General features: G+C 58.6%; 51 protein-coding genes, 1 pseudogene and 1 riboswitch (1 of these 53 running past the window's edge). Of the genes and pseudogenes, 36 read left to right on the top strand and 16 right to left on the bottom strand.

Annotated elements, in window-relative coordinates; all coding sequences use genetic code 11:
- The 8 genes in view from JWS10_RS05645 to JWS10_RS05610 are tightly spaced (at most 31 nt apart) and all read left to right on the top strand, a layout consistent with a single transcriptional unit that may run on beyond the window.
- Positions 1-697: the 3' portion of an aromatic ring-hydroxylating dioxygenase subunit alpha gene (locus JWS10_RS05645; RefSeq protein WP_299505425.1), read on the top strand. Its footprint begins 521 nt before the window's first position; only the last 697 of its 1,218 coding nucleotides appear in the window; the start codon falls outside the window, past its left edge; it ends in the stop codon at positions 695-697.
- Between the two features lie 31 nt (positions 698-728).
- Positions 729-1,829: a polyamine ABC transporter substrate-binding protein gene (locus tag JWS10_RS05640; RefSeq protein ID WP_299505423.1), complete on the top strand. Its 1,101-nt coding sequence runs from the start codon at positions 729-731 to the stop codon at positions 1,827-1,829.
- A gap of 1 nt (position 1,830) precedes the next feature.
- Positions 1,831-2,919 carry an ABC transporter ATP-binding protein gene (locus JWS10_RS05635; RefSeq protein WP_299505422.1) on the top strand — a complete coding sequence of 363 codons (1,089 nt, stop codon included), beginning with the start codon at positions 1,831-1,833 and terminating at the stop codon, positions 2,917-2,919.
- Complete coding sequence (locus JWS10_RS05630) at positions 2,919-3,839, top strand: ABC transporter permease (protein WP_299505421.1); 921 nt, start codon at positions 2,919-2,921, stop codon at positions 3,837-3,839. The genes JWS10_RS05635 and JWS10_RS05630 overlap by 1 nt, the downstream gene beginning before the upstream one ends.
- Positions 3,836-4,675 (top strand): ABC transporter permease subunit, encoded by an 840-nt coding sequence (locus JWS10_RS05625; protein WP_299505420.1) that lies wholly within the window; start codon positions 3,836-3,838, stop codon positions 4,673-4,675. Before JWS10_RS05630 ends, JWS10_RS05625 begins: the two co-directional genes overlap by 4 nt.
- Positions 4,668-4,892 carry a hypothetical protein gene (locus JWS10_RS05620; protein ID WP_299505419.1) on the top strand — a complete coding sequence of 75 codons (225 nt, stop codon included), beginning with the start codon at positions 4,668-4,670 and terminating at the stop codon, positions 4,890-4,892. Before JWS10_RS05625 ends, JWS10_RS05620 begins: the two co-directional genes overlap by 8 nt.
- Entirely contained in the window at positions 4,889-6,502 is a 1,614-nt protein-coding gene (locus JWS10_RS05615) for an amidohydrolase (RefSeq protein WP_299505418.1), read from the top strand. The genes JWS10_RS05620 and JWS10_RS05615 overlap by 4 nt, the downstream gene beginning before the upstream one ends.
- A gap of 11 nt (positions 6,503-6,513) precedes the next feature.
- The gene (locus JWS10_RS05610; protein WP_299505416.1) at positions 6,514-6,888 is read left to right on the top strand and encodes a cupin domain-containing protein; all 375 of its coding nucleotides are present in this window, start codon (positions 6,514-6,516) and stop codon (positions 6,886-6,888) included.
- Positions 6,889-6,934: 46 nt separating this feature from the next.
- On the opposite strand, the gene JWS10_RS05605 is transcribed toward JWS10_RS05610, so the two are convergent.
- Together JWS10_RS05605 and JWS10_RS05600 are read right to left on the bottom strand one after the other, a co-directional pair.
- Positions 6,935-8,053, bottom strand: a complete 1,119-nt coding sequence (locus JWS10_RS05605; protein ID WP_299505414.1) for a Gfo/Idh/MocA family oxidoreductase — start codon at positions 8,051-8,053, stop codon at positions 6,935-6,937.
- Between the two features lie 174 nt (positions 8,054-8,227).
- Positions 8,228-9,190, bottom strand: a complete 963-nt coding sequence (locus JWS10_RS05600) for a LysR family transcriptional regulator (RefSeq protein ID WP_299505412.1) — start codon at positions 9,188-9,190, stop codon at positions 8,228-8,230.
- A gap of 44 nt (positions 9,191-9,234) precedes the next feature.
- Here JWS10_RS05600 and JWS10_RS05595 point away from each other — a divergent pair, with 44 nt between their 5' ends.
- Positions 9,235-10,110 carry an oxidoreductase gene (locus tag JWS10_RS05595; protein WP_299505409.1) on the top strand — a complete coding sequence of 292 codons (876 nt, stop codon included), beginning with the start codon at positions 9,235-9,237 and terminating at the stop codon, positions 10,108-10,110.
- A 15-nt stretch (positions 10,111-10,125) separates the two neighbouring features.
- Here the strand turns inward: JWS10_RS05595 and JWS10_RS05590 are convergent, their stop codons facing one another.
- From JWS10_RS05590 to JWS10_RS05560, 7 genes are all read right to left on the bottom strand, one after another.
- Positions 10,126-11,274, bottom strand: coding sequence for a glycosyltransferase (locus JWS10_RS05590; protein WP_299505408.1), 1,149 nt, complete (start codon positions 11,272-11,274; stop codon positions 10,126-10,128).
- On the bottom strand, positions 11,271-12,542 hold the full coding sequence (locus tag JWS10_RS05585; protein ID WP_299505407.1) for a glycosyltransferase family 4 protein: 1,272 nt from the start codon (positions 12,540-12,542) through the stop codon (positions 11,271-11,273). Before JWS10_RS05585 ends, JWS10_RS05590 begins: the two co-directional genes overlap by 4 nt.
- The gene (locus JWS10_RS05580) at positions 12,539-13,750 is read right to left on the bottom strand and encodes a glycosyltransferase family protein (protein WP_299481634.1); all 1,212 of its coding nucleotides are present in this window, start codon (positions 13,748-13,750) and stop codon (positions 12,539-12,541) included. Before JWS10_RS05580 ends, JWS10_RS05585 begins: the two co-directional genes overlap by 4 nt.
- 67 nt (positions 13,751-13,817) lie before the next feature.
- Positions 13,818-15,011: an ABC transporter permease gene (locus JWS10_RS05575; protein WP_299505406.1), complete on the bottom strand. Its 1,194-nt coding sequence runs from the start codon at positions 15,009-15,011 to the stop codon at positions 13,818-13,820.
- A complete protein-coding gene (locus JWS10_RS05570) occupies positions 15,008-16,006 on the bottom strand; it encodes an ABC transporter permease (protein WP_299505403.1) in 999 nt (332 codons plus the stop codon). The genes JWS10_RS05575 and JWS10_RS05570 overlap by 4 nt, the downstream gene beginning before the upstream one ends.
- Positions 16,007-16,009: 3 nt before the next feature.
- Complete coding sequence (locus JWS10_RS05565; RefSeq protein ID WP_299505402.1) at positions 16,010-17,899, bottom strand: ABC transporter substrate-binding protein; 1,890 nt, start codon at positions 17,897-17,899, stop codon at positions 16,010-16,012.
- Positions 17,896-19,824 (bottom strand): ABC transporter ATP-binding protein, encoded by a 1,929-nt coding sequence (locus JWS10_RS05560; RefSeq protein WP_299505401.1) that lies wholly within the window; start codon positions 19,822-19,824, stop codon positions 17,896-17,898. Before JWS10_RS05560 ends, JWS10_RS05565 begins: the two co-directional genes overlap by 4 nt.
- Before the next feature lie 293 nt (positions 19,825-20,117).
- On the opposite strand from JWS10_RS05560, the gene JWS10_RS05555 reads away from it, so the two are divergent.
- From JWS10_RS05555 to JWS10_RS05530, 6 genes are all read left to right on the top strand, one after another.
- Positions 20,118-21,293 carry a DUF3095 domain-containing protein gene (locus tag JWS10_RS05555; RefSeq protein ID WP_299505400.1) on the top strand — a complete coding sequence of 392 codons (1,176 nt, stop codon included), beginning with the start codon at positions 20,118-20,120 and terminating at the stop codon, positions 21,291-21,293.
- Positions 21,294-21,443: 150 nt separating this feature from the next.
- Positions 21,444-24,164, top strand: coding sequence for an ABC transporter ATP-binding protein (locus tag JWS10_RS05550; protein ID WP_299505399.1), 2,721 nt, complete (start codon positions 21,444-21,446; stop codon positions 24,162-24,164).
- 24 nt (positions 24,165-24,188) lie between these two features.
- Complete coding sequence (locus tag JWS10_RS05545) at positions 24,189-24,713, top strand: Crp/Fnr family transcriptional regulator (protein ID WP_299481613.1); 525 nt, start codon at positions 24,189-24,191, stop codon at positions 24,711-24,713.
- Positions 24,714-24,949: 236 nt separating this feature from the next.
- Complete coding sequence (locus JWS10_RS05540) at positions 24,950-25,783, top strand: MBL fold metallo-hydrolase (RefSeq protein ID WP_299481610.1); 834 nt, start codon at positions 24,950-24,952, stop codon at positions 25,781-25,783.
- 335 nt (positions 25,784-26,118) lie between these two features.
- A complete protein-coding gene (locus JWS10_RS05535) occupies positions 26,119-27,297 on the top strand; it encodes an adenylate/guanylate cyclase domain-containing protein (protein WP_299481607.1) in 1,179 nt (392 codons plus the stop codon).
- A 63-nt stretch (positions 27,298-27,360) separates the two neighbouring features.
- Entirely contained in the window at positions 27,361-29,061 is a 1,701-nt protein-coding gene (locus tag JWS10_RS05530; RefSeq protein WP_299505398.1) for an adenylate/guanylate cyclase domain-containing protein, read from the top strand.
- Here JWS10_RS05530 and JWS10_RS05525 read toward each other — a convergent pair.
- The 3 genes and pseudogenes from JWS10_RS05525 to JWS10_RS05515 form a co-directional block, all read right to left on the bottom strand.
- Complete coding sequence (locus JWS10_RS05525) at positions 29,000-30,712, bottom strand: metallophosphoesterase (RefSeq protein ID WP_299505397.1); 1,713 nt, start codon at positions 30,710-30,712, stop codon at positions 29,000-29,002. The genes JWS10_RS05530 and JWS10_RS05525 overlap by 62 nt on opposite strands.
- Positions 30,712-31,196: pseudogene (locus tag JWS10_RS05520) on the bottom strand (class I SAM-dependent methyltransferase). The gene JWS10_RS05525 and the pseudogene JWS10_RS05520 overlap by 1 nt, the downstream one beginning before the upstream one ends.
- 13 nt (positions 31,197-31,209) lie before the next feature.
- On the bottom strand, positions 31,210-32,685 hold the full coding sequence (locus JWS10_RS05515) for a nucleotide sugar dehydrogenase (RefSeq protein WP_299505396.1): 1,476 nt from the start codon (positions 32,683-32,685) through the stop codon (positions 31,210-31,212).
- A 15-nt stretch (positions 32,686-32,700) separates the two neighbouring features.
- Here JWS10_RS05515 and JWS10_RS05510 point away from each other — a divergent pair, with 15 nt between their 5' ends.
- Positions 32,701-33,819, top strand: a complete 1,119-nt coding sequence (locus JWS10_RS05510) for a glycosyltransferase family 4 protein (protein ID WP_299505394.1) — start codon at positions 32,701-32,703, stop codon at positions 33,817-33,819.
- The gene (locus JWS10_RS05505; RefSeq protein ID WP_299505393.1) at positions 33,816-34,532 is read left to right on the top strand and encodes a polysaccharide deacetylase family protein; all 717 of its coding nucleotides are present in this window, start codon (positions 33,816-33,818) and stop codon (positions 34,530-34,532) included. The genes JWS10_RS05510 and JWS10_RS05505 overlap by 4 nt, the downstream gene beginning before the upstream one ends.
- On the opposite strand, the gene JWS10_RS05500 is transcribed toward JWS10_RS05505, so the two are convergent.
- Positions 34,533-35,495, bottom strand: a complete 963-nt coding sequence (locus JWS10_RS05500; protein WP_299505392.1) for a glycosyltransferase — start codon at positions 35,493-35,495, stop codon at positions 34,533-34,535.
- Between the two features lie 16 nt (positions 35,496-35,511).
- The gene (locus tag JWS10_RS05495) at positions 35,512-36,381 is read right to left on the bottom strand and encodes a hypothetical protein (RefSeq protein ID WP_299480003.1); all 870 of its coding nucleotides are present in this window, start codon (positions 36,379-36,381) and stop codon (positions 35,512-35,514) included.
- 124 nt (positions 36,382-36,505) lie between these two features.
- On the opposite strand from JWS10_RS05495, the gene miaB reads away from it, so the two are divergent.
- The 14 genes from miaB to JWS10_RS05425 all read left to right on the top strand — a co-directional run bounded on the left by miaB (position 36,506) and on the right by JWS10_RS05425 (position 49,918).
- The gene (gene miaB / locus JWS10_RS05490; protein WP_299505391.1) at positions 36,506-37,804 is read left to right on the top strand and encodes a tRNA (N6-isopentenyl adenosine(37)-C2)-methylthiotransferase MiaB; all 1,299 of its coding nucleotides are present in this window, start codon (positions 36,506-36,508) and stop codon (positions 37,802-37,804) included.
- Positions 37,805-38,038: 234 nt separating this feature from the next.
- Positions 38,039-38,560: an OmpA family protein gene (locus JWS10_RS05485; protein WP_299505390.1), complete on the top strand. Its 522-nt coding sequence runs from the start codon at positions 38,039-38,041 to the stop codon at positions 38,558-38,560.
- Positions 38,561-38,565: 5 nt separating this feature from the next.
- A complete protein-coding gene (locus JWS10_RS05480) occupies positions 38,566-38,916 on the top strand; it encodes a hypothetical protein (protein WP_299480012.1) in 351 nt (116 codons plus the stop codon).
- 184 nt (positions 38,917-39,100) lie between these two features.
- Positions 39,101-40,123, top strand: coding sequence for a PhoH family protein (locus JWS10_RS05475; protein ID WP_299505389.1), 1,023 nt, complete (start codon positions 39,101-39,103; stop codon positions 40,121-40,123).
- Positions 40,124-40,276: 153 nt separating this feature from the next.
- Positions 40,277-40,777, top strand: a complete 501-nt coding sequence (gene ybeY, locus JWS10_RS05470; protein ID WP_299505387.1) for an rRNA maturation RNase YbeY — start codon at positions 40,277-40,279, stop codon at positions 40,775-40,777.
- A gap of 48 nt (positions 40,778-40,825) precedes the next feature.
- On the top strand, positions 40,826-41,740 hold the full coding sequence (locus tag JWS10_RS05465; protein WP_299505385.1) for a hemolysin family protein: 915 nt from the start codon (positions 40,826-40,828) through the stop codon (positions 41,738-41,740).
- Position 41,741: 1 nt separating this feature from the next.
- Positions 41,742-43,205: an apolipoprotein N-acyltransferase gene (gene lnt / locus JWS10_RS05460; RefSeq protein WP_299505383.1), complete on the top strand. Its 1,464-nt coding sequence runs from the start codon at positions 41,742-41,744 to the stop codon at positions 43,203-43,205.
- Positions 43,206-43,242: 37 nt separating this feature from the next.
- Positions 43,243-43,290: riboswitch (SAM-SAH riboswitch) on the top strand.
- A gap of 6 nt (positions 43,291-43,296) precedes the next feature.
- Entirely contained in the window at positions 43,297-44,463 is a 1,167-nt protein-coding gene (metK, locus tag JWS10_RS05455; protein WP_299480027.1) for a methionine adenosyltransferase, read from the top strand.
- 215 nt (positions 44,464-44,678) lie between these two features.
- Entirely contained in the window at positions 44,679-45,128 is a 450-nt protein-coding gene (locus JWS10_RS05450) for a DMT family transporter (RefSeq protein WP_299505434.1), read from the top strand.
- 62 nt (positions 45,129-45,190) lie between these two features.
- On the top strand, positions 45,191-45,877 hold the full coding sequence (locus JWS10_RS05445; RefSeq protein WP_299505382.1) for a tRNA (guanosine(46)-N(7))-methyltransferase TrmB: 687 nt from the start codon (positions 45,191-45,193) through the stop codon (positions 45,875-45,877).
- A gap of 244 nt (positions 45,878-46,121) precedes the next feature.
- Complete coding sequence (gene aroA / locus JWS10_RS05440; protein ID WP_299505381.1) at positions 46,122-47,474, top strand: 3-phosphoshikimate 1-carboxyvinyltransferase; 1,353 nt, start codon at positions 46,122-46,124, stop codon at positions 47,472-47,474.
- A gap of 209 nt (positions 47,475-47,683) precedes the next feature.
- A complete protein-coding gene (locus tag JWS10_RS05435) occupies positions 47,684-48,343 on the top strand; it encodes a hypothetical protein (protein WP_299480036.1) in 660 nt (219 codons plus the stop codon).
- A gap of 52 nt (positions 48,344-48,395) precedes the next feature.
- Positions 48,396-48,977: a (d)CMP kinase gene (locus JWS10_RS05430; RefSeq protein ID WP_299505379.1), complete on the top strand. Its 582-nt coding sequence runs from the start codon at positions 48,396-48,398 to the stop codon at positions 48,975-48,977.
- Positions 48,974-49,918 (top strand): hypothetical protein, encoded by a 945-nt coding sequence (locus JWS10_RS05425; protein WP_299505378.1) that lies wholly within the window; start codon positions 48,974-48,976, stop codon positions 49,916-49,918. Before JWS10_RS05430 ends, JWS10_RS05425 begins: the two co-directional genes overlap by 4 nt.
- Here the strand turns inward: JWS10_RS05425 and JWS10_RS05420 are convergent.
- Positions 49,915-50,931, bottom strand: coding sequence for a LacI family DNA-binding transcriptional regulator (locus JWS10_RS05420; protein WP_299505377.1), 1,017 nt, complete (start codon positions 50,929-50,931; stop codon positions 49,915-49,917). The two genes, JWS10_RS05425 and JWS10_RS05420, sit on opposite strands and share 4 nt — an antisense overlap.
- Positions 50,932-51,159: 228 nt before the next feature.
- Here JWS10_RS05420 and JWS10_RS05415 point away from each other — a divergent pair, with 228 nt between their 5' ends.
- The 3 genes from JWS10_RS05415 (at position 51,160) to JWS10_RS05405 (ending at position 54,735) form a co-directional block, all read left to right on the top strand.
- Positions 51,160-52,701 (top strand): sugar ABC transporter ATP-binding protein, encoded by a 1,542-nt coding sequence (locus JWS10_RS05415; protein ID WP_299505433.1) that lies wholly within the window; start codon positions 51,160-51,162, stop codon positions 52,699-52,701.
- A gap of 13 nt (positions 52,702-52,714) precedes the next feature.
- Positions 52,715-53,716: an ABC transporter permease gene (locus JWS10_RS05410; protein ID WP_299505376.1), complete on the top strand. Its 1,002-nt coding sequence runs from the start codon at positions 52,715-52,717 to the stop codon at positions 53,714-53,716.
- A 65-nt stretch (positions 53,717-53,781) separates the two neighbouring features.
- Positions 53,782-54,735, top strand: coding sequence for a substrate-binding domain-containing protein (locus JWS10_RS05405; protein WP_299481979.1), 954 nt, complete (start codon positions 53,782-53,784; stop codon positions 54,733-54,735).
- Between the two features lie 301 nt (positions 54,736-55,036).
- On the opposite strand, the gene JWS10_RS05400 is transcribed toward JWS10_RS05405, so the two are convergent.
- The gene (locus JWS10_RS05400; protein ID WP_299505375.1) at positions 55,037-55,465 is read right to left on the bottom strand and encodes a lipocalin-like domain-containing protein; all 429 of its coding nucleotides are present in this window, start codon (positions 55,463-55,465) and stop codon (positions 55,037-55,039) included.
- 452 nt (positions 55,466-55,917) lie between these two features.
- On the opposite strand from JWS10_RS05400, the gene msrP reads away from it, so the two are divergent.
- The gene (gene msrP, locus JWS10_RS05395) at positions 55,918-56,820 is read left to right on the top strand and encodes a protein-methionine-sulfoxide reductase catalytic subunit MsrP (RefSeq protein WP_299505374.1); all 903 of its coding nucleotides are present in this window, start codon (positions 55,918-55,920) and stop codon (positions 56,818-56,820) included.
- Complete coding sequence (locus JWS10_RS05390) at positions 56,820-57,419, top strand: sulfite oxidase heme-binding subunit YedZ (RefSeq protein WP_299505373.1); 600 nt, start codon at positions 56,820-56,822, stop codon at positions 57,417-57,419. The genes msrP and JWS10_RS05390 overlap by 1 nt, the downstream gene beginning before the upstream one ends.
- The last annotated feature ends 252 nt before the right edge of the window (positions 57,420-57,671 follow it).

The raw sequence follows: 57,671 nt of genomic DNA, 5'->3' as shown, positions 1-57,671 counted from the left end.
GGGCTATCGCAGTGAGGCCGCCTTGCCGCTGGACATGCCGCACTGGTCAACCGAACTACCGGTGAACTGGAAATCGGTGCGTGACGTGGATAACGAGGGCTATCATGTGCCGATGGCGCATCCGGCGTTGCAGGATTTGTATGGCCGGACCTACCGCGATCTGCATTTGCCGGGCGGTCTGAGCGTGTCGATTGGCAGTTTTGGCGATGCTCCAGCGCGGCGGTGGTCGGTGAAGATGTATCTGGCGATCACCGAGCGGCAAGAGTGGCTGCCCGAGCACTTGCAGACAGCGTGGACCTATTACGGGCTGTTCCCCAATGCGGTGTTCGCCTTCACGCCAGAGACGGTGCAGTTCTATCAGGAGATCCCGCTCTCACCCGGCAAGACGCGCGTGACCGGGCGGATTTATCGGCATCCGATTGAGTCTCGGCGGATGCGGGCGGCGCGGTATCTGGCGTACCGGATTGACCGCGATACCTCGGCTGAGGATCAACAACTTTCGATCTGGTCCAATGAGTCGATGCTATCGACGGCGTTTGAGGGGTTTCATCTGTCCGACCTCGAATATGGACTGAAGCGGCACCATGACAGTCTGCGCGCATTGATACCGGTGATGAATTTGGCAAAGGCTCCGCCAGAGGCTGAAATAGCCACCCGCAATGATGATTTGATTTGCCAGACTAAGGCGCAGGCGTAACCTGCATGGAAACCATATTTGGGAGACGGCCATGAAACTGACAAGGCGGAGCGCGCTTGGACTGCTTGGCGGCACCTTGGCAGCGCCCTATGCAAGGCCGTCGTGGGCGCAGGCGAGCACCGTGAACATCTACAACTGGTCGGATTATATTGGCGAGACGACGCTGGCGGATTTTGAGAAAGAAACCGGGATCGGCGCGGTTTACGACCTTTATGCCTCCGCCGAGGAGATGCAGGCCAAGATGCTGGCGGGATCGACCGGGTATGATGTGGTGCTGATGACCAGCATTAAATTGCCGGGGTTTATAAAGGCCGGGGTGTATCAAAAGCCTGATCGCGCCAAGCTGACAAATTGGAAAAGCCTCGACCCGGCGATATTGAAGATCGTTGAGGGGTTTGATCCGGGTAACCAATATGGCGTGCCGTATATGTGGGGTTCGGTTGGGTTCACGTTCAATATGGACATGGTGAAGGAACGGCTGCCGGGGGTGGATTTGTCGGATATGGGCGTGCTGCTGAAGCCCGAGAATGCGGCGAAGCTGGCGGATTGTGGGATATCGTTGCTGGATAGCCCAACCGATTTCGGCTTTATGGTGCTGAGCTATCTGGGGTTGGATGCCAGCACTGCGCGTGAGCCGGAGTATCGCAAGATGGCGGATGCGGTGGCGCCGATCCGGCAATATGTCAGCACTTTTGACAATGCGAATTACCTGAACACGTTGCCGAATGGCGAGATTTGCATGGCAAACACGTGGTCGGGTGATTACGCGGTGGCGAAAACGCGGGCGGCTGAGGCTGGAATTGATATTAACCTCGCGTATTTTGTGCCGAAAACGGGCGCTCCGGCTTGGTTTGATAACTGGTGCATCCCGGCGGACGCAGGCAATGTCGAAGGCGCGCATGCGTTTATGAATTATATGCTGCGGCCGGATGTGATCGCGGCTTGCACCAACTTCACCGGTTATGCCAATGCCAACAAAGAGGCGACGGCTTTGGTGGACCCTGCGATTGCAGCCGATCCGGCGGTTTATCCTGACGCGGAAATCTTGAGCCGACTTTACACGCCTGCACCGCAATCCGAGGAGCAGGATCGCGAGATCACTCGGATTTGGGCTGAAATCAAGGCGGGTTAAGGTGGCTGACCCGTTCATTCGCATCGAGGGCGTGTCGAAAAAGTTTGGTACGTTTCAGGCGGTGCAAGACGTATCGCTGACCATCGCGCAGGGGGAGATTTTCTCGCTGCTGGGTGGCTCGGGGTGTGGCAAGACCACGTTGCTGCGGATGCTGGCGGGGTTTGAGGAGCCGAGCGCGGGTAGCATTTTCATCGACGGTCAGGATATGGTGGGGGTGCCGCCGTGGCTGCGCCCGGTGCATATGATGTTTCAAAGCTACGCGCTGTTTCCGCATATGAGCGTAGAGAAAAACGTCGGTTATGGGCTGAAGCATGAGGATATGACGGCGGCGCAGCGTAAAGCTCGCGTGGCCGAAATGCTGGAACTGGTGCAGCTGACGCCGTTCGGGCATCGCAAACCGCATCAAATCTCGGGCGGGCAGCGGCAGAGGGTGGCTTTGGCGCGGGCGCTGGCACGGCAACCGAAGCTGTTGTTGCTGGATGAACCCCTCGCGGCGTTGGATAAAAAGCTGCGCGAGCATACTCAGTTTGAACTGATGTCCATTCAGGAACGCACGGGCGTGACGTTCATCGTGGTGACGCATGATCAAGAGGAGGCGATGACGCTTTCGGACCGGATCGCGGTGATGGACAAGGGGCGGGTCAAGCAGGTTGGTGCGCCGACGGAGGTGTATGAATACCCGAACTCGCGGTTCGTAGCGGGATTTATCGGCTCTATTACGGCGTTTCCGGCGAAAGTGAGCGCCGTTGCGGGTGATCTGGCAACTGTGCAGGTTGCAGCGTTTCAAGGTGCCGTGCATGCGCGTGCGGTGCCGGGGTTGGTTGTCGGCCAAGAGGTGACTTTGGCGGTGCGGCCTGAGAAATTGGTGATCAGTCAGGTTCGACCCGAAGGCGAAAATGTTATCGCGGGGCAGGTCAAGGATTTGGCCTATTTTGGCAAGGATAGTCTCTATCGCATCACCTTGCCGTCCGGCGAATTGATCTCGGTTCATTCGGTCAATGCGGGGCGTTCTGCGGGTGGCAGGCCAGATTGGGATGACCAAGTTTTCCTTAGCTTCGCGCCGAGCGCCGCGATTTTGCTGGTGGAATGATGCGCAACCGGATCGCCCATTGGTTACAGGGTCGCGGCTATCGCGGCGTGATCATCGGGCTGCCGTATATCTGGCTGCTGCTTTTTTTCTTAATCCCGTTCTGTCTGGTGCTGGCGATTTCCTTTGGCACTCGCACCCCGACGGCACCGCCTTTCGGCTATGGCGGTGACAACCCGTGGATCAGCTTTGTCGGCTATGCGCGGCTGTTCCACGACGATCTGTATATCCGGGCGTTTCTGGTATCTTTGCGCAATGCGGCGACCGCGACCGTGCTGTGTTTGCTGTTGGGCTATCCAATGTCACTGGCGTTGACGCGGGTTTCGGCAAGTTGGCGTAACATTTTGCTAATGCTGGTGATTTTGCCATTCTGGACCTCATTCCTGCTGCGGGTTTATGCGTGGATGGGGCTGATGGGCAAGAACAGCTGGTTCAACTCCCTGCTGACCGATGCCTATAACCTGCTGACTCCGGCTGCGTGGCATCTCAACAGTATCCCGATGATGCACAGCAATTTCGCGGTGGTTTTGGTGATGGTCTACACCTACCTGCCGTTTATGATCTTGCCGCTTTATGCCAACCTAGAGCGGCTGGATATGACGCTGGACGAAGCCGCGATGGATTTAGGCTCGCGACCGTTCCGGGTGTTTCTGGATGTGACTTTGCCGCAGAGTATTCCAGGGATTATTGCCGGGGCGATGCTGGTGTTCATCCCGGCGGCGGGCGAGTTGGTTATTCCGACATTGGTGGGCGATGCGTCTAGCCCGATGATCGGGCGGGTGATTGCGGATGAATTTTCCTCGGCCTCGGATTGGCCGATGGCGGCATCGGTGGCGGTGGTTTTGCTGCTGCTGATGGTCGGGCCGATGATGCTTTATACGCATTATCAGGGACGCGCCGAAGCTGGCGAGGACGTTCCATGAGGCGTCGCCCGGTCTTTCTGATCACCGTGATGTGCGTTGGTTTTGCGTTCTTCTACATCCCGATCCTGTCGATGATGGTTTATTCGTTCAACGGATCGCGGCTGGCAACGGTTTGGGGCGGGTTCTCGACCAAATGGTATGTCTCGCTGTTGTCGAACAAGCAGGTCGGCGCGGCATTGCTGTTGTCGCTGAAGATCGCGGTAACCTCTGCGACGGCGGCGACGATTTTGGGCACGATGGCGGGGATAACGCTGGCACGGTTTCGGCGGTTTAAGGGGCGGACGTTGTTCTCGGGGCTGGTGACGGCTCCACTGATCATGCCCGAGGTGATTACTGGTATTTCCTCGCTGATGCTGTTCATTCTGATGGCGAAGTTCTTGGGCTGGCCGTCGTCGCGCGGGTTCACCACGGTAACGCTGGCGCATATCACGTTCTCGATGGTGTTTGTGACAACGATCATCCAGTCGCGGATGCTGCAAGCCGATCTGGCGATTGAGGAAGCCGCGATGGATTTGGGCTCGAAGCCGTGGGCGGTGCTGTTTGATGTGACGCTGCCGGTGATCTTTCCGGCGATCTTGTCGGGGTGGCTGTTGGCGTTTACCATCTCGCTGGACGATGTGGTTATCACCTCGTTTACAACGGGGCCGGGGAATACGACCTTGCCGCTGTTGATCTGGTCGAAGGTCAAGTTGGGGGTGACGCCGGATATCAATGCATTGGCGACGTTGACGGTGTTGGTTGTAGGCGTAGGCGTGGCTTTGGCGGGGTATATGTTGAACCGCAGCGAGAAGCGCCGTGATGCGGATGCGCGGTTGGCGTATCGTGACAATGACTGACGGAGGGGCTGCGATGGGCGCGCTGCACACGCCTTTGGGGCTGTCGGGGTCGGGGCGGCAACGCTATGCGGCGGCGATGACGCTGTATCAGGCGGGGGTTATTTCGGAGGCCGCGCTAGAGGTGTATCGCATCTGCTCGCCTTTGGATGCGCAAGACCCGGCTTCGCTGCTGATAGAACGACGCTTGCCGTTGCCGCCGGGGGTGGTTGCGCCATGACGGCTACGTTGATTTATAATGCGCGCATTCACACGATGGACCCGGGGCGGCCGCAGTCACATGCGGTGCTGATGCGCGATGGTGTTGTGGTGGCGCTGGGCGACGCGGCATTGAGCGCGGGGGCGTGGGCGCGGAAAATTGATGCGGGCGGGCGGTTGGTGCTGCCGGGATTTCAAGACGCGCATATCCATTTGCTGAACGGCGGCACCGATTTGGTCGAGACGGCGCAGCTATATGATTGCGTGAGTTTGGCGGGGATTCAGACGGTGATGGCAGCCCATGCGGCGGAGCAGAGCGGCCCGATGATCTGGGGCGCGGGGTGGCAGTGTGGGTTTTTCGGCGATGCGAACCTGACGCGCGAGGTGTTGGATGCGGTGGTGCCGGATCGGCCTTGCCTGATCTACGATGGCAATTTTCACAACGCCTGTCTGAACTCGGTGGCTTTGGCGATGACCGGGGTGGGGGCGGATACGCCTGATCCGTTGAACGGGCATATCGTGCGGGATGCGGAAGGCGTGGCTACTGGGATGCTGCATGAGGAGGCGATCAACTGGGCAACGGCTCGGCTGCCGCAGACGGGGGATGAGGTGCGGCGGCAGGGGTTGCTGGCTGGGATGGCTTTGGCGAATAGGCATGGCATCACCGGGGTGATTGATCCGTGGATTTTGGACCATCACGCGCGGATTTATGGTGGCGCGGTGGAGCAGTTGACGCTGCGGGTGGCGGGGGCCTGTCTGGTGACGGCGGCGGATACGGTCGAGACGATGATGACGCGACTGCGCAGCTTGCGAGCGGCGCACGGCGGGCGGGATTTTCATCTGAACGCGGCGAAGTTTTTTCTTGATGGTGGGCTGGAAAACCGGACGGCGGCGTTGCTGGCTGCATATGCCGACGCGGCGGGAGGCAATGCTGCACTAATGTTTCCGCAAGATCAGATTGACGCTTTGTTCACCGCGTTGGATGCGGAGCGATTTCAAATCCATGTGCATTGCATCGGTGATGCGGCGACCCAGGCGGCGCTGAATGGGTTTGAGGCGGCACGGGTTGCGAACGCGGCTTGGCCCTCGCTGCACCAGATTGCGCATTGTCAGGTGGTAGACCCGGCCGATTTCGCGCGATTTGCGGCGCTGGGTGTCATGGCGAATGTGCAGCCGCTTTGGGCCTGCAACGATCCGATCATACCGGATGAGACGATGGCGATGATTGGGCCTGCGCGGGCGGCGCAGGTCTATGCTTTTCGCTCGTTGATCGACGCGGGCGCGCCCTATTGCATCAGCTCGGATTGGGCGGTGACGTCGTTAAACCCGTTTGAGATCATCGGCACGGCGGTGACGCGAGAGCCGCCCCGGGCGCGCGGTGTGGCTGAACCGTTCTTCGCTGAACAACGCCTAACTGTGGCCGAGGCGGTTTTGGGATATACCACCCATGCGGCCGCCGCCTGTTGGCGCGGGCATTATACGGGTGCGCTCAGGCCCGGATACTCTGCCGATATGATCGTGCTCGACCGCGACATTTTCAGCGTGCATCCCTATGCGATAGCCGAGACGCGGGTGCTGCTGACGCTGTTCAAAGGCCGCGAAGTGTATCGCGCCGAAACCTTCCCAAACTGAAAGGCCCTGCCATGACCCCGAATATGAAACCGATTGAGGCTGGTGATCGCCGGATTGCCAATATCCACACCGCTAAGTTTGAGGAATTTGTCTATCCTGATGGCTTAGCACTCGGCGATGCAATCTTGCAGCATGACACCGATCAGCCCTTGGGCACCGGCTTCCATGTCTACCGGATGCCTGCGGGCATGAAAACGCGCAGTCATCGCCACAACGGGCACGAGCAGTTCCTGATCCTTGAGGGCGAGTTGATTGAAAGCGACGGCACAGTGTTCCGTGCCGGCGATCTGGTGTTTTACCGCGACGGCACCGAGCATAATTCTTACACACCAAACGGCTGCCTGCTGGCGGTGCATATCGTTGGGCCGGAACAGCCGCTGGAATAACCGACGCTCAAAGCGCCAACGCCCGTAGGGCATTGGCGCGGTTGGCTTACGCCACGTCGCGCCAGCTTTCAGCATTCGACGAAGCCTGAATCGTCTCTACCAGCGTCTGAATCCGCAGGCCCTTACGAAAGTTAAACGGCTCGGGCGATTTGCCTGCGATGGCGTTGATGTAACCTGCGACTTCAATGGCTTTCAGATCGTTGAAGCCCAACTGATGGCCAGCCGCGACGCAGAACAGGCCGTAGGGCGCGTGATCCGGCCCTGCCTCTATCCGCCGGAAACCTTGGCGGCCTTTTGCGGCGGCGGTGTCGAAATAGTGCAGTTCGTTGAAGTGTTCTTGGCTGAACGAGAGCGCGCCCTTGGTGCCATAAACCTCAAAATCATGCTGCATTTTGCGACCGGTGGCGATCCAGTTGCCTTCTATGCTGCCCGTCGCACCATTTTCAAAGCGCAGGAAGGCGCGGCCAATGTCGTCGACGGTCACAGCTTTGCGGCCACCTTTACCATCTGGACGCTCGGCAATCATCGTCACAGTGTCGCCCATCACGCGGGTGATCGGACCGCACAGAAACTCTGCTGTAGCAAGGGCATGGCTGCCGATATCTGCCAAAGCACCGCCGCCTGCGGGATCGTGGCGGAAGGTGTAGGGGCCATTGGTATCGGCCATGTAATCTTCGGCATGCAGGCCGCGATAACCACGGATTTCACCAAGCTCCCCCGCCTTGATCATCTCACGCGCAAGCGTCAACATCGGGTTGCACAGATAGTTGAAGCCGACTTGGGTTTTCACGCCACGCGCCTCGGCGGCAAGCGTCATTTCCAGCGCATCACTGGCAAGCGGGGCCAGTGGTTTCTCACAATAGACGTGTTTGCCTGCTGCAATCGCCGCCAAGGCCATCTCTTTGTGCAAAGCGTTTGGCGCGGTGATTGAGACCAGATCAATTTCGGGGTCGGCCATGATGCTGCGCCAATCGGCCGTGGCATTGGCGAAACCCAGCGTTTGCGCCGCGCGCGCCGCAGCCTCATCAGTGATGTCGGCGACGGTGTGCAGTTCCGGATCAAACGGCAGCTCGAACACCCGAGGAGCCGAGGTGAAGCCAAACACATGCGCCTTGCCCATAAAGCCGGTGCCAATCAGGCCAATGCGAAGTTTTGGTTTGCTCATGCTTGGTATCCTTGTGGATGATCAGCGCAACGTCGTTCGGTGCGTATCAACATCGGGTTGCAGATAAATTCCGCCATAAAGTCGCTAAATAGCTGGGTCAAGCAAGCGATTTGTGGCATCGCCGCAGTATCGTCAAAAGCCATCAAGCGAGCTTTGCGAGTCTCATGCGAAAGCTCAGTTGCGTGCGGTTTCGATGCGTTGTTCCGCGACAAAATCTACGAAAGCGCGGAGTGGGGCGGGCATGAAACGGCTGGAGAAATACAGCCGCGGGCCTTCGAACTCTGGCCACCAGTCCCGTAGCACTGGCAGCAAAGCACCGGTGTCAATCTGCGGTTGCAGCCAGTTTTGAAAGGTGAAGAACAGGCCATGCCCAGCGACTGCAAGATCAATTGCCGCCGCCGCCGCCGCCGTACTGATGATCAGCCGCGCCGGGGGATCGACCATCACAACTTCTGCATCTTTCTCAAACTCCCACGCGGTCTGCGCGCCGCTAGAAAAGCGGGTACGGATGCAAGAATGCTTCATAAGATCGCGCGGATGAGTCGGCGCACCCTTCGCAAGCAGATAGGAGGGCGCGGCAACCAAGGCAAACCGTTGCATTGGCGGGCCAATTGGCACGGCGATCATGTCTTGCGCAAGATGCTCGCCGTAGCGGATGCCCGCGTCGCAATCAGCGGCGGTGACATCGACCAACCGATCATCCACGACCACCTCAACCCAGACTTCGGGGTGGCGGATCAGGAAAAGGTTCAGCAGGTGCGGCAGGATATCGAGCATCACTGCGCCGGGCACGTTCAGCTTCAAGCGTCCGCGCACCTTGGTTTGTGAGCTTGACGCATCGGTGACAGCGGCGCGGGCCTCTGTCAGCAGCGGGGTCAGCCGGTTTGCCAGGATGCGACCGACCTCGGTCGGCATCACGCTGCGGGTCGTGCGGGTCAGCAGTGGCGCGCCGATTTTACTTTCAAGCCGGGTGATGGTTTCACTGACGGTAGACGCAGACAGGCCAAGCCGCCGTGCAGCCGTGCGAAAGCCGCATGCCTCTGTCACGGCAAGGAAGATCGATAGATCGTCAAAGGATGGGGCTTCGCTGCTGTTCGAAATGCCGAACAACCCATTCGGATTTTGCCGGATTATCAATTTCTCACGAACGAGTATTTAGGGCCAGCAAATGGAGATTTGAGATGACACAACAAGATTTACCTGCCGCAGCCGCCGGGCGCTTTAACTTTCCTGGCACGAAACTGTCGGTCAATCGGATGGGCTATGGCGCGATGCAGCTGGCAGCGCCGCAGGTGTTTGGGCCGCCCGCCGATCCCGAAGAAGCCCGCGCGGTTCTGCGTGAGGCGCTGGTTTTGGGCGTGGATCATATTGATACCAGCGATTTTTACGGCCCGCATGTCACTAACGATCTGATCCGCGAGGCGCTGTTCCCCTATGCCGACAATCTGGTGCTTGTCACCAAAATCGGTGCGTGGCGGGATGATAAAGCCAACTGGATTCTAGATCGCAGCCCAGATTTTCTGCGCAAATCGGTTGAGGATAACCTCGCTCGGCTTGGGCTTGATCAGATGGCCATCGTCAATCTGCGGATGGGCGGGCCGGATGATGATATCGTGGCTCCAATGCGTGCCATGCGGCAGATGCAGGACGAGGGGCTGATCGCGCATATTGGTGTCAGCACGGTAGATGCGGCACAGTTGCAAACGGCTCGGGATATTGCGCCCGTTGTTTGTGTGCAGAACCATTACAATCTGGTGCATCGGGTTGATGACGCGATGATTGATGCGCTCGCGGCGGACGGTATCGCTTATGTGCCCTATTTCCCGTTGGGCGGGTTCACGCCGCTGCAAAGTGACGTATTGAAGCAAGTTGCCGATGATATGGGACAGTCATCGCAGGCGGTTGCGCTGGCGTGGCTGTTGCAACGCAGCCCGAACATGCTGCTGATCCCCGGCACCTCGCGTCGGGGGCATTTGCGCAGCAATATCGCGGCGGCAGGATTGAAGCTGGAGGCGCAGGAGTTGGCGCGACTGAACGCGATTGCGGGTATGGTCTGATCGGAGCGCGCGCGGTTAATTCTGCGCGCGGGACTTCGCGAGGGCGAGCAGGATTTCTGCACTGCGCGCCGCACCGTTTATGGCGATTTGCAGCGAACGGATCGGCAGCGGGCGGGCGATTTCTTGCTTTATCGCAGTGGCTAAACTTGCAGCAGTCAGGTCGGATTCGCGCAGCGTGCGGGTGCGACCGATGTTTTCCAGCAGCGCGGCGCGGTCGGTTTGTTCGGTTTCACCATCCACCGCATAAGGCACAAGCAGGGCGTGGCAACCGGCGATCAGGATATCCGCGACGGTGTTATATCCAGCTTGCGAGACTGACAGCCTAGCGCCACGCATCAGGCTGGCAAGGTCGCTGCGAAAGCGGGTCAGGGTGACGTTGCGGGGCAGGTTTTGGCTAAGCACGTCATAGTCAGTTTGGGGCAGATTGGGGCCAGTGATGATGCACCATTTTGCCAAATCGGGCAAAAGACGAGCAGCGCCAACAGCGGCCGTGATCAGGTGTTTGCCTGCGCCACCACCACCTGCGGACACCAGCACGTCGAACTGATCTGATGGTTGCGGCGGGGCAGGCGGGCAAACCAGCCCAGTATAGGTGGTTTTGTCAGCGATTTGATCAGCCAGCGCAAAGCTGTCTGCAAGTGCCGCGAAACTTGGGTCGCCATGCACCAATACCAGATCGAACGCTCGGCGGATCAGGGCGACGGTTTCTTCATCACGGCCCGGTTTGCTGCGGCGTTGCAAAATGTCGCGCAACGAGGTGACCAACGCTGGTCGAGGTTGGGTCGCCTCGATGGCATCAATCAAGGGCATCAGCTCAAAGCGAACTTGGCGGCGACCGAAGGGGAAAGCCTCAATCAGCACGATGTCAGGTTTGGCGGTATGGTAGGCCGTCAGCAGTTGGTTCTTGCGCGCTTCCAGATAGGCGGTGTCGGCAGGTTGCCCGTTGGCGTCGACAAGGCCCGCGAATGCGCCATCGGCGACGGCTATCGGAGGCAAAGCGATGTGATGAATGCCGGGGCCGGGGAAGCCTTGAACTGGCAGACCGCCAGTGACGAGAGTGACGTTCATTCCGCTATCAATCATCGCGCGCGCAATGCGGCTGGCGCGGGCGAGGTGGCCGATGCCTAGTAGATGCTGCACATAAAAGAAAACCGAGACGGTCACGGGCGCAATCCTTCGGCGGCGAACAAACCAACCAGTTGCTTTACGCTTTGGTGGTAGTCGAGCGTGGCGCGCACTTGCGCTTCGGCAGCCTGACCATATTCGCTGCGCAGATTGGGTGAAGTGATCGCGGTTTTCAAGGCGTTGGCAAGCGCGGCAGGATCGTCGGGCGGCACCAGCCAGCCGTTCTGACCGTCGCGAAACAGCTCGGGGATGCCCGAAATCGTCGTGGAGATACAGGCAAGACCTTGGCTCGCGGCCTCAACCAGCACGTTGGGCAATCCATCGCGATCCCCGTCAGCAGTGATCCGGCAAGCCAGCGCGAACAGGTCAGAGGCGCGATAGGCGGCAAGAACCTCTGACTGATTGACCGAGCCTTGCCAGTGGATGCGGTCGGCAATGCCCAGCGTTTCAGCGAGGGATTGCAGCATTTCACGCTCTACGCCACCGCCAAGATGATTGAAGCGCCAGTGTAGGCCAGCAGGCAACAGCGCCAAGGCGTGCAGCAAGGTATCGTAGCCCTTTTTCGGCACGGCGCGCCCGACGCTGACGATCTGGACTGGGTTGGCCGGGTCCGAGCCATCGCGATTTGGCCGAGGCACCGTGAAAACAGGAAAGCGATCCAAATTCAGACCATGATAGCTAAGATGCACGCGGGATGGGTCTTTTGCCAAAGATTGCAAATGCTTGTGGCCCGTCTCGGTACAAGTCACAGCCCATTTCGCTCGGTTCAGCTTGGCCGAAAGCTCCCCATCGGTTGAGGTCCAAATGTCTTTGGCGTGAGCAGACACCGTCCAGCCGATTTGCATGATCCGCGCAGCGTAATCGGCAACTGAAGCCGGGGTATGAATGAAATGCGCATGTAACCAAGCACCATCTTGGGGCCATTCAGCGACGAGAACGGCAGCTTGACCCAAGCGGCGTACACGGTTGAGGGTGGGGTCTCGCCGCAGGTCGGACAGCCAGCCGCGCAAAGTCTGACCGAAACCGGGATGGCGCAGCGCCGCCCACAGTCCGCGCAGCACCCGCAAAGGCTCTTGGTGTAGATATTCCGGCAAATAGAGCACATCGGCTTCGATCTCATCATGGACGGCGTGGCGTTTTTTGTCGGTGGGACGGCGCAGAGAGACGATGATCAGCTTGAGGCCCGCCAATTCCAGCCCGCGCAATTCTTGTGCGATGAATGTCTCGGATAGCCGCGGATAACCCTTCACCACCACCACCAGACGCTTTTGAGACCGCGAAACCGGGCCGTTGCCGTCTGTCGTCACGTCGCGAACCGCAAACTTTCGGGACGTTCCGCCCGCGCCCGCAGATCATCGCCCACCAGACGTGCGATGTTCGTTAAGCCTTCCAAGTGCAGGTTGGGCACCGCTTGCGATGGATGCTTGCGCGTGGGCAATGCGCGCAAAGCCGCGGCCATGCGAACAGGGTCAGCGGCTTCCTCGGGTAGTAGCATCTCAATCATGCCAAGCTCGGCGGCACGCGTGGCGCGCAGGAGTTGCTCTTCGCGCGGCGTGGTGCGCGGCACGATCAGTGCGGGTTTGTCGAAGGACAGAATCTCGCAATAGGTATTGTACCCGCCCATAGCGACAACGCCCACCGAGCCTGCAATTAATTCCTCCATGCGGGTGTCAAACTCGATGACTTCGACCTGCGGAATGGCCTGACCCTTGCGCAAAAACTCAGTGCGCTGATCGGCGGGCATGTAGGGGCCAAGTACGACGAGCGCCTTTTGTGTCAAGTTGGGGTCGTGCAGATAAGCGTTCAGCACGTTGTCGATCAGATCAGCGCCATCACCGCCACCGCCTGTCGTCACCAGCAGATAATCACTCTCGCGGCGTTTTTCTGACAGCTTTTCCTGTGCCGAGCGGCGTTGCAGAAAGCCTACAAACTCCATCCGCTTGCGCACCGATTGCGGCACGTCGAGACCCGTCAGCGGGTCGTAGAAATCCGGCGGGCCGTAGACCCAGATATGATCATAGGTGCGGTCGATCTTGCCCATCACATCATTGCGCTTCCATTCAGCATCGAGCAGACGCGGGGCGTCCATGACTTCGCGCAACCCGAGGATCAGCGTGGTGCCTTTGGATTTCAGATAAGCGAGGGTTTCTTCAATCTCTCCCCGCAACCCCATTGGTTCTTTATCGACGATGAAGATGTCCGGGGCAAAGGTTTCGGCGGTGTGACGGATGATCGAGCGGCGCATCTTGATGGTGTCATGCACGTCGATATGCTCGGACAGTGAGGAATACTCACCATTGCGCAGCTTGATCACCGAGGGGATTTTCACAAAGTCCACCCGAGCGCGGTAATCAAACGCCCCGGCGATCTGCGAACCTGACACGATCAGCACCATAAGGCCGCTGTATTCCTGCACCAGCGCATGAGCGATGGTCCGGCAGCGCCGCAGATGGCCCAGCCCGAACGTGTCATGGCTGTACATCAAAATCCGCGCATTTTCCAACGGATGCTGCATTCACTATACCTCGGTCGCGAGCGGTTGAAGATCGGCTGGCTTGAGCGTGGTCACGCGGCGATCCCGATTATGTATAAGGGTCGGCGGCATCGCGTAGCCCGTCGCCAAGAAAATTGAAAGCAAGGATCACCAAGATCACCGGAATAACCGGGAACATCAACCATGGGTAAAGCGCAATGATGTTGACGCTGCGCGCTTCGGTCAAGAGGATACCCCAACTGGAGATCGGCGCGCGCAATCCGATGCCAAGGAAGCTGAGGGCGGTTTCGCCAAGGATCATGCCGGGGATGGTGAGCGTCGCTGAAGCGATCAGATGCGACATGAAGCCGGGGATCATGTGGCGGCCAATGATGCGGCCGCTGCCAGCCCCCATCAGGCGGGCGGCCAGCACATAATCTTCCTCGCGCAGGGCCAAGAGTTTTGATCGGACACCTCGGGCGAGTCCGGTCCAATCCAGCAGGCCAAGGATGACTGTGATGCCGATATAAACGAGGATCGGGCTCCACGTTACCGGGATGATCGCGGCAAGGGCCATCCAGAGCGGGATTGAGGGGATGGATTGCAGCACCTCGATCACCCGTTGGGTGACGGCGTCAAACCATCCGCCATGATAGCCCGCAAGGCCACCGATAACGATGCCCAGAATAAAGCTCATGGTGACGCCAAGGATGCCGATGGTGAGCGAAATCCGCGCGCCGTAGATGATGCGGGACAGTACATCGCGGCCGAGTCGATCAGTGCCGAGCAGGAAAAATTGGCCGTCTTTAGCGGGGCAGACGAGGTGTGTATTGCCGGGGATAAGGCCCCAGAACATATAATCGTCGCCTTCGCAGAAAAATCTCAGTTGCTGCACGTCGGTCGGATCATCGGTATAAATCCGCTGAAGTGTATCCATATCAAGCACTTGCGTTCGGCCGTAGACAAACGGGCCGACCAGTTTGCCATCGTGAAACAGATGCACGGCTTGCGGCGGGGCGTAGATGAAATCGGTGTTACGAGCGCCTTGGCTGTAGGGGGCGAGAAACTCGCTGATGATGATCGAGCCATACATGATCAACAGAAAGACGCCGCAATAGAGCGCCATCTTATGCTTGCGGAACTTCCACCACATCAGCTGCAACTGCGAGGCTTGGGCATACTTCGACTGCGCCGAGGCGGCGTTTTCGGCCTCATACGGATCAAACGGCGCGTCTGAAACATAATGCTGCATATCAGCGCCGGGCGCGGGCAGTGAGTTGGCTTGATCGGGCGGGTTGCTCATTTGCTGCTTCCTTTGCCCAGTCGGATGCGCGGATCAAGAAAGGTTAGCGCAATATCGGAAATCAGCACGCCGATCACCGTAAGGAAGGCGAGGAACATCAGGAACGACCCCGCCAGATACATATCCTGACTTTGCAGCGCGCGGATCAGCATCGGCCCGGTGGTCTCCAACGACAGCACGATGGCAGTCACCTCAGCCCCGGAAATCATCGCGGGCAGGATGGAGCCGATGTCAGAGATGAAAAAGTTAAGCGCCATCCGCAGCGGATATTTCAACAGCACTTTGGTCGGATGCAGGCCCTTGGCGCGCGCGGTGACGACATATTGTTTGTGCAGCTCATCCAGCAGGTTAGCCCGCAAACGGCGCACCATTGCGGCGGTGCCAGAGGTGCCGATAATCACCACGGGTATCCAGATATGCGACAGGATGGACGAGAACTTCGGCCAACTCATCGGTTCGTTCATAAACTGCTGATCCATCATGTTGCCGATGGAGACACCAAACCAGATGTTTGCGGAATACATCATCACCAACGCCAGCATAAAATTGGGTACCGCGATGCCGATCAGGCCAAGCAAGGTCAGCCCGTAATCGCCCCAACTGTATTTGTGGGTGGCCGAATAGATGCCGATGGGGAAGGCTATTACCCAAGTGAACAGGATGGTGACGGTGGATAATAACACGGTCAACCAAAGCCGGTCGCCGACGACTTCATTGACTGGCAGGCGGTATTCGAATGAATAGCCAAAGTCGCCGTGCAACATGCCGCCGACCCACCACAGATAGCGGATAACCTGTGGTTGATCGAAGCCGTAGCGTTCACGCAGCACCTCAATCTCGGCCAGATCGGCAGATTCGCCCAAAGCGCGCAGTTCCGAGACATAGCTTTCAAAGTAGTCGCCCGGCGGCAGTTCGATGATGAAAAACACCAGAACTGAGATCAAAAACAGCGTCGGGATCATCGCAAGGGTGCGCTTTACGACATAGAAAATCATGTCCTACTCCCTCGCGTTATAGAATGTGTCGGGCATATACGCGCCCAGAAAGCTGGTGGGCGTAAAGCCATACAGCGCATCTTCGGGCACGTTGCGCATCCTGGCGGCCCGAACGATCGGCTGCGGCGCAGAGTTGACGGTGCCGATGGAGAACACCTGATCCGCCCAAAGCGTCAGCATTTGCGCCCAAATCTCGGTGCGCTGTTCGGTGGTGGTGCTTTTGCGCCATTGTTGCAGCAAATCAATCAGTTGCACGGCTTCCGGCAAGTCTGGGGCTTTGCCAGCGGTCTCGCCCGACATATACCAAGTGCCCCAAACCGGCCATTGCAACTGATCGCTGCTGGTTGGCGCCAGCCCATCCGGTGACATGTCGGCAGTGGGCACGGCGTTGTCCAAGCCCTGCCACACTGCCATTTGCACTTCGCCACCCATCGCGCGGCTACGAAAAACGTCACGCTGGGTCGAGCGGATGTAAATGGCGATGCCAACGTCGCGCATGTGATCGGCGATCAGCTCCAGCACATCGACCTCTAGATTGCTTTCGCCCGAGGTTTCCACGACGATGCCCGCCTGCCTGCCATCGGGAAGAATGCGGATGTTACCGCCGCCGCGTTCGGCCAAACCCAACTCATCAAGCAAAGCGTTTGCCAAGTCAGGGTCATACTGCGCCCAAGCGCTTGCATATTCAGGGCGATAAAGCTGGCTTTCCGGCAGCACAGTATCGGCGCTTTCGCGACCAAGCCCGAAGAAGTTCACCTTATTCAACTCTTTGCGGTTGATCGCCACCGATAGCGCGCGCCGCATCCGCACGTCTTGGAACAGCTTGCGCCAGACCTCGTCATTGCAATTCAGGTTCGGCAGCAGCGAAACGCTTGACCCTTGCGTGCGCCGCCACAGCGAAACCTTCAACGGGTGCTGCTTTTCGGCCTGTTTCATCAGCGTGTAGTCAGGAAAGCTGATGCCGTTGGCCTGCAGATCGCTTTCACCCGTGGCAGTCTTGGCGGGAATGATCTCGGCCGAGGCCACCGAAAGCACGATGCGGTCAAAATACGGTAGTTGCTGGCCGATCTGATCGACGCGGTGGAAATAGGGGTTACGCTCAAACACAAACTGCTCCGCGGGCGGAGCCGTGCGCGGACGCCAAGCTTCCAACGTTGGCAGATCGGGGTTTTCCGGGCGGATAGAGCGCACCATTTTGGCGTGTAGGCTTTGCCAGTCGTCGACTCGATTGACCTCGACCAGTTCGGCCAGCTTTTCCGGCGTCTGATAGCTGGCGTGAAACTGCTTCATGTAGGCTTGCGGCACGAACAAGATCAGCGGCAGGGGGGCCGCCAGTTTGGGCAGGAAATCAGGCATCGGGCTGGCGAAAGTGTAGCGCACGGTCAGAGGGTCGATCACGCTGAACTCAACCACTTTGCCATCGGCAATCAGATCCACCGGCGGGCCGCCGCGATACAGCTCGGCGTTGTTCATCATGTCATCCCAGCAATAGCGGAAATCTTCCGCCGTAAACGGGCTGCCATCCGACCAGCGATGACCTTCTCGCAGACGCAGGGTGTAAATGCGGTCATCCACTGCCTCAAAGCTGGCGAGCAGATCGGTGACAAGTTTCAGGTCGGCGTCGTAGCCAACCAGCCGCGCATAGCTGTAAATCGGGATCAGCCGGATATCGCGCTGGCCGCTGATCAGCATCCGCATACTGCCACTGTAGCGCCCGGTTGTGCGCCCCAAAGCGGGCATGTCGATGACGCGCGGGTTGCGTGGCAGGCGTTCGGGCAGGGGCGGCAGGTTGCCCAGCCGCACATCGGTTGCAAAATATGGCGCTTCGGCGAAGGTGATGCTTGGCAGCGCGACCGAGGCGAGCAGCGTGAGGGCGGTGCGGCGGGTGATCATGATTTCAACTCTGCCAGATCGGCGGTTTTGCGCGCCAGCACGAAGTGACCGTCGCCCAGATCAAGCGGAGCAAGATCGGCGGGCGTTTCGGCATCGGCGCGGAAAGCAGCGGCCCAGTTGGCACTCGTCAGGGCAGAACTGCCGGCAAAGGCGCCAAATTCCAGACGGCGGTCCAGATCGGGGTAGGGCACGGCGGCGAGCAGCGCCTTGGTGTAGGGATGCACGGGGGCGGTCATAATCGTTTCGCGCGGCGCTATTTCGACAATGCGACCCGCCCACATCACTGCCACGCGGTCGGCCATATAATCGACTACAGCAAGGTTATGCGAGATGAACAGATAGGTCAGGCCAAGGTCTTTCTGCAAATCTTTCAACAGATTAAGGATTTGCGCCTGCACCGAGACGTCAAGCGCAGAGACCGGCTCGTCACAGACCACCAAGCCCGGAGCAAGCGCCAACGCTCGTGCGATACCGATGCGCTGGCGTTGCCCACCCGAAAAGCTGTGCGGATAACGTTGCCGCGCAGCTTGGCCAAGACCGATGGCACCGAGCAGCGCATCCACCGTATCGCGGCGTTGCGTGGCCGTGCCGCGACGGTGGATATCCAGCGGTTCGGATAGGATATTGCCCACAGTCATACGCGGCGACAGCGACGATACCGGGTCTTGAAACACCATCTGGATTTGGGTGCGCAGCCGTTGCAGATCGTCGCCCTTGGCATCGAGCACATCGACCGGGCCGCTGCCGTCGTCATAGATCACCGATCCTGCATCTGGAGTAACGGCGCGCATCAATATCTTGCTGACCGTGGTTTTGCCGCAACCGCTTTCACCGACCAGACCAAGACACTCACCGCGTTTGATGTCAAAGCTTACACCATCCACCGCAGGTGCCGGCTTGGTGGCGGATTTGCGCAGCAGCCAAGCCTCATCGCGGGTCTGATAGGTTTTCGACAGGTTGCGCACCGAAAGCAGCACGTCGGGCAGGTGCTTTTTGGCCGTTGGCGTTTGGAGAGCCTCCGCCGCAGCCTTTGCACCGCCAATGGCAGTCATCAACTTATCGCGGTCAACTTGGATATCGCGTAACGGGCGCAGACGCTCGCCCTGCGCCATGCCGAAATGCGGAATCGCGGCCATTAGCCCCTTGAGATAAGGGTGCTGCGGGCGGCGGAAAATGTCATCGACTGGCCCGGATTCCATAATGCGGCCCTGATACAGCACGACCACTTCGTCGGTGACATTTGCCACCACGCCGAGATCATGGGTGATCAGCAAGATTGCCATGCCGAGCCGCTGCTGAAGATCGCGCAGCAACGTCAGAATCTGCGCCTGAATGGTCACATCCAGCGCAGTTGTCGGCTCATCCGCGATCAACAGTTGAGGGCTGCAAATCAGCGCCATCGCGATCATCGCGCGCTGCCGCATCCCGCCCGAAAGCTCGAACGGATACATGTCAAAGACTTTGCCGGGCTTGGTGAAACCGACCAGCGACAGCATATCTTCCGACCGCTCGCGCTGCTCTTTCGCCGAAACCGGCTCATGTATGCGCAACGCCTCGGACACCTGATTGCCGATGGTGTGCAGCGCGGAAAACGATGTCATCGGCTCTTGAAAGATCATTCCGATCCGCTTGCCGCGTATTGCGCGGATCTGGCGACCATCGCGCGGCAGGCCCAGCAACTCAACCGTGCCACCCGGCGCGTCTGGATCGGACAGCAAAACTTTACCGCTGACCCGTGCAAACTCGGGCTGTAGCCCCATGATAGTTTGGCCCAGCACAGATTTTCCCGAGCCAGATTCGCCAACCAAAGCGGTGATCTTACCCGGCAACACCCGCAAGCCGACGCCTTTGAGCGCATCCAACTGGCCAGTAGCCAGAGGAAAAGACACCCGCATATCTTCGACGCGCAGCAAATCGGTGCTCATACCAAGTCTTTCTACTGTCATCCGGTCTGACCCATTTTATTCCGTCTTATGGACCATGGCAGATACCTGCGCTTGGCGAAGCCTATTGCAGGCTAGAAACTTGGGCTATTTGCAATCGAAAAGTAACGCGGCGCGGCGATTTAAGATCCTTGAGGCTCAGAATAGTCTGACTGTGCCAGCTTTGCGGCTGCTTTACCGCGCTACGATGACAGCCCGAGGAGTTTTGCAACGGCGCACATAAAATCTGCGCCCACGGCACCTGTATTGCGCAAATTCCATGTTATGTTGCTGCTATGAGTGCAAATAATACATCCGCCTTTCTCGCAGACTTGCCGATCTTTGCTGAATTTGAAGATGTGGCCAATCTGACACGCTACCGACCGCTGCCCGATGGCTGGGCGCTGGCGGTGGCTGATGTCGTGTCGTCCAGCGATGCCATTGCGCGCGGTAAGTATAAATCGGTCAACATGGCAGGTGCGTCGGTGATTACCGCAGTGCTTAACGTGCCTAAAGGGAGTGGTTTCCCGTTCGTGTTCGGTGGAGACGGCGCGGTGATTGCAGTGCCGCCTGAGGGGATTGCAGCCGTAACCACCGCCCTTGCAGCCGTGGCGCGTTGGATCGAAGAAGACTTAGGTTTGAACATGCGCACCGCCATGGTGCCACTGGCCGAAGTGCGCGCAGCAGGGCATGATGTGCGGATCGCACGATTTCAGGCTAACCCCGACATGACCTTCGCGATGTTTGCTGGTGGCGGATCGGCTTGGGCCGAGGCGCAGATGAAGCAGGGACGTTTCACCGTGCAAATCGCCCCGCCCGGCAGTCGCGCTGATCTGACCGGATTGTCATGCCGCTGGAACCCGATCCAGTCGCGCAATGGGCAGATCGTCTCGATTATTGCCGTTCCCACTGCACAGCCGCGCCTTGATGCCTTTCGCACTTTGGTTGCAGAAGTTGTGGCGGTTGCCAACAAAGCGGGCGGCTTCGGCAATCCGTTGCCGGTGGAGGGGCCGACGCCGCATCTTACTTTCGGTGGCGTTGCGACAGAGGCCAGTGCTCTTGCACCCCCGGGTAAGCGCCTGAAAGCCAAGATCAAGGTGGTTGTGGCAATCGTTATGACGGTTCTGTTATATCGCACAAAACTGACGCTTGGCAGCTTCAACGCACGGGAATACGCGAAGCAACTGACTCGCAACACCGATTTTCGCAAATACGACGACGGCTTAAAGATGACGATTGATGTCGATGCCGAAGGGCTTGCGGCCATCGAAGCGCTTTTGGAAAACGCCTCGACTGCGGGAATTTGTCGGTTTGGCTTGCACAAGCAAGATTCGGCTTTGGTGACTTGCATCGTGCCCTCACTGCGGGCAAATGATCACATGCACTTCATTGATGGCGCATCCGGCGGCTATGCGCAGGCGGCCACCCATATGAAAGCCAAGCCAGTTTTCCTGCGGGCTGAACCGCAATGACAATCGCCTTGCCTGAACCGGGCGCTTAAGATTGAGTAGTATAGCGATGGCATTAATAGACATAACCCGCGTTATGTTGGCGATCTGTGACGTTTTACGCATCCGTTATTTCATCACGCCGCCGACCGATCTGTGGAGGGTATCAAAGTTATGTTAGACCCCAATATCTCGCGTTACATCTGGACCCACACCAAGCGGCAACAGCTTTGGGTTCTTGCGGTGGTGGCGGCGTCGATGATCCCGTATTTCCTGTCGCTCAATCTGCCGAAGCAAATCGTGAACGGGCCGATACAAGGCGATGGCTTTGCCGATCCAACCGCGACGCAGACCTTCATGCAGATCGCCTTCGACCTGCCGTACTTCGGCAACGTCACGCTGTTTAATGGCGTTGAGCTTGACCGTCTGAATATGCTTTTCGCGTTGAGCGGCGTGTTTTTGCTGCTGGTTATCGTCAACGGTCTGTTCAAATATTATATCAACACCTACAAGGGTCGGCTGGGCGAGCGGCTGCTGCGCCGTATCCGGTTCACCTTGGTTGATCATATTCTGCGGTTTCCGCCTGCGACGTTCAAACGTCTGAAAGGCGCCGAAATTTCCAGCATGGTCAAGGATGAGGTCGAGCCGCTGGGCGGCTTTACCGGCGATGCCTTTGTCGCTCCGGCGCTGCTTGGCGGGCAAGCGATCATGGCGCTGGCATTCATCTTTGTGCAAAGCATTCCTCTGGGTCTGATCACTGCGGCATTGGTCGCGGTGCAAGCCTTGGTGATCCCTCGGATGCGCCGGCGCTTGCTGGTGCTGGGGCGTGAGCGGCAACTGACCGCACGAGAATTGGCGGGGCGCGTCAGTGAAATCGTTGACGGCATCAACACCATCCATTCCTACGACACCTCGAATTTTGAGCGCGCTGATATCTCGTCTAGGCTGGGTCGGATCTATAAAATCCGGTTCGATATCTATCAGTGGAAGTTCATGGTGAAGTTCATCAACAACTTCCTCGCCTCGGTCACGCCGTTTTTGTTCTACAGCGTTGGCGGCTATCTCGCGCTGCAAGGACGGCTGGATATCGGCCAGTTGGTCGCGGTGATCGGGGCTTACAAAGACCTTCCCGGTCCGTTGAAAGAGCTGATTGATTGGGATCAAAATCGCCAAGACGTGCAGATCAAATACAGTCAGGTGATCACGCAGTTCGCCGTGGATGGTCTGATCGAGCCTGAGATTCAGGCGGTATCAGCCGAACGCGCTGACGGTAAATTCGAAGGGCCACTCGCGGCAATCAATCTTGGTGTGATGGACGATACCGGATCCGTCGGGCTGGACCGCGTCAACTTTTCGCTGACACCGGGTGAAACGGTTGCCATCATCGGCAATGCGGGGTCAGGCGCGGATATCATGGCCGAGGTGCTGGCGCGCATCGTCTGGCCGACGCAAGGACAGATCGTTATCGGGGATGCTGATCTTCACAGCCTGCCCGAATCGCTCAGCGGTCGCACCATCACCTACGCAGGAACCGACGCCTACTTCTTCTTCGGAACCGTGCGCGATAACCTGCTTTACGGGCTGAAACATGCTCCGATTACCGACCTTGTGTTTGAAGGTGCTGACCTGACGCAACGTCAGTGGGAAAAGCGCGAAGCGGCGTGGGCGGGCAATCCAGAGTTCGATATCAACTCCAGCTGGATCGACTTTGAACACCATGGTGCGGCCGATCTGGCTGCGCTGATGCCTTCGGTTTACGCAGCATTGGATGCAGTGTCGCTTACCCGTGACATGTTCGACTTTGCCCTGCGATCTAACGTCAACCTTGCCGAACACGTCGAGCTGAAGGCCAAAACCGTCGAGATGCGCCGCGTGCTGCGCGATGCGCTGACGCAAGCCGATCTGAATGGGCTGATCGAGCCCTTTGAACCCGGCACCTACAACGTTGAGGCGACGGTGATTGAAAACCTGTTGTTCGGTAACGCCCGCACACCGGAACTGATGGCGGGTGCGATCATCAGCAACCCATACTTCCGCACCTTGTTGGAAAAGCGCGGTCTGGCCGACACGCTGTTTGCGGTGGGCACCGAAGTCGCCCGCAACGCCATCGAACTTTTCAGCGATCTGCCGCCCGATCATCCGTTCTTCCAGCAACTGACGTTTATGAAGCCCGATGATATTCCGCTTTACAGCATGATCTTGAATAAGCTGGACAAAAGCGCTGCCAACGTCAGCGAAAGTGATCGTGCCATGATGATCCGCCTCAGCTTTGATTATATAGAGCCGCGCCATCGTTTTGGTTTGCTGTCGCCCGAACTGATGACCCAGATTGTCGATTTCCGCACAGCTTTCCATGAAGGCTTGCCAGCCAATCTGAAAGACGCCATCGAACTTTATGACCCCGAGCAATACATGGTTTCGGGCACCCTGCTGGATAACATGCTGTTCGGCCGCATCAGCCAAAAGTATCGCGATGCCGTTGAGCGCATCTATACGGTCGCAGGCGGGGTGCTGCGCGAACTTGGGATTTACGACACTTTGCTGTCCATCGGACTCGATTTTCACGTCGGCGCAGGCGGCAAGCGTTTGACCTCTGTGCAACGGCAGAAACTGGCGCTGGCTCGGGCGTTGATCCGCAGGTCTGACTTTTATCTTTTCAACCGTCCGCTGTCGGCACTAGACACGCGCACTCAAGAAAAGGTGCTGATTGCTTCGTTGAAGTATCTGCACAAAGATGGCCGCAAGCCAGCGGTGGCTTGGGTGATCTCCAACCCAAAATTTGCGCTATTCTTTGATCGTGTGGCTATTTTCGAGCGTGGTCGCGTGGTTGAAGATGGCTCGCATACAGAACTTTCACAAAAGAATGGTATCTTCAAAGAACTGATGTCGGCATAGTCAAAGGGCTTGGCCTGTCCGGCAATGGAAATTGGCAAGCAATGGGAAGCGGGTCAACAACGGAAATGGGATGGTGACGACGTGCTACTGAATGACGAAGTCAAAATGCTGAAGCAGGTTCCGCTGTTCGCTGGGGTCTCCCCTGCCAAGCTCAAATTGCTGGCCTTCACGTCCGAGCGGGTTTCTTACCGTGCGGGCGAAGCTCTGTTTCACCAAGGTGACACGGGAGATGCGGCTTTTGTCCTTCTTGCAGGTCGGGCGGATGTGATTGTCGATGGGCCAACCGGGCCGATCAAGGTCGCAGAACTTGACGAGAACGCCATCGTTGGTGAAATTGCGATCCTTTGCGATGTGGCGCGCACCGCAACCATCAAGGCAACGACGGCGGTCGAAGCCTTGCGGATCAGCAAAGAAAACTTTTTCAAGTTGATGAGCGACTTTCCCGAAATGACCATCGAAGTCGTACGCGTGTTGGCCGACCGTTTGGGCCAGACCACGCTCGAACTAAGCGAGGCACGCAGCCGGGTTGCCGAACTGTCAAAGCGTTGAATCGGCTGGGTGGGGCGATGTTGCCATATTATTAGACAAGCCTGCACATTTTGGCCCCGACAGACCAATCTTTTAGGAAGTTGTCACATAGGCTCTCGCAACTTGCGGCGATGCTTCCTATCCTTCAATGTATCAGCGATCTGGAGAAGTCTGATCTTGGCGATGCGCAGTGATAAGATAGCTTTTGACCTTTGCCCTAGGCGCGGCAAAAGGCTGCCCTCTGGCTGGTCTTGCGCATGACCCAAGCTGCAAAATTTCAGCTTAAACTATGGGGCACCCGAGGCGGTCTTTCGGTCAGTGGGCCGGAGTTTGCGCGTTTTGGCGGCAATACCATCTGTATAGAGATGCGTTGCGGTGAACATGTCATAATGTTCGATTTGGGCAGTGGCGCTTTGCCTGCCGGTGCGGCTCTGGTGGCTGAGGGCTGCACCGATCTGACGGTTTACTTCACCCATACCCACTATGATCACATTTGCGGCCTGCCGTTCTTCAAGCCGCTGTATCGGCGCGAGTGTTCGCTCCGGCTGTTGTCGGGGCATCTGGGGACAGAGATGACCACCAAGCAGATGTTGTCGGAATACATGCGCAAACCCTTCTTCCCGATTGGGCCGGATTGCTGCACCGCGGGCATTGATGCACGTGATTTTAGCGTAGGCGATATTCTAACGCCGCATCCGGGCGTGACCATCCGCACCGGAATGCTCAACCATCCGGGAAATGCGGTGGGCTACCGCGTGGAATATGGCGGCCGTTCGATCGCTATCATTACAGACACCGAACATGAGACGGGCATCTTGGACCCTGCCGTTCTTAATCTCATCAAGGATGTAGACTTGTTTTTGTATGATACGACATTTCTGGACGAAGAAATGGTGACATACAAGGGCTTTGGCCATTCGACTTGGCAGCAGGCAGTGCGCTTGGCGCAAGCGGCCAATGCGAAACAAGTGGGGTTCATTCACCACGCCTTCACGCGGACCGACACAGCCCTGGCCGAGATAGAACGCGAGGCGAAGCTTCAATTCCCGGGCGCCTTTTGCGGATACGATCTTCAGGTGATTGACATTTAGCCGCAGGCATTTGCCGCACCGGTTCCAGTCTTTGCACCAGATACGCGCGGCTTCTGGAATTGTCGCTTTTTTGTGACGCCAAAACCCGTTAGAGCAGCGTCTTTCCCAGATCAGTTGATGCCTGCGGACAAAAGGATAGTCGATTGCCTTCCAGTTTTTCTTCCTTGTCCTCTTTCCGGGACTTTCTTGTCTATCTGTGGACAGGCGGCCCTCATGCAGACTCTGTTCCTGCACGTGTCATCGCCGAGATTGACCGGCGCGAGACGGCAGCCGAGCAGACAATCAGTTGGGCACAGCTTGGTATCGTTGGGTTTTTTGCTGGGCTCTATTGGATTGTGCCACACGCAGAAGGGGCTCCGGGCGACAACTATGTGCCGATGGCCTTGGTGGTTTATCTGGCGTTTACGCTGTCTCGGGTGTTTCTGTCTTATCGCATCGTGCTGCCAAGCTGGTATCTGATGTTGTCGATGGTGGTCGATGTCGGCTTGCTGTGTGGGATGATCTTTTCGCTTCACCTTCAGTATGAACAGCCACCGGCGTTTTATCTGAAATCACCAGCGATGATGTACCTGTTCTTTTTCATCGCCTTGCGGGCTTTGCGGTTCGATCCGCGCTATGTCTTGATGTCAGGGCTGATTGCGGCGTCAGGCTGGTCGCTGATGGTGCTTTACGCGCTGACTTATGACATGAATGACATGCACATCAGCCGCAATTATGTCGATTACCTGACCTCGAACACCATTCTGCTCTCCGCCGAGATTGATAAGATCCTGACGTTGCTTGGGGTCACGCTGATCCTGACATTCGCGTTGTTTCAAGCGCGCACGGTGCTGTTCGACGCCATCCAAAGCCACGCCGCTGCCGACGATCTTAGCCAATTCTTCGCGCCCGAAGTCGCTGATCTGATCACACAAGCGGCCGAAATGCCGGGTCAGGGGCAAGGTGAAATCCGCTCAGCTGCGATTTTGTTTGTCGATGTGCGCGGCTTTACGAAAACCGCGCTGACGTTGCCACCAGAAACCGTGATGCGGGCGTTGGCGTGTTATCAGCAGATCGCCTTGTCCGCCATTGAGCAACATAACGGCCAGATCGACAAATTCATCGGCGATGGTATCCTTGCGACCTTCGGGGCAGTCCAGTCCGCCGAAACCTATGCTGCCGATGCCCTTCGTGCGGCGGCGGCTGTTATCGCGGCGTTGGATGCCGGGCAAGAAGACTTCACCGCACTGGGCTGGCCCGGTCGTTTTGCCACCGGCGCGGCCGTCGCGGCAGGAGATGTGACAGTGGGAATTGTAGGTTCGCAGGGTCGCTACGAGTTCACGGTGATCGGTCCCGCCGTTAATCTTGCGTCAAAGCTGGAAAGCGCCAACAAGGTTCAGCGCACCCGCGTTCTGACGGACCGCTCCACCCACAGCAGCGCCGAGGCGCAGGGCTATAACGCCGATATTCTGCGCCGCGATGGTGAAATCGTGTCAGGATTGCCGCAGCCTGTCGATCTGGTCGTAGTGGCTTGAAATGAGCAGGCGCGCAGCAGCTATCGGCTTGGACTGCCCCGCCACAAACTGCGGGGGATCGCTATGATGAGCGCAACTCAGGCGTGGCGCAGGGTGGCGCGTCGTTGGTGGCGACGCTTGCGCCCCAGTCTCACACAGCTTCGGCTATGGTCCGGTCTTGTGTTGTTCGCGTTCGCAACCGCGCATTTGTGTAACCATGCGCTTGGTCTCATCTCGCTTGAGGCGATGCAGGCCGCACAAGACATGCGGCTGGCGCTGACCCGCAGTCTGCTCGGCACTGTCGTGCTTTGCACGGCGGCTTTGCTGCATTTCTGCCTTGGTCTGTGGCAATTCGTCAAGCTGCGGATGTGGCGGCTTGGCATACGAGGAGCGGTGCAACTGCTTTTTGGCCTGCTGATCCCAGTCCTTCTGATCCGACATGTACTTGGCACACGCGGCGCGCATGAGCTTTACGGCGTCACCGACAGTTACGCCTACGCGCTTTGGGCGATGTGGCCGAATGAAGCCGTGCGGCTGGCGTTGCTGGTGGCTCTGGTCTGGATACATGGCTGTCTGGGTCTGCATATGTGGTTGTCGCCCAAGCCGTGGTATCGCCGCCATCTGTGGGCGTTTTATGGGTTGGCGGTTCTGATCCCGTCGATGGGGTACGCCGGTTATGTAGCGGCGGGTCGCTTGCAAAGACAGCTAGGGGGTATTTCCAGCCCGTTCACGCCAGACCAATACGAAGGGTTGCAGCAGCAACTCGGGTTTTGGGCCGACGCCTATTATGCCATCCTTGCAGCGGCTGTGGCGGTGTGGTTGCTGCTGTTGCTTGGCAACAAGTTCGGTGCGCGCATTACTGTGCGCTACTACAACGGCCCTACAGTGACGGCGCCGCGTGGGCTTTCCATCCTTGAGGTCAGCCTGCAAAACCGCATTCCCCATGCTGCAGTCTGTGGCGGGCGGGCGCGTTGTTCGACCTGCCGCGTGCGGGTGATTGAGGGCTTGGATCAATTGCCGCCGCCGTCATTGGCTGAACTCCAAGTATTGCGACGGGTTGGCGCTCCGGCGAACGTACGGTTGGGGTGCCAACTGCGCCCGACTGCCAACCTCACGATCTCTACTTTGCTTCCTGCCAATCTGGAACCAAACCAAGCAGCCACTTTTGACAAATACCATTGGGGGGTGGAGCGTGAAATTACCCTGCTGTTTTGCGACCTGCGCGGCTTCACCAAGATGTCCGAAGGGCGGCTCTCGTTCGACGTGGTGTTTGTGCTGAACCAGTTTCTCGGGCGCATGGCCGAAGCGATCGAAGACAGCGGTGGTTTTGTCGATAAATTCATGGGCGACGGCATTATGGCCATCTTCGGGATGGAGGGCACGCCCGAGGACGGTGCGCGTCGTGCTATCGCTGCCGCCCGCGCGATGAGCGGCGTGCTGGATAGTTTGAACCAAAGCCTGCACGAAGAACTGCGCATACCGTTGGCGATGGGCATCGGCATCCATTCAGGGCACGCCATTTTGGGTCGGATCGGCTCGGCACAGCGCAGCGAATCGGTCGCGCATCTGACCGCATTGGGCGAGACGGTGAACATCGCCAGCCGATTGGAGAATGCCACCAAAGATCTTGGCGTGCAGGTCGCTGTCTCGGCTTATGCGTTGAAGATTTCGGGGCTTCTCGCCAACGACAAGACTATGCCGCGCACAGTTGAAATTCGCGGACTTAGTCAGCCGCTGGATATCGTCGTGGCTTTGCGGGCGACGAGCCTGCCGCAGCCTGAATAGCACCGGCTGGAACAATAACCACATCGTCGGCATCCATCCGGTTCAACGCAGATTTCAGTACCGCTAAGAACCGCCGCAAGAAGGCGCTTGGTCCTTGAGTTGGGTCGGCGCAGGCATCTGCGAACGCAGCCGCGAGCGCCCGACACAGCGCAAGCCTGTCAGGCGCAATCCAGTTTATTGCCAAAGGTCCGGCGGTTTTGATCATGTAAGCATCAGCGATCAATTCGATCGCAGTGCAGCCAGCAATCGGCTCGGGCGCAAGACCGTGCTGACGCGTAAACGCCTCGATATCTCCTCCAGCCAGATCCACCAGAAAGCTGGCATCCCTGTCGTTCAGCAGAGCAATGACCTCGTGCGGCCATTCATTGATAAGCCGGCGTTCCAGCAAATGTGTTCGACGTTGGGTGTCCAGAAACGCACCAAGTGGAAGGATGTCACCCAGCCGCCCCTCGGCCCGATACACGGCAGCAATGCGTGGATCAGCTGCTACGTCGCGCAACTCGATTGTTTGCGCAGACACTTCTTTCGCGCTTGCAGTGATGAGCTTGAAGGCAGACGGAAATGCCACCAAAGACGGCAGCGACAAGTCGGTTAATCTGCCGTCAACCGTTGTCATGCTGGTCGTGGAATTTACATGCATATGACCGCCCAAATGCCAGCGCAGCCCAGCTTTGATAAGCACTTGCGCTACTTCGTTCGAAGGCGTGCGGCGCACGATTGAAGTCTCGCCAAACAGCGCAAGCTCCGATCCGTCAACATCCTGAAACGGGTCTAAAACCGGGTAATGCGAGACCGTTATCAGCGTTTTGCCGAGCGCCGCCGCCCTCGCAGTAACATCAGCAATCCATGTCAGCAAAAACGGCTTCACCCGCAGCAGCGCGTTCCACCCGGCATCCGACGACCCAAGAAAAGCCTTCTTCCGGCTGGCATCGTGCCGTCCAGATCGCGGCTCAAAGACATTAGCGTCGATCATTAGCAGCCAAAGCCCAGCTTCGGGCTCTACCAAATAGGACGCATCCATAAGCCGATGTGTCACCGACCCATCCGCCGCCACCGCGTCATACATCCGCGCGGCCGGCTGATCGTCAGCGCCAAACGGTGATTCCCAGTGCAGATAGCTTTGCTGGTAAAACAAACCAAACCGCGCCATCGGCATCAGGCCAGCAGGCTGCCCGGCACAACGCATCGCGGCTGTATGAATGGCCGAAGCTTCCCTGCTTGCCTGCTTCGGGTCGCTGGTAACCATAACCGTCTCACCCACAGCATTGACGAACCGCGTCGTCACGTCTTTGCCATGCGGGCCGAAAATGTCGTGATTGCCGGGGATGGCGTAGAACTGCAATCCGTGGCTTTCCTCGAACCGCTGCAACAACTCGACCAAACGTCGGGTGTTTTCGGCCTGCCCGTCATCGGTGTAATCGCCCGCCAGAATCACATGTCGCACACCCAAAGCGGCGATTTTTTGCAAGGCAGCCATCAGCGCATCAGCGGTTTCGTTGAACGCGCGCGCGGCGGTGCGGGTGTCGCTCCAACTGCGCAGAGCAAGACGCGCGCCATCCACCACAACCCCGGCCCCGCCGAAATCACCAGTCGGATCGTGGAAATGCGCATCGGCCAGCACGGCCACGGAATAGGAGGCGGCAGGCAGCATTAAACCTGCTTACGGTAGGCGAAATAAATCTCGCGCCCAATCCCCGCAGGCATATCCAGCGGCACAAGCTTCGAGTGATCCAACCGCAGGCCACTCACCGCAATGCCGTCGGGCATCAGCAAATCGACCGCAAGTTGCGGCACCAAGCTTGAATTTTCGCGTCCTTTTCAGGATAGCCGGTGCCGATATCAGCATGCACCATCGCCGCATCGCCTTTGGCATAAGCGGCGCCGGTCTCAGAAATCTCACCCAGAATCAAATCCGCCTCGGGCGGGGTTGAGGTGCCATGCGAGGCCACGGCGCGATCAAACACCACGATCCGCCGTCCGGCAAAGCTATCGACCAAATGGCTATAGGTGCGGCCGTTGCCCAAGCCGACTTCAAGGATCGCGCCCGTTTCGGGCAACAAACGACGCGCCGCGATAAGGTTAAGAATGTCGCGCTGTGCGGTGATGCGGTTGACGAACAGATCAAGACGGGACATCGGCTTTCCTACTTTAGGCTTTGACAACGTGATCGGCCAAGATGTTATTGCGCGCAAAAACGTTGCGCGTGTCGACAATCAGCGGCGACCATTGCGCCAGTCCCGCATAATCCAGCCCGTCGTGATCGGTGGCAATCAGCACCGCATCAAAACTGCGGACAGTCGCCTCGTCAAGCGACACCGATTTGCGGCCCATCAGCGCGCCATAGGCTCGGGTCTTGGGAATTTCCGCTACGAACGGGTCATGATAGCTCGCCTGCCCACCGCGTTCTTCGATCAACTCGATCAGCTTCAAGGACGGGCTTTCGCGAATATCCGGCACGTTTTTCTTGTAAGCCAACCCGATGACCAAAACTTTTGAGCGACTAAGGGCAAGTCCCAACCGCTGATCCAACGCTTCGGCGAGACGCGAAACCACATGGCGCGGCATGGCAGCGTTGATCTCTCCGGCCAATTCAATGAACCGTGTGGGAATGTCGTATTCCCGCGCTTTCCACGTCAGATAAAACGGATCAATCGGGATGCAATGGCCGCCCAGACCGGGGCCAGGGTAGAATGGCATGTAACCGAACGGCTTGGTTTTCGCCGCCTCGATCACTTCCCAAATATCGACGCCCATCGCCTCGTAGATCACCTTCAGCTCGTTCACCAAGGCGATGTTGACGGCGCGAAAAACGTTTTCGGTCAACTTGACCGCTTCGGCAGTGGCGGTAGACGAGACCGGCACCACGGTTTTCACCACGGCAGCGTAGAACGCTTCCACCAGCCGCCCCGCATCGGCCCCATCGCCCGCGACCACTTTGGGAATCGTCGATGTGTCAAACGCGCGGTTGCCGGGGTCTTCGCGCTCTGGCGAGAACCCAAGGTAGAAGTCCTTGCCCGAAACCAAGCCCGTTGACTCAAGGATACGCTTGACCGGACCATCGGTGGTGCCGGGATAGGTGGTCGATTCCAACACGATCACTTGGCCCGCGCGCAGAGTTTTGGCGATGTCGTCACAGGTGCGGGTGATGAAAGACAGGTCAGGCTCGCGGTGCTTGGTCAGCGGTGTCGGCACGCAAATCAGGATCACATCGCACAAGGCAAGCGCCGCGAAATCAGCCGTCGCGGTGAAGCGGTCAGCCGCAACCTGATCCGCCAAAACTGCATCCGGCACAGCCTCGATATAACTTTTGCGCGCGTCAATCGCGGTGATCTTGCCGGGGTCGGTGTCAAACCCCGTCACCGTAAATCCAGCCCGCGCTGCGGTAATCGCCAGTGGCAAGCCGACATAACCCAGACCGATCACCCCAACACGGGCGGCGCGGCTGGTGATATTCGCAAGAAGCGAGGATAGGGGCACGGTCACTCCGCCATAGCTGAGGGTCATCTGGAAATGGGCCAGTTTGGTAAGGCTGTCAAGGATGCGACGGCTCGCGGGCACAGGCTGTCGATTCCGGTCGCCCCGCGCCGCCTTTGCGCTTAACTTACAGGTATCGCTTGTAAACATCGGGATCATCCCACCTTGACGCCCCACCAACGCCGCCTGCGGATCGCCTTTTACGCGCCCTTGAAGTCTCCGACGCATCCGGTGCCGTCGGGTGATCGGCTGATGGCACAGTTGCTGATGAAATGTCTGGAGCAGGCGGGGCATCAGGTAACACTTATCTCGGCCTTGCGCGCTTATCTGGGCAATCCGCAGGATCAGGCGGGATGGGCGAAGCTGCGCATAGACGCAGAGCAAGAGGCCAACAGGATTAGCACCCTTAGGACCAAGCACGGCCCGCCGGATCTGTGGCTGTGCTATCACCCCTACTACAAAGCCCCGGATTTGCTGGGGCCGGATCTCGCCCGCCGTTTCGCGCTGCCCTATGTCACGGTCGAAGCCTCACTGTCAGCGCGCCGCAATATCGGCATTTGGACCGAGATGCAGGCCGAGGTGATGGCCGCCGTGCAGCAAGCAAAGCTCAATCTCTGCCTGACCGCGCGAGATGCCGCAGGTCTGCAAGACGCGGCTTCGATGGCGCGGCTGGCCCGGTTTCCGCCCTTCATCGAAACGGAAGCGTTTTCCGCGCCGCCCATTCCGCAATCCGGTCATCTGGTGACGGTGGCGATGATGCGGGCGGGTGACAAAGCTGACAGCTACCTGCGCCTTGCCGCAACGCTGGCCTTGCTGCCTGCCCATCTCGACTGGCATGTTTCGATCATTGGCAACGGCCCGCTAATGGCTCAGGTGCAAGCGATGTTCGCGGCACTGCCACAAGATCGCATTTCATGGCTGGGGGAACAGTCTCGTCCTCAGATTGCGGCTGTTTTGGCGCGGGCCTCAGTTTATGTCTGGCCCGGCTGTGGTGAGGCGTATGGTCTGGCGTATCTGGAGGCGCAGGCCGCTGGCGTTCCGGTCGTAGCGCAGCGCGTTGCTGGGGTGCCCGAAGTGGTCGCCGACGGCGTCACAGGCTTTCTGACTGAACCGGGCGACGATGCAGCGGCAGCGGCAGCCATTACGCGGCTTTTGGATAGCCCAGAGATGCAGCGCGAAATGGGGCGGGCGGCACGGTTGCGCGTGCTAACGGATCACTCGATTGAGGGTGCTGCGCGGCGACTAAACGATCTACTTCAAACGGTGTTGGAGAGTGAAACGTGACAGATGCCCTGATGCGCGCGCTTGATCTTCGGGCCGCTAGCGCAAACCCTGCGCGCCTCTGGTTGCGCGATGATGATGCGATAGCCCCCAGTCAGAACCTGGATACTTTGCTTGGTCTGACAGAGGCCGCAGATGTGCCGGTTACGCTCGCCGTCATTCCTGCTTGTTCTGGGCAGCCATTGGCGGCCCGTCTGGCAATGGCCGCGCATGTTTCTGTCGCAGTGCATGGCTGGGCTCATACCAACCACGCCCCAGCGTCCGAGAAGAAGCAAGAGTTGGGCGCGCATCGCTCAGTCCCGCAGGTTCTAGATGAGCTATCGCGCGGCTTTGCTCATCTCTCACGGTTGCATCAGCACCAATTCACTCCGGTGCTTGTGCCACCATGGAACCGCATTAGCCCGCTGGTCGTGGCGGAGCTACCCGCACTGGGCGTCCGCGCGCTTTCGGTTTTTGGCCCGGAAACTCAAGCGCCTCTGCCCCTCATCAATACCCATGTTGATGTGATTGACTGGCGCGGCACGCGGTCTGGGCGGCCCGATGCGGTGCTATTGGATGAACTTGCAGCGGCGATGGCGAGGGGCAATGCGCCGATTGGTCTGCTTACCCATCACCTCGTGCATGATGCGCAGGTCTGGGGCTTTTTGGCGCGGCTGTTTGCCTTAACTGCAGATCATCCGGGTTGCCGATGGGTGGGCTTGCCCGAACTTATCTGATTACCAAGCTTTCCAAGCGATCAGCAAACCGCCGTCATTCGCCAAGATCCGCGCCTGCAACGCTTCCACCTCGGTTATGGCAGCACCGTCGGGCAGCGACCCAGCCACCAACGATTGCGGCGCAAGGCTCACCGAACCTCCGCGTGCCGCCAGCGTAAAGACCAACGGCCCGGTTGACCACCAAGCCGGAGCCTCGGGCATCAGATCAAGCACTGCTGGCAATCGCGCATTCAGCCGATGCAGCGCCGGATGATTTGGCGGAGTGGCAATGAATGAATTCGCCAACAGCAGCCCGCCCAAGCCAGTATGACGTGGCACCGTTTCTGCCCAAGCGGTCAAGCCGGTCAGCGGCAGCAGATGATGAAAGCCAATATCATCGCGGGCCGGAAACCAGTCGCAATCAAGGTAAATCCCGCCCTCGGCCGCAAGAATGGCATAGCGCGCCACGTCCACCGCCCCCGGGTAATCCTGCCGTGCGAGCATTGCAGAATATACAGGCTGATTTTCCAAACCAATGCGCTTGAGATCGGGCTCTTGCCAGAGCCGATGCTCATAGCCCTGCATCGCGGCGTGACGGCGCCATGCCGCCACGGTTGAGGGCACAGGCAAGCTGCCGATCCAAATCTGATGAATGACACGCGGCACCGACGCATGATTGGCGGTGGCGATCGCCAATTGTTCGGCGGTTGAAAACTGGAACAACGGCGCAAGCACTTCAGGCCGCGGCACCAGATGAAACTGATAGCCCGCCCGCGCCACTGCATCGCCTTTGGCCTTCGCCAGATGCAACAGCGCTGAATGCAGACGGCGCGGCAGTGCTAAAGCCGTCTGCGCTGGCAAAGTGCTCGTCTCGGGGTCCTGCACCAGCGTATCCAACACCGCTGCGGCCTCGGTCAACTTACCCTGCGCAACCAACGACCTAGCGACAGCGATGCCTGCATCCATGCGTTGCTTGGCTCTCACAATTTAGCGCCTTCGCCTAGAACCATTGTCCCGGCTCCATCAACCCCAGATCCATCAACTGTTGGCTGTGCCAAGTGAACGGGGTCGAGTTGTGCCATTTGAAATCTTGAATATCAAACCGCGAGCCTGCGTTGGAGCGCAGCGCCTTGGCCGTGCGGAAACTGACGATGGCGGTGGTGATGTTATGGTGCCACGGGCAGGCATAAGTGTTGTATTCTTCATCCGACAAGGTGAAATCTGGCCGCAACACCAGCCCCGGCTTGGTGCGGAACAACGCGATCCGGTCAATCTTGCGGCGCGGCACCGGGATATGTTCCTCAAAACGCCAGCGCAGACCGCCAAAGAAATCCAACTGACGATCTTTTGGATAACCGTTGTTGGAGAGATCGGGGCGACCCAAGGCGTAATAGCCCGACTTGTCCAAATGCGCCCTCTCCAGTGAAACGGCGTTGGGGAAATCATTCAAATCGTCGGCATAAAGATCGACGACATAAGACAATAATGCGTCACGACGTTCCTCGGTCTGGAAAGCCAACATTTCGCGGATGTTGCGGGTCTCGCAGAATGGGTGGAACAGGTATTCGGCGTTATAGCAGTAATACAGCCAAATCCCCGGCGCGGCGGCGATCACTTTATTTACCGCTTCTACCAAAGCCTCAACCGTATCCACATCATAGGGTATTCGGTGGATTTTTGCCTCAAGCTCGGCGGGCAAAACGAACGCATCGGGGGCGAACAGCGCCAATTGCGGAAAGCCTGCGTCAAGATGGTGGCGGATGGTGGTATCCAACTCAACCGGGTCTTCGGCAAACACCAAAGCCAGCGGACCTTTGGCCAATGCGGTTTTACCTTCGGACAAGAACTGATCAAGCGACGCGAATTTCATACAATGTCCATTTGCCATTGGCTTTTGTTGCCAACAGAATCCGTTAACAATTCAAGCAACGCAACCCCCGGCGTTGCGAAGGTCGGCACTTTGGCATAGACGGCAGGCCAGACAGAGGTGCGTTATGGCTGATCCCAAGAAGCTTTTCATCAAGACTTACGGCTGTCAGATGAACGTCTATGACAGCGAGCGTATGGCCGAGGCCATGGGCGCGGACGGCTACGTGACGACCGAAAGCGCCGATGACGCCGATATGGTGTTGCTGAACACCTGCCACATCCGCGAGAAAGCGGGCGAAAAGCTGTATTCCGATCTGGGGCGGCTGAAAAAGCTGAAGAACCTGCGGCCCAATCTGAAAATAGGCGTGGCGGGCTGTGTGGCGCAGGCCGAGGGTGCCGAGATCATGCGGCGTATGCCGATTGTTGATCTGGTGGTCGGGCCGCAATCCTATCACCGCCTGCCCGAAATGGCGCGGGCGGGCACGCCGCAGGTCGATACCGATTTCCCGCTGGAAAACAAATTTGATCTTTTGCCCGTGCGTAAAGCCATCCGTGGCCCGATGGCATTTTTGACCGTGCAGGAAGGCTGCGATAAGTTTTGTGCTTTCTGCGTCGTGCCTTACACGCGCGGCTCTGAGGTTTCCCGCAGCGCGCAGCGTATCTTGGATGAGGCCCGCGGCTTGGTCGATAAAGGCGTACGCGACATCACTTTGCTGGGGCAAAACGTCAACGCTTATCATGGCGACGGCTGGACTTTGGCGCGGCTGATCCGCGAACTTGCCCGCATCGACGGCTTGCAACGCATCCGCTACACCACCAGCCACCCCAATGACATGGAAGACGATCTGATCGCAGCACACGGCGACGAGCCAAAACTGATGCCGTATTTGCATCTGCCAGTGCAGTCAGGTTCGGACCGCATCCTGAAGGCGATGAACCGCAAACATACTGCTGAAGCGTATCTGCGCCTGATCGAACGCATCCGCGCGGCGCGCCCCGATATTTTGCTTTCGTCAGATTTTATCGTCGGCTTTCCCGGTGAGACCGACCGCGACTTTGAGGATACGCTCGATTTGATCCGGTCGGTGAATTATGGCGCGGCCTACAGCTTCAAATACTCCGCGCGCCCCGGCACCCCCGCAGCCGAAAAGCCAGAAATTGATTCGGCGGTGGCGGACGCGCGGTTGCAAACACTGCAAGCCCTGATCACCGAACAGCAACGCGGCCTGCAAAATGCAATGGTTGGCCGCGAGGTGGGCGTGCTTTATGAAAAGCCGGGGCGCGAGGCGGGCCAGATGATAGGCAAATCTGACCATCTGCATGCGGTCTTCGTGAATGACACCCAAGGCAGCGTCGGCGAAATGGTCAGAGTGAAGATTATCGCATCGTCGTCGAACTCGTTGGCGGGTGAACGCCTCTCTTAGCCAAGAAGCGCGTCGTTTCGCAACTCTAGCCAATAGGCACCCCCAGCCCACTTTAGCGCGTATGACGCAACAGCTAGCCTTGAAAAAGCCACAAACCCCTAGATTTTGCTTTACTTCGATTGGCGCGCTCGGCAAACCTTCGCCTATATTTAGATGATTTCAAGATATCGAAGGGGAGCTGCCGCAGTGGAGCGTTTTTCCAGAGCAGTGCGAATAGCAATCGGTGGCGCGGCAATGGCTGCGGGCCTGCTGATGGCAAGCGGGGCTGTCGCACAAACTGCGCCGCAGATCGCCGGTAAGATCGAATGGGGCGTCTGGGTTGATGACGACGGCTGTATGCACTGGTGGGCGGATGGCGGAGTGGAGGGCTATATGCTCGACCGCGTCAATCCCAAGACCGGTAAGCCCGTCTGTCTGAAGCGCAACACTTGTCTGGTGCAAAACACCGACACGCTGTTCGCCACCGATAGCGCCAAACTGACCGCTTATGGTCGCCGATACCTGACGGAGTTCTTCCAAAAATCTGGCGCGTTTGGCTATGCCGTTTACGGTCACACAGACAGCCGCGCTTCGGATGAGTACAACATCAAACTGTCGCAGCGTCGCGCCGCTTCGGTGGCGACAGTCGCGCGTTCCGTCGGTGCAATGGTGGATCGTGAAATCGGCTACGGCGAGCGTCAGCCGCGTGCAAGCAACTCAACAGCGGCGGGGATGCAGCAAAATCGCCGCGTTGAAGTCGTCTGCTACAAGTGGTGATGAACATGCCCAAAATGACAGTCTTCCCGCTTTTGGCTTTTGCAGCGCTCGGCCTCAGCGCCTGCGTCGATGGCTTAACCCCTTACGCACAGGGGCCAGACACCGTAATCGCAACGGCGCGTGATTCAGGGCGTGACCATGTCGGCCTAATCGAGGGTGAGGCCGCGATCGCCTACGATCCCGATGGCTGCCAAGGCTGGATCATTGACGATGGCGCCGAGGGGTATTCGGGCCGTCGCTACGATCCGGTGTCGGGCCTGCCAGTGTGCAACAACAAATATCCGCCGGGCACTGTGATCGGCAACTATCAATCCGCGTCATCACCAGTCAACGACTATGTGCCCATTGTTCGGTAAATGCTTTGCTAACAAACTGCTTTAAGACCTCGGAATTTCCGGGGTCTTTTTTTATTGCCCAGTTCTTGCGCAAAGATGCCGCTGTCATCACTTTGATATCATCAAGACGCAGGTTGCACTTGCCAGACCATTTGGCGGGTCTACACTCCAACCAGACGTCACCTGAACCGTTAAGGAGATCCCTTTGGGCATCAGCGCGCTAACGCCCCCGACCCGTTCCGAGGATATTGTCGAGACCGTCCTCGAATTTCCCGATAACCGGCTTTTGATCAGCCTCTGCGGCGAGTTTGACCGCAATCTGGCACAGATCGAGCACCAGATGGGGGTGCATGTGCTACGACGCGGCAATCGCCTTTCCGTCATTGGCGACATAGCCGCACGCGAACAGGCGTCAGCCGTGCTTCGCTCATTATATGCAAGACTAGAGCAGGGACGTAGTGTGGTGGCAGGCGATATTGATGGCGCAATGCGGATGGGTCGGCCAATGCCGGATACCAAGCTGGAATCGTCCGAGCAGGTCGAAATGTTTAGCGGCGGCGGAGGCGTCGAATTGCGCACCCGCAAGAAGCCGATTGAACCGCGGACTGATGCGCAGAAGGAATACGTGAAAAACCTGTTCTCGCATGAGATGGGCTTTGGGATTGGTCCGGCAGGCACGGGTAAGACTTATCTGGCAGTCGCTGTCGGCGTCACCATGCTGATTTCAGGCGCGGTTGAGAAAATCATCCTGTCACGTCCGGCAGTGGAGGCGGGCGAACGTTTGGGCTTCCTTCCCGGCGACATGAAGGAAAAAATCGACCCCTACATGCAGCCGCTTTACGACGCTTTGAACGACTTTCTGCCCGCCAAGCAGATTCAAAAACTGCTGGAAGACAAACGCATCGAAATCGCCCCACTTGCCTTTATGCGCGGTCGGACCTTGTCGAACGCCTTTGTCGTGTTGGATGAGGCGCAGAATGCGACAACCATGCAGATGAAGATGTTCCTGACCCGTCTGGGCGAAGGCAGCCGCATGGTGATCACTGGCGACCGCACGCAGGTCGATCTGCCGCGCGGCACGGCTTCGGGTCTGCAAGATGCCGAACGTATCCTGAAAGGGGTGAAGGGCGTGACCTTCAACTATTTCACCTCGAAAGACGTGGTGCGGCATCCGTTGGTCGCTCGCGTGATTGAGGCTTACGAGCGCGACGAAACGCAACCAGTTTAACAACTTGCGGCACATGATCTAACAGAGCGCGTGCCGCGCAAGTTTTCTTTAGCGCTTACGCGCGTGAGGGGGCTAGCCCCCGCTGCGCTCCCCCAGGATATTTCCACCAATGTGAAAGCTTGAGAGGCGGGCTGGCTTACGCTAAGGGGCGGCATGGAACCACTTGTTGATATCGTCATCGAAGACGCGCGTTGGGAGGCTTTTGGGCTGGAAGCCACCGCCGAACCGGCTGTGCGCATGGCTTTTGCCGAACTCGGACTGGCCGAGGCGGGCTTTACCCTGTGCGTGATGGGTTGCAGTGATGCCCGAATTCTGGAACTGAACGGCGATTTTCGTGGCAAAGCAAAGCCGACCAATGTGCTGAGCTGGCCTTCGGCGGAACGTGGTGCGGATGAGGGTGCAGTGCCTGACCTACCCGAACCGGGCGATGCGGATGACCCCGAATCCCTTGGCGATATCGCAATCTCCTATGACACTTGCGGGGCTGAGGCTGCTGAAGCTGGCAAGCCGATGGCCGATCACGTCGCGCATCTTATCGTGCATGGGCTGTTACATCTGCTCGGCTATGATCACATTCGTGCCGCCGACGGTGATCTGATGGAGGCTACCGAGGTGCGGATACTTGCGCGGCTGGGGCTTTCTGACCCATATTAAGCGCGACACTAAGCGTCTGCCCTTCGGGGCGTTTTGGAACAAGGACCAATGGGCAGTAGTAACGACGGGTTATCCGCAGCGCCAAAAGGGCGTGAGGATGATGAGGCCGAGGTTGCACCTCGCGGATTTTTCGGGCGGCTTCTATCCGCCTTCAATTCCTCTGACAGCAGTGAGGGCGACGAGGAAGGCGCAAGCTTGTCGCAACCCAAAGGCTCGCCACTGCTCGGCTTAAGCAACCTGCGCAGGCTGCGCGTTGATGATGTCGCCATCCCAAAGGTCGAGATCGCCGCCGTGCCTTTGGACATCGGCAAAGATGATCTGGTTGAGGCGTTCCGTCAGCACGGCTTTAGCCGTTTGCCGGTTTACAAAGGCACGCTCGACCATCCGCAGGGGCTTGTGCTGCTGAAAGACCTCGCCTTGCAGCACGGATTTGGCGCCTCTGGTCGCTTCTCGCTGAAGAAACTGCTGCGTCCGGTGCTGTTTGCTCCGCCTTCGATGCCCGCGGCCACCCTGTTGCAGAAGATGCAGCGCGACCGGGTGCACATGGCCTTGGTGATCGACGAATACGGCGGCGTTGACGGCTTGGTGACCATCGAAGACCTGATCGAGACGGTGATTGGTGAGATTGAAGACGAGCATGACGAAGTCGAAGGTGCTTTGTGGAAAGAGGAATCTCCCGGCGTGTTTGTGGCCCAATCCACCGTGCCGCTGGATGAGTTTGAGGCCGCCATTGGCCTGACCCTGCGCAACGGTGAAGACGACGAAGATATCGACACCCTGGGTGGTCTCGTTTTCCTGCGCACAGGTCGCGTCCCGGTGCGGGGTGAGATCGTGCCGCATGAGTCTGGTGCCGAGTTTGAGGTGCTAGACGCCGATCCCCGCCGCATCAAGCGTTTGCGTGTGCGGTTGCCGGGGTCGGTCGCTATGCCAGAGCCACTGCCCGTGCCAGAGGTCGAAGGCTAACATGGCATCGAACTGGTCCGGCCTGCGCCCCTTCGGCGTGGCGGCTTTGCTGGGTGTGCTGGTCGCAACCGGGCAAGCACCGCTCGGCGCGTGGTATATAGCGCTGCCAGCACTGGCGGGCTTGTGCTGGTTAATCGCGCGCAGCACAGCACCGATCTGGCTCGCATGGTTCGCGGGCGCTGGCTATTTTGCCGCCGCGTTGAACTGGATCGTGCAACCGTTCATGGTGGACGTCGCCAAAGATGGCTGGATGGCCCCCTTTGCGCTGGTGTTCTTGGCCTTTGGCATGGCTTTATTTTGGGCGCTGGCAGGCTGGCTTAGCCGCTTCGCCCGCAGCCCGGCTATTGGCTTCGCCATAGCCCTCGCTGCTACCGATCTTTTGCGCGGCTATGTGCTGACCGGATTCCCGTGGGCGCTGATCGGCCATATCTGGATTGATACCCCGGTGGCGCAACTGGCGGCTCACGTCGGCCCGAGTGGCCTGTCGCTGCTAACCGCGTTGCTTGCCGCTGGCCTTGCCTCGCGCCGTGCGCTGCCTACGGGCCTCGCTCTAGTCAGCCTCGCTGCCGCATGGACTTTTGGGATGTGGACGCTCGCCCAACCGATGCCCAATGATCGCCCAGTCACCTTGCGCCTCGTGCAACCCAATGCCGAACAGCAGGCGAAATGGGATCCGGACCTTGCCAACCAATTCTTCAATCGGCTGCTTGCCTTCACCGAAGCCAAACCGACGCCCGATCTGGTGATCTGGCCGGAAACCTCGCTGCCCTACCTGCTTGATCTGCATCCGGAAATTGGCGGCATGATCGCAAGCGCAGGCAATGGCGCGTCGGTGGCTATCGGTATGCAGCGCGTTGAAGGCGACAAGGCTTGGAACTCGCTGGCGATTATCGCCCCCGATGGCACCCGAGGCCAAACCTACGACAAACATCATCTGGTGCCGTTTGGCGAATATATTCCGTTCGGCGATACGTTGCTATCTTGGGCTAATATCGCGGCCTTCGCCTCGCAGGCGGGCAACGGCTATATGGCAGGTCCAGGGCCACAATTGTTGGACTTCGGTCCCAAACTCGGCCGTGCATTGCCGCTGATTTGCTACGAGGCAGTCTTCCCGCAAGACCTGCGCGGCACAGAGCGCCCCGATTGGCTGCTCCAAATCACCAATGACGCGTGGTTTGGCCATTGGACGGGCCCGTTCCAACACGCCGCCCAGGCCCGCCTGCGCGCCATTGAACAAGGTCTCCCTCTGGTGCGCGTTGCCAACACAGGCGTGACGGCCGTTTACGATGCGCGAGGCAGGATCACCGCCAGCCTGCCTTTTGAAACCGCAAGCTACCTTGACGCAGCTTTGCCTGCTGCTTTGCCAGCAACGATTTATGCCGTTTTCGGTGAATATCCGGTGTTGTTGCTACTACTAGGATTGTTCTTGCGACAGTTCGCGCCACACAAACGGCGCGGCGCTTGACCTTGTGACGCGCTTGTGACTAAGCCAGATTAACTAAACCTCCGCACAACGGCTTCCTGGCGTGCGGCAATAACCCAACGGAGCACTTCCCATGAGCCGCAAGAACTATATTTTTACCTCGGAATCCGTTTCCGAAGGTCATCCAGACAAGTTGTGTGACCGCGTGTCAGACGCCATCCTCGATGCGTTCCTGACCGAAGAGGCCAACGCACGCGTGGCTTGTGAGACCTTCGCCACTACGGGTCGGGTCGTCGTCGGCGGTGAGGTTGGGCTGTCTGACCCAAACGCCCTGAAAAGCATGATGGAGCGCGTTGAAGCCATTGTGCGGGCTTCGGTCAAAGACATCGGCTACGAGCAGGATGAGTTCCACTGGAACACCCTGCAAGTGCAGAACTATCTGCACAAGCAATCGGCGCATATCGCGCAAGGCGTCGATAATGACGGCGCTGGTGATCAGGGCATCATGTTCGGTTACGCCTGCCGCGAAACTCCGGAACTGATGCCGGCTCCGATCCAATATTCCCATGCCATCCTGCGCCGTCTGGCCGAAGTGCGCAAATCGGGTGCCGAGCCAACGCTGCGCCCCGATGCGAAATCGCAGCTTTCCCTGCGCTATGTAGACGGCGTTCCGGTTGAGGTTACCTCGATCGTGCTGTCGCATCAGCATTCGTTGGAAAGCCAGAATTCGGCGGACATTCGCGCGATTGTTGAGCCTTATATCCGCGAAGTGCTGCCCTCCGGCTGGATCACCGAGAACACCGAATGGTGGGTAAACCCGACCGGAACTTTCGTGATCGGCGGCCCTGATGGCGACGCTGGCCTGACCGGGCGCAAGATCATCGTCGATACCTACGGCGGTGCGGCCCCCCACGGCGGCGGCGCGTTCTCGGGCAAAGATCCAACCAAGGTTGACCGCTCGGCCGCTTATGCTGCGCGATATTTGGCGAAGAACGTGGTGGCGGCTGGTCTGGCGGATCGCTGCACGTTGCAAGTGTCGTATGCGATTGGTGTCGCGAAGCCTTTGTCGATCTATGTCGATACGCATGGCACCGGCCAAGTTGAGGCCGAGCAGATCGAAAAGGCTGTCGCCGCTTGCATGGATCTGACGCCGCGCGGCATCCGCGAGCACCTGCAACTGACCCGGCCAATTTACGCCCGCACCTCGGCCTACGGTCACTTTGGTCGCGCGCCAGAAGCGGATGGCGGTTTCTCATGGGAGAAAACCGACCTGATCGACGCCCTGAAAGCGGCGGTGTGATCTCAAACGCGCGCGGCCTCGGGTGGCATCGAGCCACCACTCGGTCGCGTTGCCACGGATAGATAACGGCGGCGCTTCAAGTGCCGCCGTTTCCATTATTGTGTGTGTTCGCGTTGCCTGTCGGAGTTAAGCGTTCCGATATAGTAAACGGGTTCTGCGTCGGGACGACAAAGAGTATAATCCCGCCGAGGTTCTTACGAAAGGTAACGATGACAATGCCCACCGAAACCCTGCGCTATGCCCTTTGGATGCTTCTGGCGGGCATCGGTATCCCAATCCTTGCCGCGCTAAACAGCCAACTCGGCGCACGCCTAGGCGCTCCAGTGGCTGCGGGATTTGTGCTGTTTTCGGTCGGATTTATAACCGCCGCCGTGCTGCTATTGCTGTCCGGTGAAGCCCCCGCGCTCGCCACCCTCTCCGCCCAACCCAAACACCTGTTGCTCGCCGGGTTGTTCATGGCGTTCTACGCCTTTTCTATCACATGGGTCGCCCCGCGCTTTGGCGTCGGCAATGCAGTGTTCTGCGTGCTGCTCGGCCAGATGATCGCCGCCACCGTAATCGATCAGTTCGGCCTGTTCGGCGCAGCAATCCACACCGTCTCACTCACCCGCGCCGCCGGAATTGCCGCGATGGTCGCTGGCCTGGCGATGATCCAACGCGGCTAACCGCCCTTGACCAAGGCGGTAAGGCAAGGCTAGAGCGCCCGAACAATCACAAGGCTACACCGATGTATGATCCCGTTGAGCGGCGCAATTTCTACGGACGCGTGCATGGTAAAACCCTGCGCGCCAGCCAGAAAACTTATCTGGAGGAAGACCTCGAACGCCTCAGCCTGCCCGATGTGGCGCGAGACGATAACCCCGAGCGTGTCCCGATAGACCTGACGCAATTCGCGGGCAAACCGCTGTGGTTGGAAATCGGCTTCGGGGGTGGCGAGCATCTGGTTCACATGGCCGCAACCTATCCCGAAGTCGGTATCATCGGCTGCGAGCCCTTCGTGAATGGTATCGCCATGCTGCTGGGCAAAATCCGCGCGGCAGAAGTCACCAACCTCGCCATCCATCCCGGCGATGTGCGCGAGCTGTTTGACGTGCTACCCGCCGCCTCAATCGCCAAAGCTTTCCTGAATTACCCCGACCCGTGGCCAAAAGCCCGCCACCACCGTCGCCGTTTCGTCACCCCAGACTACCTCGCCGGCCTCGCCCGCATCCTGCAACCGGGTGCAGAATTTCGGGTTGCGACCGACATTCCCGATTACGTCCGTCAAACGCTTGAAGAAGTCCCACTGGCTGGCTTCACCCTACTCGATCAAGGCGACGAGCCATGGTCGGACTGGCTTTCCACCCGCTACGAGCAAAAAGCCCTGCGCGAGGGCCGCCCACCGCATTACCTGACCTTCCAACGTAACGCCTGAACCAAAGATGATACGGCTCCGCGACGACTATCCAAACCAAGCTGATCATTTCACCTGCTTAAAAATATCCCCGCCGGAGGCTCCCGCCCAACAACCGCCACTGCCGTAATAATTCCACCCCGCGACAGCCGCGCGCGCGTGCCGCCTCGATGGCGGCCAAGCGCGCAACCCTGTCAGGTCAACCGTGGACCCGGCCCGCCGCTTACGGTATCAGGCTTGCAAATTCGCTTGCAGGAGATCCCGTATGTCGTCCCATGCCACAGCCCAACCGATGACCGCCTCCAAATCCGGGCCGCTGAAAGGCACAGCCTCGGTTCCCGGCGATAAATCCATCAGCCACCGCGCGCTGATTTTCGGCGCGATGGCGGTGGGTGAGACTAAGATCACCGGGCTTCTCGAAGGCCAAGACGTGCTTGACACCGCCAAAGCGATGCGGGCGTTTGGGGCGACGGTCATTCAACACGCGCCGGGGGCGTGGTCGGTGCATGGTGTTGGCGTCGGCGGCTTTCAGGAACCTGCCGATGTGATTGATTGCGGCAACTCTGGCACCGGTGTGCGGCTGATCATGGGAACGATGGCGACCACGCCGATGACTGTAACCTTTACGGGGGATGCGAGCTTGCGCAAGCGGCCGATGGGGCGGGTGACCGATCCGCTCAGCCTGTTTGGTGCGCAGGCTTATGGTCGCAAAGGCGGCCGCTTGCCGATGACGGTGGTGGGTGCCGCCAATCCGGTTCCGGTCCGCTATGCGCTGCCTGTCGCTTCGGCGCAGGTGAAATCGGCGGTGCTGCTGGCGGGCTTGAACGCGCCGGGGCAGACCGTGGTGATTGAACGCGAGCCGACGCGGGATCATTCGGAACGGATGCTGCTGGGTTTCGGGGCGCAGTTGACTGTCGAGAAGACCAGCGAAGGCAACGTGATCACCCTGACAGGCCAGCCGGAACTGCGCCCGCAGACGGTGGCGGTGCCGCGCGATCCGTCTTCGGCGGCGTTTCCGGTCTGTGCGGCGCTGATCGTGGAAGGCTCGGATATCTTCGTGCCGGGGGTTTCGCAGAACCTGACTCGTAACGGCCTCTATCTGACGCTGGTGGAAATGGGCGCGCAGATTGAGTTTCAAAACCCGCGCACCGAGGGCGGCGAACCTGTCGCTGACCTGCGGGTGCGGTTCTCGGATACTATGAAGGGTGTCGAGGTTCCTCCCGAACGTGCGCCTTCGATGATTGATGAATATCCGATCCTGTCGGTGGTTGCGGCTTGCTCGACGGGTAAGACGATCATGCGGGGCGTGAAAGAACTGCGGGTCAAGGAATCCGATCGGATCGACGCGATGGCGCGCGGGCTGGAGGCTTGCGGTGTGACGATTGAGGAGGATGAGGATACCCTTATCGTTCACGGCATGGGCGCGGGCGGCGTTCCCGGGGGGGCGACTTGTGCCACCCATATTGACCACAGGATTGCGATGTCTTTCCTTGTTTTGGGCATGGCGGCGAAGCACCCGGTTTCGGTCGATGATGCCTCGCCCATCGTGACCTCGTTCCCGATTTTTGAGGGCTTGATGACCGGTCTTGGCGCTAGTTTGCGGCAGGGTGGGCAGTAAGATTCGGGCTTGTCCACGCGTGGCAGCTTTTAAAACCTAGCAAAAGTAACGACCTACATCAGACGTTAAGGCTTTGTTAAGCTTTTCGCACATGCCTCGCAGTGCGGTGCCTGATAAATCAGTGGCCCGGTGGCACTTGCGGCCTCACCGGACTATATAGCCTCAAAGGCTCGGAGCAGAGCCAAACTTACGCCAAGGAAGGGCACCAGATGGGAACTTTTTACGCAGCCGTCGAGGTCTTTGATCCTGAAGGCCAAAACGCGATGCCCGACGCAGCCGAATATGGCGGTGAGGCGCGGTTCTTTGTGTTGACCGCCGAAGATTTGTCAGAGGCGCTGGCGACTTTGGCAAACTCAATTTCGGTCAATGGCTTGCGGCTAGACCGTGTCTTGCACGCAGGCGCGGTCGAAGCGTTTGACGATGAGATATTGCCGTTTGAGGTTGATATCGACGGCATGGCCGAAACCGCGCAAGGCTCGGGTGAAATTTGTGCCTCCGAAGCGCATCCGTTCGAGCCTGACGAGTCGGACGGCATAGCTTCCGGGGTTTATGCGGTTTGCGTTGACGCCTTCGATATGGAATGGGCCGACGAGGACGAAGGCGAGTATGGCGGGCATTACCAACTCGCGGTGATCAAGGCCGAAACCGCCGCCGCCGCTTTGCAGCAGTTGGTCGAAGATTTTGCCTCCGAAGGCATCGTGATCATCTCGCTTGAGGGGTTGGTCGATGCCAAAGCCTTCCCATTCGACGCCTACGAGTTCCAGTTTGAGGAAGACGATGCGGTCTCCGAAGTGTTGGAACAGGGCGGCATGATCGTCTCAAACGCCTACGCCTATCCACCGGAAGCGCCGCGCAAGTTGGACAGTTGATTTAGGGGCTAGCCCCTAACACCCCAGGATATTTGCGCAGAGAGGATGACCCGTGCAGTTTACAGTGGCCATTGATGGGCCTGCGGCGGCTGGTAAGGGTACGATTGGGCGGGCACTGGCTGCACGGTTTGGTTTTGCGCATCTCGATACCGGGCTGTTGTATCGGGCTGTTGGTGCGCTGGGCGGTGATCCGGTAGCGGCCGCGCGTGGGCTTACGGCGGCGGATTTGGCGCGGGATGATTTGCGGTCAATGGCTGCCGGACAGGCGGCGAGTGTCGTGGCGGTGATCCCGGAAGTGCGGGCGGCTTTGGTCGATTTTCAGCGCCGTTTTGCGCGGGCCGAGGGTGGTGCGGTGCTGGATGGTCGTGACATTGGCACGGTGATTTGCCCGCAAGCCGAGGTGAAACTGTACGTGACGGCGAGCGCGGAAGTCCGGGCGCATCGGCGTTGGCTGGAGCTTGGTGGCGATGCAACACGGGTGCTGGCCGAAGTGATCGAGCGGGATGCCCGCGATATGGGTCGGGCGGAAGCTCCGCTGCGGGCGGCTTCGGATGCGGTGGTGATTGATACCTCCGCCCTGCCGATTGAAGCCGCGATTGCTGCGGCCGTGGCGTTGGTTCAGGCGAAACTGTGACAGCCCGCGTCGTGCTGCACCTTCCGGCGTATATGAATGCGCGTTTGGCGGCGGGTAAACCGCTGCTTTACAGCCGCATCCGTGACAGCATTCTGGCGCGGGGTGGTGCCGTTGACTTGGTCGAAGGCTTCAACGGCGCGGGGTATCGCGAAGATGGCAACCTGCATATCGTCGAGAACGGCCACCACCAGCGCGTCGGAGTTTTGAACGCGGCGACGGCTTATTTTGAGGGGTTTTTTCACGTCGATCCGGTGGGGATTCAAGCCGCAAGCCGGATTGGCGCGTTGCTCTATGATCCGACAACGGTTGATGGCGGAGCCGCCCAGACTTATCACGCCAACTTGCAGCAACGGTTCGCGGTGCCTCGGCTTTCTCGCTACAAACAGCCGAAAACGCTCAGAAATTTGCCCCAGGGCGCGCTGGCGGTGTTCCTGCAAGGCCCGGCGCCTCAACGTAATGGTCAGGCGTATTGCAGCTTTGAAGCCATGGTTGAGGCCGTTTGTGCCGGGGCCGGTGGGCGTGATGTGCTGGTCAAACCGCATCCGCTGAAACCTGAGCTCGGCGCAGAGATTATCGCGGCGGTGCGGGCGAAGGGGTATCGGCTCACGCAAACCGACGCCAATGTGCATGACATTTTGGCGGTGTGCAGCGCCACGGTGTCGATCAATTCCGCGACCGCGCTGGAGGGCTTTTTGCATCGCAAACCGGCGGTGCTGTTTGGCCGCTCGGATTTCCACGCCGTTGTCGAAACCGTGCAGGACCCCGCCGCGTTTGGGGCAGCTTTGGCGCGCGCGTTAACCAATCCGCCAGACTACGCGCGCGCGCTGTATTGGTATTTTGGCCAGCACTGTCTGGATATTCAGGCCGATAATTTCGACGCCCGCTTGCTTGCGATTTTTGCTGAGGCTGGCTTTGATGCCAACCGGCTCGGCCTGACTTAACGCCTCGGTGGTGGCCCCACCGAATTACGCACCACCAGATCGGGACGCAATAGTATCTCTGTCTCCGCCGGTTCGGTATCCGACAAAAGCTGCAACAGCAGCGTCATCGCGTGTTTGCCGATCAGACCGCGCGGTTGCCTGATCGTCGTCAGCGAAGGCTGCATGAACGAAGCCTGCGGCACATCGTCAAACCCGGTCACCGAGAAATCGCGCGGAACGATGTAGCCACGCGCAGTCAGCCCCAGCATCACGCCAATCGCGGTTTGATCGTTGACGCACATAAACGCGGTCGGCAGCGTGTCGCGCAGGAACAACTGATCGACCGCGAGGCGCCCGCTTTCAATGGTGCCATCGCCGTCAATCACCATCCTTGACGCTACCGGAATACCTGCGGCGTCCAGCCCCGCCTCACATCCGAGACGACGGCGTACATAGGCCAGCCGATTGCGCGCATCGCCGACGAAAGCGATTTTGCGGTGGCCTTCCGAGATCAGCAGTTCCACCGCCTTGCGCGCACCCTCCAGGTCATCGACGCCGACGTAAGGAATACCGCCGTTGAAAACCGGCTCAAACACCCCAACGGTGGGGGGCAGGCGGGCGGTCATTGACTGGTGACCAAATGGCAGAATACCGGTGAACAGGATCATGCCGGCGGCTTGGTTCGATGAGAAAAACTTCAGATATTCCAAGCCGCGTTGCGCGTCGTTCTGGGTATGGCCGATCAGCACGCCGTAACCATGCGCGCGGGCCTCATTCTCTAATCCGACAAGAATGCTAGAGAAATTGGGGTCGCCAATGTCGGGGGCTACCACAAGGATCATGTTGGATTTGCCCAAGCGCAAAGAGCGGGCCGCAGCATTCGGGGTATAACCGGTCAGCGCAATCGCTTGATTGACCTTCAGCCGGGTGGATACCGCAACCTTTTCCGGCAGATGAATGGCACGCGACACCGTGGCAATCGACACTTCGGCAATGCGGGCGACGTCTTCGATGGTGGCGGGAGAATTCGACAAGGGTGCGGGCCTATGGTTGCTGCGGCGAAGCCTATAGAGGCGGGCGGTCAGGTGCAAAGCCGATGAATGATTGCTGCAATGTAAACCTTTACATGAAAAAATCAAAGCACTACACATATGGGGCGGAGAGGAGCCGCGAGGGGGGTAATCATGGCGTCAGGGCCCGTGGGCGGTGACAACATTGCGTCAGTGCGTGGCAAAACTACGGCGATGACGCGCGACGAAACTATGCGGTCTGCAGGCGATGAAAGCGTTGCCAAGGCGCATGGCGATATCGTTCTTTCAGCCCAACGGATCAGCAAATCCTTTAGCGGGGTTCAGGTGCTGTTCAGCGTCGATTTCGACCTGCGGCGCGGTGAGATTCACGCGTTGATGGGCGAGAATGGTGCGGGCAAATCTACGCTGGTGAAGATTTTGTCCGGTTTTGAACAGCCCACCTCGGGTGAGATTTATTTGGATGGCAAGTCGGTTAAGCTGCCGCCGAATGGCGCGGCAGAGGCTTTGGGCATCGTTGTGATCCATCAGGAGTTTAATCTGGCGGAGCATCTGACCGTCACCGAAAGCCTGTTTCTGGGGCGTGAGGTTGCGCATTTCGGATTGCTGGACCGCAAACACATGCGGCGCGAGACTCGGCGTGTCTTGGATATGCTGGGGTCTAGAATAAGCGAGACGGCGGTGATTTCTTCGCTGACGGTCGCTGATAAACAGATGGTTGAGATTGCCAAGGCTATCAGCCGTGATGCGCGGATTGTCTTTATGGATGAGCCGACCGCCGTGCTGTCGCGCGAGGAAACCGACGCCTTGTTCAAACAGGTGCGCAAGCTGCGCGATCTGGGGACGAGTTTTGTGTTCGTCTCGCACAAGCTGGATGAAGTGACCGAACTTTCCGACCGTGTGACAGTGTTGCGCGATGGGCAATGGGTGAAAACTGCGCCGACCTCAATGCTCGACGGCGAGTCTATTGCGCAACTGATGGTGGGGCGCGAACTTTCCAGCCTGTATCCACAGAAGTCTGAACCGAATGTCGATGAGGCGCGGGTTTTGTCGGTGGTGGGGCTGAACACCGCCCACGTCCGCGACGCGCATTTCGATCTGCGCAAGGGCGAGATTCTGGGGTTCTCCGGCATGATCGGTTCGGGTCGCACCGAGTTGATGGAGGCGATTGCCGGGCTTTATCCGCGCATCTCGGGTGAGGTGCGGATCGGTGATCAACTGATGCCGTCGGGCGATATTCACGCGACCACGTCGGCAGGTTTGGCCTATATGACCAAGGACCGCAAATCGAAGGGCCTGCTGCTCGGCTCTGATATGACCAGCAATCTGACGCTGCAATCGCTCGATCAGCATGGCCGCTGGGGCTATCTCAGCCCTGCAAGTGAGCGCACGGCTTTGGCCCGAGCACGCCGCCGTTTCGACATTCGGGTGCGCGACGCGGGCGTCGTTGCGGGTCGCATGTCAGGCGGCAATCAGCAAAAACTGCTGCTTGCCAAGGTGATGGAGATTACGCCGAAAATCCTGATCATCGACGAGCCGACGCGGGGCATCGACGTTGGCACCAAGCAACAGATTTACCACTTCATCGCCGCTTTGGCGCGCGAGGGTTGTTCGGTGATCATGGTGTCGTCCGAGATGCCCGAAGTGATCGGGCTTTGCAGTCGCGTGGTGGTGATGCGCGCGGGGCGGATCGTTGGCGTGTTGGAAGGCGATGAGATCAACGAGCAAAAAATCATGCGCTATTCGGCGGGCTTGAAGCAAAAGGCTGTCGCGTAATATGGGGGCAAATGTGACGACACAAGACGATCAGGCGGAACCAAAACGGCGCTGGCAAGACGTGGACTTACGCGCGGTGGCACCTTTTGTGGCGCTGGCTTTGCTGCTGCTGCTGGGCGCGCTGGTTAACCCCAATTTCATCAGCATAAACAATCTCGCCAACGTCGCTACCCGCAGTGCCTTTATCGCGCTGATCGCGGTCGGCGCGACATTCGTAATCTCCTCGGGCGACCTGGATTTGTCTGTCGGCTCAATGGTGGCGTTCGTCGCCAGCCTTATGATTTTGTTCATGAACTCCGGTGCGATCGCCGACCCCGGCATGATGATTGCCGCCGCGATCGTGCTGGCCTTGGTGGTGGGGGCGCTCTGCGGACTGGCAAACGGTTTGATTACGACCGTCGGCAAGATCGAACCCTTCATCGCCACGCTTGGCACCATGGGCATCTATCGCGGCCTGACCACTTGGCTAAGCCAAGGCGGTGCTATCACCCTGCAATCAGCCGAGCAGCAAGACCTGTATCGCCCGGCCTATTTCGGTGTGGTGCTTGGCGTTCCCGTGCCGATTGTTGTCGTGCTGGCGGTGACCTCGGTGGCTGCCTTCGTGTTGTATCGGATGCGCTATGGACGTCATGTTGTGGCAGTCGGATCAAACCCCAACGTCGCGCGCTATTCCGGCATCAACGTCGATCGCGTGCGCACCACGGCTTTCGTGATCCAAGGGGTCTGCGTCGCCATCGCGGTGATGCTCTATGTGCCGCGTTTGGGGTCAACCTCGGCGACAACCGGCATCCTGTGGGAGCTGCAAGCGATCACCGCCGTGGTGATCGGCGGCACCGCCCTTAAAGGCGGTGCAAGCCGGGCTTGGGGCACGATCTGCGGCGCGTTCATCCTCGAACTCGTTGGCAACATCATGCTGCTATCTAATTTCATTTCCGAATACCTGATCGGCGCAATCCAAGGCGCCATCATCATCATCGCTATGTTGGTGCAACGATCACTGGTGCGGAAATCGTGAAACATCGGCCGGGGATAGGGTCGCCCGGCTGCATTCTGCCAGACCCGACCAAAGGGAGGAATAAAATGCGTAAAGGTTTACTAAGCCTTGTCACTGTCGCCGCGATGGCGATGGGCAGCACGGCGAGCTTTGCTCAAGACAAAGCCTACACTGTCGGCGTGTCGATCCCGGCAGCAGATCACGGCTGGACGTCCGGTGTGGTGTTCCATGCCAACCGCGTGGCAGAGCAATTGATGGCACAGCATCCAGGGCTCAACATCATTGTCAAAACCTCGCCAGATGCGGCAAGCCAAGCCAACGCGCTGCAAGACCTTGAAACTCAAGGCATTGACGCGCTGGTGATCCTGCCAAGCGATCCCGATCCACTGGTAAACTCGATCAAAGAGATCAAATCCAAGGGCACTTTCGTCGCCATTGTCGACCGTGCGCCTACAGTTAATGATGACTCGGTGCGCGACCTCTACATCGCCGGGAACAACTTTGCTTTGGGCGAGACCGCTGGCAACTATATCAAAGCCACCACCCCGGACGCCGAAGTTGTGGTGATCCGTGGCCTGCCAATTCCGATTGACCAGACCCGTCAGGACGGTTTTGACAAGGCCATCGAAGGCTCCAACGTCAAAGTGCTGGACCGTCAGTTTGGTAACTGGAACCGCGATGACGCCTTCAAAGTCATGCAGGATTATCTGACCAAATTCCCGAAAATCGACGTGGTTTGGTGCCAAGACGATGACATGGCCGTTGGCGTACTGCAGGCGATTGAACAAGCAGGCCGCTCCGACATTCAGTATGTCGTGGCGGGCGCAGGCTCTAAAGACATGATCAAGAAAGTCATGGACGGCGACAAGATGATCCCGGTTGACGTTTTGTATCCGCCAGCGATGGTCGGCACGGCGTTAGAGATGACCGTGGCGGGGCTTTACGCCCAAGTGCCGATGCGCGGCACATTCACCGTCGATGCGACGCTGATCACCAAAGAGAACGCGGCGCAATACTACTTCCCCGACTCGCCGTTCTAACAGCGAGGAACTGATCTTCAGTTGCGCCTGCCCATTCATTTGGGCAGGCGTTTTTCAATGGTCGAGACTTGCTTGCAACAGGCGCGCCCACCGCCCGGAATCAAGGCGCTTGCGCCGCCGGGCAGCGCCTCATTGCCCCATCGGGCAGGCGCTTTTGCAGCGTCCCGCGTCGAATATCCAGGGAGGACGCTGAACCATAAATCGCGCAGAACATTTGTTGCAGCGCCAACCCGGCATTCAGCCGCTGCCCTGTTTTGAATGTGTGAAGACGCAATGAGAAAAGCCGAAATACTGCCTGCCCTCAAAACCGCGATAACCTGCGCCACGTCAAAACCCCACGCGCGGTTTGGCCGGCGATCGTTGGGTGCGCCATCACCGGAGTCATGATCGAGAGAATATCACCCTCAAGCGCAAGGGTGCGCGCCTGTTCGCCACCGACCCAAGCCGGATGCCACGCCATTTCAACCGTGGTCACAAGCTGATCCGGGGCTTCCAGCCGAAACGGGCCTGAATAGACCAACATGCTTTTGTAAAGCGCAGCGGTGGAGGCATCATCTACAGCCGGCTTGCGGTCATTCGCGGTAATGAAGGCGATCATTCGATGATCTGGGGTAAGCACCAATGTGCCAAGCGGGTCAGCGCCAAACATCTCGCGCCGCTCATCGGTTTCAAGGGTAACAAACTGATGTGATATAAGTGTCCAAGTGCCGAACAAGTCTTCTGGCGTCATTATCTATCTCCACCCTATAACGGTTGGGCCATTCAGATTTGCTGGCCTAAAGGCGTCTGTTGTCGATACTGTCACTGAGACTGCGGCCAGTTGCCTTGCATCGTCAACGACAATCTTGCGGCTGACTTAACGTCTAAAGCTGGTCGCCAACGAAGCTGAAACATTCCGTGGCCAGCCCCAACAAAAAACCGGCAGGCAACTGTGTGGCGGCCTTGGACGGCATAGGCCCGGTGCGATCCTAACCAAAAGTATCGCCCAGAGTTTGGCCATTAACAAAGTCTTAACACCCACCCCATAACCCATTGAAATCATGTAATCCGCAGCCTTGGCCACGCGTGAGCACTTCTCAGCCGATATATTTCAAAGCCCTATCACAGATGTGAGATCAGATGATTTTGTCTTTTGCTCAATCTGCGCCATCTTAGACCTCAGACCCCACGAGGAACCACGCCATGACCTATCAGCCAGAATTCTCCCGCGCCGACGTCACCCCGCAGCACCTGTTCCTGAACCGCCGCGCCCTGATTGCCGGAGCCGCCGCCCTTTCCATCGCAAGCCCAGCCCTCGCGCAGAGCAGCCCCTATTCCACCGATGAAGCCCCGAACTCCTTCGAGGACATCACAACCTACAACAACTACTACGAATTCGGCTACGACAAGGACGACCCTGCCGCCTATGCAGGCAAGCTGACAACCGACCCGTGGAGCGTCACCGTAGACGGCCTCGTCAACAACCCCGGCACCTACGCGCTCGCCGACCTGATTGCAGGCCAACCCATCGAAGAACGCATCTACCGTTTCCGCTGCGTCGAAGCCTGGTCGATGATCGTGCCGTGGCAGGGGTTCCAACTGTCCGGCCTGCTGCAAAAGCTCGGCGTGAAGCCGGAAGCGAAATATGTGGCGTTTGAAACCGTAGTCCGCCCGGATGAGATGCCGGGGATTTCGGGCGGTATGATCGACTGGCCGTATCGTGAGGGGTTGCGGCTGGATGAAGCGATGCACCCGCTGACGATCATGGCGACGGGATTGTATGGCAAACTGATGCCAAACCAGAACGGCGCGCCGATCCGCCTGATCGTGCCGTGGAAATATGGCTTCAAGTCGGTGAAGTCGATCGTGCGGATTTCTTTGGTGGCCGAGCAGCCGGTGACAACCTGGAACACCTTGGCTGCCAACGAATACGGCTTCTATGCCAACGTGAACCCCGAGGTGGATCACCCGCGCTGGAGCCAAGCCTCAGAGCGTCGCATCGGTGGGGGCCTGTTCGCGGGCCGGATAGATACCGTGAAGTTCAACGGCTACGGTGATCAGGTCGCCAGCCTCTATGCGGGTCAAGATTTGACGCAGGATTACTGATGCTCAACGCCATCAACCAAACCGCCCGGCGCATCCCGGCTTATACTATATATATAGCTGGCGTGGCGCTGGCGGTTTGGGTGATCTATTCATCGCTCTCCACCCCCGACCCCGCCAAGGTTTTAGAACGGACCTTGGGTACGCGGGGACTGCAAATCCTGATCGCCACGCTCTGCATCACTCCGCTGCGTTGGTATGGGGTGAACCTGTTGAAGTTCCGCCGCGCGCTGGGGCTGATGGGCTTCATGTTCATCGCGCTGCATCTGATGACATGGGTGGTGCTGGACCTCGCGCTGCGCTGGTCAGAGATTCTGACCGAGCTGACCAAGCGACCATTTATCATCGTGGGGATGCTGGCGTTCGTGGCGCTGATTCCTCTGGCGGTGACTTCCAACAACGCGATGGTCAAACGACTCGGCGCTTTGCGCTGGAAACGGCTGCATTGGCTGGCTTATCCAGCAACTTTGGCGGGGGCGGTGCATTTTGTGATGATCGGGAAGGTCTATACGCTGGAATCAGCACTTTATTTTGCAACCGTGCTGGGACTTTTGATCGCCCGCCGACTCAAAGCCCGGAAAAAGGCGCTGCAAACTGCCTGACTCGCGCCGTGATGTGGCAATCTCCGATAAGAATGTTGCGCGAAAGGGGGGTGCTCGCGGTCGATGCTTCCGCCAACCCTGCCAATTGATGGATAAATTCACAAAACTGTAAAAAAGTGAGTTTGGATGTGTTTTTTGCTATTGCGGGTTCCGGCGGCTTTCCCTAAACAGCGCCTTACCGAAGCGAAACAGTGACGGTGACGAAACGAAACGAAGCGTAAGCGGTTGTTAAGGTTCGGAAAATCTGAAGAT

The sequence above is a fragment of the Cypionkella sp. genome (genome assembly GCF_028290025.1).
GTDB lineage: Bacteria > Pseudomonadota > Alphaproteobacteria > Rhodobacterales > Rhodobacteraceae > Cypionkella.
This window is presented reverse-complemented; position numbering and strand designations above follow the sequence as displayed.

Excerpts from the sequence above, each read along its gene's own strand:
- JWS10_RS05640 (WP_299505423.1), top strand. The coding sequence starts at position 729 with ATGAAACTGACAAGGCGGAGCGCGCTTGGACTGCTTGGCGGCACCTTG.
- JWS10_RS05630 (WP_299505421.1), top strand. The coding sequence starts at position 2,919 with ATGCGCAACCGGATCGCCCATTGGTTACAGGGTCGCGGCTATCGCGGC.
- JWS10_RS05625 (WP_299505420.1), top strand. The coding sequence starts at position 3,836 with ATGAGGCGTCGCCCGGTCTTTCTGATCACCGTGATGTGCGTTGGTTTT.
- JWS10_RS05620 (WP_299505419.1), top strand. The coding sequence starts at position 4,668 with ATGACTGACGGAGGGGCTGCGATGGGCGCGCTGCACACGCCTTTGGGG.
- JWS10_RS05615 (WP_299505418.1), top strand. The coding sequence starts at position 4,889 with ATGACGGCTACGTTGATTTATAATGCGCGCATTCACACGATGGACCCG.
- JWS10_RS05610 (WP_299505416.1), top strand. The coding sequence starts at position 6,514 with ATGACCCCGAATATGAAACCGATTGAGGCTGGTGATCGCCGGATTGCC.
- JWS10_RS05605 (WP_299505414.1), bottom strand. The coding sequence starts at position 8,053 with ATGAGCAAACCAAAACTTCGCATTGGCCTGATTGGCACCGGCTTTATG.
- JWS10_RS05595 (WP_299505409.1), top strand. The coding sequence starts at position 9,235 with ATGACACAACAAGATTTACCTGCCGCAGCCGCCGGGCGCTTTAACTTT.
- JWS10_RS05580 (WP_299481634.1), bottom strand. The coding sequence starts at position 13,750 with ATGCAGCATCCGTTGGAAAATGCGCGGATTTTGATGTACAGCCATGAC.
- JWS10_RS05575 (WP_299505406.1), bottom strand. The coding sequence starts at position 15,011 with ATGAGCAACCCGCCCGATCAAGCCAACTCACTGCCCGCGCCCGGCGCT.
- JWS10_RS05570 (WP_299505403.1), bottom strand. The coding sequence starts at position 16,006 with ATGATTTTCTATGTCGTAAAGCGCACCCTTGCGATGATCCCGACGCTG.
- JWS10_RS05565 (WP_299505402.1), bottom strand. The coding sequence starts at position 17,899 with ATGATCACCCGCCGCACCGCCCTCACGCTGCTCGCCTCGGTCGCGCTG.
- JWS10_RS05560 (WP_299505401.1), bottom strand. The coding sequence starts at position 19,824 with ATGAGCACCGATTTGCTGCGCGTCGAAGATATGCGGGTGTCTTTTCCT.
- JWS10_RS05555 (WP_299505400.1), top strand. The coding sequence starts at position 20,118 with ATGAGTGCAAATAATACATCCGCCTTTCTCGCAGACTTGCCGATCTTT.
- JWS10_RS05550 (WP_299505399.1), top strand. The coding sequence starts at position 21,444 with ATGTTAGACCCCAATATCTCGCGTTACATCTGGACCCACACCAAGCGG.
- JWS10_RS05545 (WP_299481613.1), top strand. The coding sequence starts at position 24,189 with ATGGAAATTGGCAAGCAATGGGAAGCGGGTCAACAACGGAAATGGGAT.
- JWS10_RS05540 (WP_299481610.1), top strand. The coding sequence starts at position 24,950 with ATGACCCAAGCTGCAAAATTTCAGCTTAAACTATGGGGCACCCGAGGC.
- JWS10_RS05530 (WP_299505398.1), top strand. The coding sequence starts at position 27,361 with ATGATGAGCGCAACTCAGGCGTGGCGCAGGGTGGCGCGTCGTTGGTGG.
- JWS10_RS05525 (WP_299505397.1), bottom strand. The coding sequence starts at position 30,712 with ATGCTGCCTGCCGCCTCCTATTCCGTGGCCGTGCTGGCCGATGCGCAT.
- JWS10_RS05515 (WP_299505396.1), bottom strand. The coding sequence starts at position 32,685 with ATGTTTACAAGCGATACCTGTAAGTTAAGCGCAAAGGCGGCGCGGGGC.
- JWS10_RS05495 (WP_299480003.1), bottom strand. The coding sequence starts at position 36,381 with ATGAAATTCGCGTCGCTTGATCAGTTCTTGTCCGAAGGTAAAACCGCA.
- miaB (WP_299505391.1), top strand. The coding sequence starts at position 36,506 with ATGGCTGATCCCAAGAAGCTTTTCATCAAGACTTACGGCTGTCAGATG.
- JWS10_RS05485 (WP_299505390.1), top strand. The coding sequence starts at position 38,039 with ATGGCTGCGGGCCTGCTGATGGCAAGCGGGGCTGTCGCACAAACTGCG.
- JWS10_RS05480 (WP_299480012.1), top strand. The coding sequence starts at position 38,566 with ATGCCCAAAATGACAGTCTTCCCGCTTTTGGCTTTTGCAGCGCTCGGC.
- ybeY (WP_299505387.1), top strand. The coding sequence starts at position 40,277 with ATGGAACCACTTGTTGATATCGTCATCGAAGACGCGCGTTGGGAGGCT.
- JWS10_RS05465 (WP_299505385.1), top strand. The coding sequence starts at position 40,826 with ATGGGCAGTAGTAACGACGGGTTATCCGCAGCGCCAAAAGGGCGTGAG.
- lnt (WP_299505383.1), top strand. The coding sequence starts at position 41,742 with ATGGCATCGAACTGGTCCGGCCTGCGCCCCTTCGGCGTGGCGGCTTTG.
- metK (WP_299480027.1), top strand. The coding sequence starts at position 43,297 with ATGAGCCGCAAGAACTATATTTTTACCTCGGAATCCGTTTCCGAAGGT.
- JWS10_RS05450 (WP_299505434.1), top strand. The coding sequence starts at position 44,679 with ATGCCCACCGAAACCCTGCGCTATGCCCTTTGGATGCTTCTGGCGGGC.
- JWS10_RS05445 (WP_299505382.1), top strand. The coding sequence starts at position 45,191 with ATGTATGATCCCGTTGAGCGGCGCAATTTCTACGGACGCGTGCATGGT.
- aroA (WP_299505381.1), top strand. The coding sequence starts at position 46,122 with ATGTCGTCCCATGCCACAGCCCAACCGATGACCGCCTCCAAATCCGGG.
- JWS10_RS05435 (WP_299480036.1), top strand. The coding sequence starts at position 47,684 with ATGGGAACTTTTTACGCAGCCGTCGAGGTCTTTGATCCTGAAGGCCAA.
- JWS10_RS05415 (WP_299505433.1), top strand. The coding sequence starts at position 51,160 with ATGCGGTCTGCAGGCGATGAAAGCGTTGCCAAGGCGCATGGCGATATC.
- JWS10_RS05405 (WP_299481979.1), top strand. The coding sequence starts at position 53,782 with ATGCGTAAAGGTTTACTAAGCCTTGTCACTGTCGCCGCGATGGCGATG.
- JWS10_RS05400 (WP_299505375.1), bottom strand. The coding sequence starts at position 55,465 with ATGACGCCAGAAGACTTGTTCGGCACTTGGACACTTATATCACATCAG.
- msrP (WP_299505374.1), top strand. The coding sequence starts at position 55,918 with ATGACCTATCAGCCAGAATTCTCCCGCGCCGACGTCACCCCGCAGCAC.
- JWS10_RS05390 (WP_299505373.1), top strand. The coding sequence starts at position 56,820 with ATGCTCAACGCCATCAACCAAACCGCCCGGCGCATCCCGGCTTATACT.